Origin of the sequence: Anabaena lutea FACHB-196 (genome assembly GCF_014698305.1) — a bacterium.
GTDB classification, from domain to species: domain Bacteria; phylum Cyanobacteriota; class Cyanobacteriia; order Cyanobacteriales; family Nostocaceae; genus Anabaena; species Anabaena lutea.
The window spans coordinates 1-57,671 of record NZ_JACJST010000020.1; the positions used below are offsets into that span (position 1 = coordinate 1).

Annotated in this window: 51 protein-coding genes (1 of these 51 running past the window's edge); 22 read left to right on the top strand and 29 right to left on the bottom strand. The window is 39.0% G+C overall.

Annotated features, from left to right (window positions below):
- The first annotated feature begins 93 nt into the window (after window positions 1-93).
- Window positions 94-585 carry a pentapeptide repeat-containing protein gene (locus H6G59_RS19280; RefSeq protein WP_242038923.1) on the top strand — a complete coding sequence of 164 codons (492 nt, stop codon included), beginning with the start codon at window positions 94-96 and terminating at the stop codon, window positions 583-585.
- A 209-nt stretch (window positions 586-794) separates the two neighbouring features.
- Here the strand turns inward: H6G59_RS19280 and H6G59_RS19285 are convergent, their stop codons facing one another.
- The 11 genes from H6G59_RS19285 to H6G59_RS19340 all read right to left on the bottom strand — a co-directional run bounded on the left by H6G59_RS19285 (window position 795) and on the right by H6G59_RS19340 (window position 17,746).
- The gene (locus H6G59_RS19285) at window positions 795-2,135 is read right to left on the bottom strand and encodes a TldD/PmbA family protein (RefSeq protein WP_190717276.1); all 1,341 of its coding nucleotides are present in this window, start codon (window positions 2,133-2,135) and stop codon (window positions 795-797) included.
- 215 nt (window positions 2,136-2,350) lie between these two features.
- The gene (locus H6G59_RS19290) at window positions 2,351-3,823 is read right to left on the bottom strand and encodes a TldD/PmbA family protein (protein ID WP_190717279.1); all 1,473 of its coding nucleotides are present in this window, start codon (window positions 3,821-3,823) and stop codon (window positions 2,351-2,353) included.
- A gap of 262 nt (window positions 3,824-4,085) precedes the next feature.
- On the bottom strand, window positions 4,086-8,207 hold the full coding sequence (locus H6G59_RS19295) for an amino acid adenylation domain-containing protein (protein WP_190717281.1): 4,122 nt from the start codon (window positions 8,205-8,207) through the stop codon (window positions 4,086-4,088).
- Window positions 8,208-8,986: 779 nt separating this feature from the next.
- On the bottom strand, window positions 8,987-11,707 hold the full coding sequence (mutS, locus tag H6G59_RS19305) for a DNA mismatch repair protein MutS (protein ID WP_242038925.1): 2,721 nt from the start codon (window positions 11,705-11,707) through the stop codon (window positions 8,987-8,989).
- A 153-nt stretch (window positions 11,708-11,860) separates the two neighbouring features.
- Window positions 11,861-12,379 carry a hypothetical protein gene (locus H6G59_RS19310; protein WP_190717283.1) on the bottom strand — a complete coding sequence of 173 codons (519 nt, stop codon included), beginning with the start codon at window positions 12,377-12,379 and terminating at the stop codon, window positions 11,861-11,863.
- An 8-nt stretch (window positions 12,380-12,387) separates the two neighbouring features.
- On the bottom strand, window positions 12,388-13,575 hold the full coding sequence (locus tag H6G59_RS19315; protein ID WP_190717285.1) for an AAA family ATPase: 1,188 nt from the start codon (window positions 13,573-13,575) through the stop codon (window positions 12,388-12,390).
- Window positions 13,576-13,791: 216 nt separating this feature from the next.
- Window positions 13,792-14,436: a DUF4276 family protein gene (locus H6G59_RS19320; RefSeq protein WP_190717287.1), complete on the bottom strand. Its 645-nt coding sequence runs from the start codon at window positions 14,434-14,436 to the stop codon at window positions 13,792-13,794.
- Window positions 14,430-15,623 carry an AAA family ATPase gene (locus H6G59_RS19325; protein ID WP_190717289.1) on the bottom strand — a complete coding sequence of 398 codons (1,194 nt, stop codon included), beginning with the start codon at window positions 15,621-15,623 and terminating at the stop codon, window positions 14,430-14,432. The genes H6G59_RS19320 and H6G59_RS19325 overlap by 7 nt, the downstream gene beginning before the upstream one ends.
- A 57-nt stretch (window positions 15,624-15,680) precedes the next feature.
- Window positions 15,681-16,775 carry an AI-2E family transporter gene (locus tag H6G59_RS19330; protein ID WP_190717291.1) on the bottom strand — a complete coding sequence of 365 codons (1,095 nt, stop codon included), beginning with the start codon at window positions 16,773-16,775 and terminating at the stop codon, window positions 15,681-15,683.
- Window positions 16,776-16,883: 108 nt separating this feature from the next.
- Window positions 16,884-17,327: an NUDIX hydrolase gene (locus H6G59_RS19335; protein ID WP_190717293.1), complete on the bottom strand. Its 444-nt coding sequence runs from the start codon at window positions 17,325-17,327 to the stop codon at window positions 16,884-16,886.
- A 2-nt stretch (window positions 17,328-17,329) separates the two neighbouring features.
- On the bottom strand, window positions 17,330-17,746 hold the full coding sequence (locus tag H6G59_RS19340) for a hypothetical protein (RefSeq protein WP_190717295.1): 417 nt from the start codon (window positions 17,744-17,746) through the stop codon (window positions 17,330-17,332).
- A gap of 139 nt (window positions 17,747-17,885) precedes the next feature.
- On the opposite strand from H6G59_RS19340, the gene folD reads away from it, so the two are divergent.
- The 3 genes from folD to H6G59_RS19355 all read left to right on the top strand — a co-directional run bounded on the left by folD (window position 17,886) and on the right by H6G59_RS19355 (window position 20,503).
- On the top strand, window positions 17,886-18,764 hold the full coding sequence (folD, locus tag H6G59_RS19345) for a bifunctional methylenetetrahydrofolate dehydrogenase/methenyltetrahydrofolate cyclohydrolase FolD (RefSeq protein ID WP_190717297.1): 879 nt from the start codon (window positions 17,886-17,888) through the stop codon (window positions 18,762-18,764).
- 180 nt (window positions 18,765-18,944) lie between these two features.
- The gene (crtE, locus tag H6G59_RS19350; protein ID WP_190717298.1) at window positions 18,945-19,874 is read left to right on the top strand and encodes a geranylgeranyl diphosphate synthase CrtE; all 930 of its coding nucleotides are present in this window, start codon (window positions 18,945-18,947) and stop codon (window positions 19,872-19,874) included.
- Between the two features lie 173 nt (window positions 19,875-20,047).
- On the top strand, window positions 20,048-20,503 hold the full coding sequence (locus H6G59_RS19355; protein ID WP_190717300.1) for a divergent PAP2 family protein: 456 nt from the start codon (window positions 20,048-20,050) through the stop codon (window positions 20,501-20,503).
- A gap of 92 nt (window positions 20,504-20,595) precedes the next feature.
- On the opposite strand, the gene H6G59_RS19360 is transcribed toward H6G59_RS19355, so the two are convergent.
- The 4 genes from H6G59_RS19360 to H6G59_RS19375 all read right to left on the bottom strand — a co-directional run bounded on the left by H6G59_RS19360 (window position 20,596) and on the right by H6G59_RS19375 (window position 23,878).
- Complete coding sequence (locus H6G59_RS19360) at window positions 20,596-21,297, bottom strand: hypothetical protein (protein ID WP_190717302.1); 702 nt, start codon at window positions 21,295-21,297, stop codon at window positions 20,596-20,598.
- 626 nt (window positions 21,298-21,923) lie between these two features.
- Window positions 21,924-22,253 (bottom strand): MgPME-cyclase complex family protein, encoded by a 330-nt coding sequence (locus H6G59_RS19365; protein ID WP_190717305.1) that lies wholly within the window; start codon window positions 22,251-22,253, stop codon window positions 21,924-21,926.
- Window positions 22,254-22,317: 64 nt separating this feature from the next.
- Window positions 22,318-23,037, bottom strand: coding sequence for a SnoaL-like polyketide cyclase (locus H6G59_RS19370; protein ID WP_190717307.1), 720 nt, complete (start codon window positions 23,035-23,037; stop codon window positions 22,318-22,320).
- Window positions 23,038-23,158: 121 nt separating this feature from the next.
- On the bottom strand, window positions 23,159-23,878 hold the full coding sequence (locus H6G59_RS19375) for a pyridoxine 5'-phosphate synthase (protein WP_190717476.1): 720 nt from the start codon (window positions 23,876-23,878) through the stop codon (window positions 23,159-23,161).
- Between the two features lie 173 nt (window positions 23,879-24,051).
- Between H6G59_RS19375 and H6G59_RS19380 the strand changes: the two genes are divergently transcribed.
- A complete protein-coding gene (locus tag H6G59_RS19380) occupies window positions 24,052-24,693 on the top strand; it encodes a Uma2 family endonuclease (protein WP_190717309.1) in 642 nt (213 codons plus the stop codon).
- A gap of 30 nt (window positions 24,694-24,723) precedes the next feature.
- On the opposite strand, the gene H6G59_RS19385 is transcribed toward H6G59_RS19380, so the two are convergent.
- The 3 genes from H6G59_RS19385 to H6G59_RS19395 form a co-directional block, all read right to left on the bottom strand.
- Window positions 24,724-26,811, bottom strand: coding sequence for a caspase, EACC1-associated type (locus H6G59_RS19385; protein WP_190717311.1), 2,088 nt, complete (start codon window positions 26,809-26,811; stop codon window positions 24,724-24,726).
- 30 nt (window positions 26,812-26,841) lie between these two features.
- Window positions 26,842-27,219 carry a hypothetical protein gene (locus H6G59_RS19390; protein ID WP_190717313.1) on the bottom strand — a complete coding sequence of 126 codons (378 nt, stop codon included), beginning with the start codon at window positions 27,217-27,219 and terminating at the stop codon, window positions 26,842-26,844.
- A 420-nt stretch (window positions 27,220-27,639) separates the two neighbouring features.
- Window positions 27,640-28,422, bottom strand: coding sequence for an ABC transporter permease (locus tag H6G59_RS19395; protein WP_190717315.1), 783 nt, complete (start codon window positions 28,420-28,422; stop codon window positions 27,640-27,642).
- 127 nt (window positions 28,423-28,549) lie between these two features.
- Between H6G59_RS19395 and H6G59_RS19400 the strand changes: the two genes are divergently transcribed.
- From H6G59_RS19400 to H6G59_RS19415, 4 genes are all read left to right on the top strand, one after another.
- Window positions 28,550-29,152, top strand: a complete 603-nt coding sequence (locus H6G59_RS19400; protein WP_190717318.1) for a DedA family protein — start codon at window positions 28,550-28,552, stop codon at window positions 29,150-29,152.
- Between the two features lie 90 nt (window positions 29,153-29,242).
- On the top strand, window positions 29,243-29,866 hold the full coding sequence (locus H6G59_RS19405) for an exopolysaccharide biosynthesis protein (RefSeq protein ID WP_190717320.1): 624 nt from the start codon (window positions 29,243-29,245) through the stop codon (window positions 29,864-29,866).
- Window positions 29,867-29,976: 110 nt separating this feature from the next.
- On the top strand, window positions 29,977-31,701 hold the full coding sequence (locus tag H6G59_RS19410; RefSeq protein ID WP_190717323.1) for an ABC transporter ATP-binding protein: 1,725 nt from the start codon (window positions 29,977-29,979) through the stop codon (window positions 31,699-31,701).
- 118 nt (window positions 31,702-31,819) lie between these two features.
- A complete protein-coding gene (locus tag H6G59_RS19415) occupies window positions 31,820-34,744 on the top strand; it encodes a PAS domain-containing protein (RefSeq protein WP_190717324.1) in 2,925 nt (974 codons plus the stop codon).
- 195 nt (window positions 34,745-34,939) lie between these two features.
- On the opposite strand, the gene H6G59_RS19420 is transcribed toward H6G59_RS19415, so the two are convergent.
- Window positions 34,940-35,887: a diguanylate cyclase gene (locus H6G59_RS19420; RefSeq protein ID WP_190717325.1), complete on the bottom strand. Its 948-nt coding sequence runs from the start codon at window positions 35,885-35,887 to the stop codon at window positions 34,940-34,942.
- Window positions 35,888-36,240: 353 nt separating this feature from the next.
- Here H6G59_RS19420 and H6G59_RS19425 point away from each other — a divergent pair, with 353 nt between their 5' ends.
- Window positions 36,241-36,726 (top strand): hypothetical protein, encoded by a 486-nt coding sequence (locus tag H6G59_RS19425; RefSeq protein ID WP_190717327.1) that lies wholly within the window; start codon window positions 36,241-36,243, stop codon window positions 36,724-36,726.
- Between the two features lie 405 nt (window positions 36,727-37,131).
- Window positions 37,132-38,355: a bifunctional sterol desaturase/short chain dehydrogenase gene (locus tag H6G59_RS19430; RefSeq protein WP_190717329.1), complete on the top strand. Its 1,224-nt coding sequence runs from the start codon at window positions 37,132-37,134 to the stop codon at window positions 38,353-38,355.
- A 159-nt stretch (window positions 38,356-38,514) separates the two neighbouring features.
- On the opposite strand, the gene H6G59_RS19435 is transcribed toward H6G59_RS19430, so the two are convergent.
- The gene (locus H6G59_RS19435) at window positions 38,515-39,396 is read right to left on the bottom strand and encodes a 2OG-Fe(II) oxygenase (RefSeq protein WP_190717331.1); all 882 of its coding nucleotides are present in this window, start codon (window positions 39,394-39,396) and stop codon (window positions 38,515-38,517) included.
- Window positions 39,397-39,926: 530 nt separating this feature from the next.
- Between H6G59_RS19435 and H6G59_RS19440 the strand changes: the two genes are divergently transcribed.
- Together H6G59_RS19440 and H6G59_RS19445 are read left to right on the top strand one after the other, a co-directional pair.
- Window positions 39,927-40,331 carry a hypothetical protein gene (locus H6G59_RS19440; RefSeq protein ID WP_190717334.1) on the top strand — a complete coding sequence of 135 codons (405 nt, stop codon included), beginning with the start codon at window positions 39,927-39,929 and terminating at the stop codon, window positions 40,329-40,331.
- Between the two features lie 173 nt (window positions 40,332-40,504).
- Complete coding sequence (locus H6G59_RS19445; RefSeq protein ID WP_190717336.1) at window positions 40,505-41,278, top strand: hypothetical protein; 774 nt, start codon at window positions 40,505-40,507, stop codon at window positions 41,276-41,278.
- A 207-nt stretch (window positions 41,279-41,485) separates the two neighbouring features.
- Here the strand turns inward: H6G59_RS19445 and H6G59_RS19450 are convergent, their stop codons facing one another.
- Window positions 41,486-41,977 carry a DUF6174 domain-containing protein gene (locus H6G59_RS19450; RefSeq protein ID WP_190717338.1) on the bottom strand — a complete coding sequence of 164 codons (492 nt, stop codon included), beginning with the start codon at window positions 41,975-41,977 and terminating at the stop codon, window positions 41,486-41,488.
- A 112-nt stretch (window positions 41,978-42,089) separates the two neighbouring features.
- A complete protein-coding gene (gene tftA, locus H6G59_RS19455) occupies window positions 42,090-43,442 on the bottom strand; it encodes a hormogonium tapered terminus morphoprotein TftA (protein ID WP_190717340.1) in 1,353 nt (450 codons plus the stop codon).
- Between the two features lie 301 nt (window positions 43,443-43,743).
- Between tftA and dnaG the strand changes: the two genes are divergently transcribed.
- Window positions 43,744-45,651, top strand: a complete 1,908-nt coding sequence (dnaG, locus tag H6G59_RS19460) for a DNA primase (RefSeq protein ID WP_190717342.1) — start codon at window positions 43,744-43,746, stop codon at window positions 45,649-45,651.
- A gap of 360 nt (window positions 45,652-46,011) precedes the next feature.
- On the opposite strand, the gene H6G59_RS19465 is transcribed toward dnaG, so the two are convergent.
- The 6 genes from H6G59_RS19465 to H6G59_RS19490 are packed head-to-tail and all read right to left on the bottom strand — an operon-like array spanning window position 46,012 to window position 52,481.
- Complete coding sequence (locus H6G59_RS19465; protein ID WP_190717344.1) at window positions 46,012-46,272, bottom strand: hypothetical protein; 261 nt, start codon at window positions 46,270-46,272, stop codon at window positions 46,012-46,014.
- Window positions 46,265-48,394, bottom strand: coding sequence for a hypothetical protein (locus H6G59_RS19470; protein WP_190717346.1), 2,130 nt, complete (start codon window positions 48,392-48,394; stop codon window positions 46,265-46,267). Before H6G59_RS19470 ends, H6G59_RS19465 begins: the two co-directional genes overlap by 8 nt.
- Window positions 48,378-48,839, bottom strand: a complete 462-nt coding sequence (locus H6G59_RS19475; RefSeq protein WP_190717348.1) for a hypothetical protein — start codon at window positions 48,837-48,839, stop codon at window positions 48,378-48,380. The genes H6G59_RS19470 and H6G59_RS19475 overlap by 17 nt, the downstream gene beginning before the upstream one ends.
- The gene (locus H6G59_RS19480) at window positions 48,839-51,670 is read right to left on the bottom strand and encodes a hypothetical protein (protein WP_190717350.1); all 2,832 of its coding nucleotides are present in this window, start codon (window positions 51,668-51,670) and stop codon (window positions 48,839-48,841) included. Before H6G59_RS19480 ends, H6G59_RS19475 begins: the two co-directional genes overlap by 1 nt.
- Window positions 51,671-52,132: a hypothetical protein gene (locus tag H6G59_RS19485; protein ID WP_190717352.1), complete on the bottom strand. Its 462-nt coding sequence runs from the start codon at window positions 52,130-52,132 to the stop codon at window positions 51,671-51,673.
- A 49-nt stretch (window positions 52,133-52,181) separates the two neighbouring features.
- Window positions 52,182-52,481 (bottom strand): hypothetical protein, encoded by a 300-nt coding sequence (locus tag H6G59_RS19490; RefSeq protein ID WP_190717354.1) that lies wholly within the window; start codon window positions 52,479-52,481, stop codon window positions 52,182-52,184.
- Window positions 52,482-52,621: 140 nt separating this feature from the next.
- Here H6G59_RS19490 and H6G59_RS19495 point away from each other — a divergent pair, with 140 nt between their 5' ends.
- The 7 genes from H6G59_RS19495 to H6G59_RS19525 all read left to right on the top strand — a co-directional run bounded on the left by H6G59_RS19495 (window position 52,622) and on the right by H6G59_RS19525 (window position 55,812).
- Window positions 52,622-52,912 (top strand): hypothetical protein, encoded by a 291-nt coding sequence (locus tag H6G59_RS19495; RefSeq protein ID WP_190717356.1) that lies wholly within the window; start codon window positions 52,622-52,624, stop codon window positions 52,910-52,912.
- Window positions 52,913-53,066: 154 nt separating this feature from the next.
- Window positions 53,067-53,504, top strand: coding sequence for a hypothetical protein (locus H6G59_RS19500; RefSeq protein ID WP_422602762.1), 438 nt, complete (start codon window positions 53,067-53,069; stop codon window positions 53,502-53,504).
- A 17-nt stretch (window positions 53,505-53,521) separates the two neighbouring features.
- Complete coding sequence (locus tag H6G59_RS19505; protein WP_190717358.1) at window positions 53,522-53,671, top strand: hypothetical protein; 150 nt, start codon at window positions 53,522-53,524, stop codon at window positions 53,669-53,671.
- A 49-nt stretch (window positions 53,672-53,720) separates the two neighbouring features.
- Window positions 53,721-53,936 carry a hypothetical protein gene (locus tag H6G59_RS19510; RefSeq protein ID WP_190717359.1) on the top strand — a complete coding sequence of 72 codons (216 nt, stop codon included), beginning with the start codon at window positions 53,721-53,723 and terminating at the stop codon, window positions 53,934-53,936.
- Entirely contained in the window at window positions 53,929-54,177 is a 249-nt protein-coding gene (locus tag H6G59_RS19515) for a hypothetical protein (protein WP_190717361.1), read from the top strand. The genes H6G59_RS19510 and H6G59_RS19515 overlap by 8 nt, the downstream gene beginning before the upstream one ends.
- A 140-nt stretch (window positions 54,178-54,317) precedes the next feature.
- A complete protein-coding gene (locus H6G59_RS19520) occupies window positions 54,318-54,674 on the top strand; it encodes a hypothetical protein (protein ID WP_190717363.1) in 357 nt (118 codons plus the stop codon).
- Window positions 54,675-55,065: 391 nt separating this feature from the next.
- Window positions 55,066-55,812 (top strand): hypothetical protein, encoded by a 747-nt coding sequence (locus H6G59_RS19525; RefSeq protein ID WP_190717365.1) that lies wholly within the window; start codon window positions 55,066-55,068, stop codon window positions 55,810-55,812.
- Here H6G59_RS19525 and H6G59_RS19530 read toward each other — a convergent pair.
- On the bottom strand, window positions 55,802-56,488 hold the full coding sequence (locus H6G59_RS19530) for a helix-turn-helix domain-containing protein (RefSeq protein ID WP_190717367.1): 687 nt from the start codon (window positions 56,486-56,488) through the stop codon (window positions 55,802-55,804). The genes H6G59_RS19525 and H6G59_RS19530 overlap by 11 nt on opposite strands.
- Before the next feature lie 294 nt (window positions 56,489-56,782).
- On the opposite strand from H6G59_RS19530, the gene H6G59_RS19535 reads away from it, so the two are divergent.
- On the top strand, window positions 56,783-57,671 hold the beginning of the coding sequence (locus H6G59_RS19535) for a Mu transposase C-terminal domain-containing protein (RefSeq protein WP_190717369.1). 1,289 nt of this gene lie beyond the right edge of the window; the window shows 889 of its 2,178 coding nt (coding positions 1-889); it begins with the start codon at window positions 56,783-56,785; its stop codon lies beyond the right edge, outside the window.

The following is a 57,671-nucleotide window of genomic DNA, read 5'->3' on the forward strand; positions in this document are numbered from 1 at the left end:
ATTTATTTAACATTAATTTCAGAAAAATATTTTAGCGATGCCTGTTTTTAACTTGGCGATCGCACTTTTTTTGCCCCACCTCACAAAATCGCGTTGCTCCCAGTTGATCTCAGTGGTGCTAACTTGAGTGAAGCCACGCTGCGTTATGCTGATCTCAGTGGTGCTAACCTGAGTGAAGCCATTTTGAATAGGACATCTGTGAGCGACGCTAATCTAGCAGGTGCTAATTTGAAAGGTGCTAACATGATCAATGCTAGGCTAGAGCGGTCAAATCTGAGTGATGCCGAACTTACAGGTGTGAACTTGTATGGTGCAATTATGGCAGATGTGAAACTGCCTAGAGCCAAATTAAGTCACGCAAACCTGAGTTTTGCCAGGTTGAGTAGAGCAGATTTAAGTCGGGCTATCATGCGTCAGGCTAATCTCACCGAAGTAGATTTGGTTGATGCTTATCTTGCTAGAACAGACTTGACTGGTGCTAATTTAAGTAAAGCAACTCTAATCAGAGCAGAAATGAGTAGTACAAATCTGACGGGTGCAAATTTGCGTGAAGCGATAATGCCTGATGGAAAAATTAACTACTAAAAACATCAGACAGTTTTTCAGTAATTTATTTTTTGGTGTTCCCCAACATACCGTAAACTTATGAAAATGGTGGGTTACGCTGTCGCTCTAGCGTTCGCACAGCCTGTGCTTTGCACTTAGCCATGCCCGCAAGGGCTTTACCCACCCTACTAAACATTATTGATCACTAATAAATGCGGCTTACTTTCTTACTATCTGGTGAAAATATCTTACTCTCCAGTAATCGAAAGTTCATTCACCCAAATTCTGGGAGAAACTCCCCCTGGTGTTAACTCCACCTCTTTCTCTACATAAACAATTGACTGCAAGACTTCCAAGAAATCACCAGCTACAGTTGCCGACTCAATACTGGTTTTTTCACCTTTGTTAATTAGCCAACCATCAAACGGCAAAGAGAAGGAACCTTGTAAAGATTTTACACCTGCATGGAGAGCTTGTAAATCATCAATCAAAATCACATTTTCCGCAGTTTCCAAACTCAATTCCTCCGCAGGTGTTCCGGCTGCAAAAACGTGATAAAAATTGGGACTAACGCTCACCTTTGCGCCAATACTAGCATTACCAGTAGGTGTAGTATTGAACCTTTTAGCAGTTCCTGAACTGTGCAGAAAGCTGGTTAAAACACCATTTTCTATCAACTTTACCTGACGGGTAGGAGTACCTTCACCATCAAAAGTTTCTGCACCAACATTAGCTGGATGTAAAGCATCATCATAAACTGAAAGTAAAGGTGAAGCAATTTGTTTACCGATATCTTCAGCTTTAGATAAACTTTGATTGTCAAGAATACTTTGAGCATTGAATAAATTAGAAAAAGCACCTAATAAACTCAAGAAAGCTTCCGGTGAGAAAACAACTCGATATTTACCAGTTTTGATTTTTTCATAGTTCAAATGGCTGATAGTTTTCTGTGCCGTTTCCTGAATACAACCAGCAATATCTAAATCAGCTAAACTTTCCTTAACTCGATAAGCACCTGCACTGCGTGGTTTCTTATTTTCTTCCTCTGTTTTGGTGTAAAGATAAACCGAAGCTAAAGAATGAGATTCTGTTCTCACAGCACCATCACTATTAACATAAAACCTGTCAATATCCCTTTGAGCCAAACCATTATAAGGCACACTAGTAATAGCAGGATGAGTAGCTAGAAGTTGTTTTTCTGCTACTAAAAGTTTCTCTATCAGTTCAGAAACTGGGGCTTGGGGAGCTTTCTCATGACGTGTATTATGAATAGGAATAGTTGCTTCTGGACTAAAATCAGGGATATTTTCCTTCACGCCAAAAAAACTAGCTTCATAAGCAGTTTTTAAAGCCAATTCTAACCCCTTGGGATCTACATCTGTAGTGCTAGTCACACCCATTGTATTGTCTTCATTCCAGACTCTAACAGTCACTCCAGAACGATTAGAAGCCTTAACTTGTTTGGGTTCACCTTGGTCAACTTGCACACTTGTATCATCTACAGTTGAACCGTAAATATCAAACTTTTTAATGCCCAGTTTAGCGGCATTTTCTTGAGCGTAAGTTGCGATTTCTTGTATTTTTGTCATATTTCAATTCACAATGAAAATCTCAGAACATGGTAGGTTGGAGAGCCACCGTTGTGGACGGGTTTCCCGGCTTGAGACGAGTGGCGTTTGACGCAAGGAAACCCAACACAAATAATTCAACAAAACGAACTCTTTTGTTGGGTTGCGCTGTCGCTTAACCCAACCTACATAAATTTTTGATCATTCACAATCCAAAATCCAAAATCTAAAAGTCCTTACCGTCCACCAACAGTAATAGAATCAACCTTAATATGAGGCTGTCCAACTGTGGTGTAAATGCTGCCACTAACAGAACCACAGAAGCCGGGTGCAAGTGCTAAATCTTGGGAACACATGGAAATTTTATTCATAATTTCCTTAGCTTCACCAATTAGCGTAGCGCCTTTTAATGGTTTGGTAAGTTTACCATTTTCTATTAAATAAGCTTCATCAACACTAAAGTTAAATTGACCTGTAGCACCAACACTACCGCCACCCATTTTTTTACAGTAAATACCTTTATCAACAGAGGCAAATAAATCTTCATTGGTGTATTCGCCTGTATCAATATAAGTATTCCGCATCCGACTAGCGGCGGCAAAAGTGTAATTTTGACGGCGGCCACTGCCGGTTCTGGGATGTCCGGTGCGAACTGAACCTGTTCTATCAGCTAAGAAATTTTTGAGAACACCTTTTTCAATTAATAATGTTCTTTGGGCTGGCATTCCTTCGTCATCCATATCAATTGTCCCGAAGGCATTATCAGCGCGTCCTTCATCCCAAGCTGTCAGACTTTCGTGGGCAATTTTTTCGCCTTTTTTATCAGCAAAGGGTGTGGTGTTACGTTCAATTTGGGTAGTTTCTAACAGGTGTCCGCAGGCTTCATGGAAAATTACGCCGCCAAAGTGATTGGCCATGATAATGGGGTAAGTTCCTGATTCTACGTAATCTGCATAAAGCATTTTACCAGCTGATTCGGCGATTTGTTCAGATGCTTGTTGATAATCCCAAGTTCTCAGGAAGTTAGCATCACTGGTGTTACCTGCACGTTCAGCAATGGAAGCACGGTTAGCACCGTCAGCACAGAGAATATTAAATCCTACGGACTGGGTAAGGCGAATATCACGAGCAAATGTACCATCACTGGCAGCAACTAAAACTTCTTGCCAGTCACGGAAATAGGAAGCGCGGCGTGATTGGACGTGGGTAGCTTTTTTGTGGAGTTGGGCAGTACCATCAAGGAGAACTTCTCCCATTTCGCGGATGGAACTACATAGAGGTAGCCAGCCATCTTTGCCGCGTTTGGTGGCGTAGTCTCTCAGTAATTCGAGGTTAATTTCGGGGATGAAAGCATTAGCTGTAGGTAGTTGTAATCCTAAGATAGAAAGACCTTTTTCTAAGGCTGCTTTTAACCCGGAAAATGTCAGGTTATTGGTGCTGACGTAGCAGTCAGCTTTGCCACGAAATACTCTAACTCCTGCACCTGTGGCTAAACTGGGAGAAATGCTGGTGATGATGTCGTCTTCTGCTAAACAACTGATGTAGTTACGACGTTCTAAATAGAATTCGATAAAATCAGCACCAGCGGCGCGTCCTAGTCCTAAAAGGGTTGCCAGCGGGGCTTCCCAGGTTTCATCAAATCGTTCTGAGGTGGATGAATACTGGAGGGAGGGGAGTTGATTGGAGAGAAGTAGGGTATTTGTAAGCATGAATTGCCTCGTCTGCTGGCGTTATCTACAGATGTGACTGAAAAAATCCTGGTGTGTTCAGTCTAACAAATCCATGGAAGCGGCTGTTGGCAGTTAGGCAGTAGTGGTTTCCCCACATCTTATCTTTCAACACCAGAAATGAAGTGAGGAAATAATGTAACTTTTCACACTAAAAGAGCTTTGTCATCTTTTGTTTGCACCTTGGCTTTGTCTGGGAGAGGCGATTTCCTGTTTGCTCATTTTGGGTTATTTATCAATGATTTTACCGATTTACCACTTCGGCAGCGCTATGGGTTTTAATCATCCGATTTGATAGGATAATCGCGTTTTCTTCCCAGTAATTTTCTTGTGCTTGCTCTAAGCAAACCTGCAATTTTTCTGCTAAAACCTGCACATTGGGTTCATCTAACATCCCTAAATGTGTACCTGGTACATCATAGATATCTAAACCTTTCTGAGCTAGATGTTTCCAGCCTCTATCTGTTTCATAGCGACACCATCTCAACATTTCCTTAGTAGTAAATAGAGTTACTCGACCAGGATAAGCCTGAGGAACATAATCTGCCATTGTTGCCCGTTTTAGAGTTTCTATGAACTCCATATTGTCAGGGTTGCTATCTTCAGAAAAAGTGTAATTATTCCACAGGTCATACTTGCTATGAGGATTCCCAGTTAAGAGTGACCGCAACCAGTCCATCTTAGCTAGAAAATAGTACCATTTAGCTCGTAGCGATAGTTGTAACAAGGTACGCCCGTAAGCATACATGGTATGGCTGAGGGAGGGATTTTCGATATACAGCCTGGGGTTATAGGTATCGAACATTGCTAATAGAGCCACCTGCTCACCTTGGGCTGCCAACTGCTGACCCATCTCAAAAGCAACTATACCACCACTAGAGAAACCAGCTAATAGATAGGGTCCATGAGGTTGGACAGTGCGAATTTCTTGAATGTAATGAGCAGCCATGTCTTCAACCCTGGTGTGAGGAGGCTGTTTACCATCTAGTCCTTGTGCTTGTAGTCCATAAATCGGTTGTTCTGAATCTAAGTAACGAACTAGGGTTTGGTAGCCAATGATATTTCCACCAAGAGCATGAACCAGGAATAAAGGAGGTTTACTACTCCTAACCGACTGAATAGCTACTAGAGAAGACCAAGAAACGGGATCGTTTTCTTGACTGAGAATGTTCGCTAACTCTTCTATTGTTGGTGAATGAAATAAGGTAGCCAGAGGCAGTTTTTTACCAAGTTTCTGTTCGATTTGGGTGAACAATTTCACAGCTAATAGGGAATGTCCCCCCAACTCAAAGAAATTATCTTTAACTCCAATTGAGTTAATACCTAATACTTGTTTCCAAATCTCAGTTAATTGGAATTCTATGGCGTTGCTAGGAGCAATAAAGGCTTTTTCTAAATTGGGTCGTGTTTGGTCAGGTATGGGTAAAGCCGAACGGTTTACCTTACCATTAGCTGTTAGTGGAATGTAGTTAATAGGTATCAAGGTACAAGGAATCATGTACTCTGGTAATTTCTTTTGTAGAAACTGCCGTAATTCGTTGATATTTTTGGGTGCATATTGTTGATTTAGCACTATATAAGCCACCAGTCGCTTATATCCTGGTTCATCTTCCCTGGCGATAACTACTGTTTCTTCTACTCCGGGGTGTTGTGCGAGTACGCTTTCAATTTCTCCCAACTCAATGCGGAAACCACGAATTTTTACTTGATGGTCAATTCTTCCCAAGAATTCAATATTACCATCTGGGAAATAGCGGGCTAAATCTCCTGTTTTATAAAGTCGTGATTCGTGATTTTTACTAAAAGGATTAGGAATAAATTTTTGTGCTGTCAGTTCTGGTTGATTTAAATAACCAGAAGCTAAACAAACTCCACCAATATACAAATCCCCGGCTACACCAATGGGACAAGGATTAAGGTAAGAATCCAGAATATAATATTGTGCATTTTGGATAGGTTTACCATAGGGAATACTCTTCCAATGTGCTTCTACTTTACCAATTGGATAATAATTAGACCAAACTGTGGCTTCGGTTGCTCCTCCTAAACTAATTACTTCCACTTCTGGAAATGTAGTTTTTAGTAAGTCTGGTAATGTGACTGGTATCCAATCACCACTCATAAATACCAACCGCAACAAGGGATGACAATTACTAGATTTAACTGTGGGGAACAAGGAAGCTAACTGTTGTAATGCTGGGGGTGCTGAATCCCAAAAAGTAATCGGTTCATGGCAAAGAATGTTTAATAAAGCTTCTGGATCTCTAACATCTTGATTAGACACAACCCGAATAGAACCACCTGCGGCTAGAAGTCCGAAAATGTCATAAACTGATAGATCAAAACACAAAGATGTGATAAACAAAATTCTGTCAGAGGAATTAACATTAAATGTTTTGTTAACCCAGGAAATCAGATTGATAACAGGTTGATGACGCACAACTACACCTTTTGGTGTTCCTGTAGAACCTGATGTAAAAATTATGTAGGCAATATCATCAGAATTAACAGATGTGTTTAAGTTTTCTTTAGGTAATTGATCTAGATAGGAACGATTCCATATTTGCTGATTTCCCCATTGTTTCGCTGCAACTTTATCTAAACAAATTAAGTGTTGTAGTGCGGGAAGTTGTGTTTCTAATTCCTGAATGTTAGATAATAACTTAGTTTGGGTAACTAAACAATTAATTTGCAGTGAAGACAGGAGTAATTGAATACGTGCTTGGGGAAAACTGGGTTCTAAGGGTACATAAGCACCGCCTGCTTTTAAAATTCCCAAAATGGCGGGAATCATCTCTAAGGAACGTTCTAGATAAACTGCAACCAGTACGCCTGGTTTGACTCCTAATTCTTTAAGTTTATGAGCTAATTGATTCGCTTGAAAATTAAGTTCTTGGTAAGTTAGTTGCTCCTGCTCAAAGACAACAGCAACAGCTTCTGGTGTTTTTTCTACCTGTGATTCAAATAGTTGATGGATACAAATTTGTTGATTAAAATCTGCGGCTGTGTGATTCCACTCTATTAATATTTGATGTTGTTCATCTGCTGTTAATAGGGGTAATTCTCCTAGAGTTTGCCAGGGATTTGTGGCTATGCTGGATAATAAGGTTTGCAGATGTCCCAGCATTCGCAGAATTTTATCGTCGTTAAAACTGCGTTGATCATATTTTATTTTTAGTAAAAGTTCGGTTCCTGCATTACCAACTAATGTCAGAGGATAATTTGTTTGTTCTTCTAGCTGTACTTCCCAGTTTTTCCATTTTTCATCATGGGAATATAAAGCCTGATTTAATTCGTAATTTTCAAATACGACAAGACTATTAAATAATGAACTTCCACCAGCAACATCACTCCAACCCTGAATTTTTACTAGGGGAGTATGTTCATATTCTCGCAAGGTTAACCACTGCGATCGCAATTCTTTTAACCAAGGAAGTACAGGTGTTTCTCCTGATATTTTTACTCGTATTGGTAGGGTGTTGGTTAATTGTCCTACCATTGATTCTGATCCAGGTACAGATGAATAACGACAAGCTCTAGTTGCACCGAAAACAACATCACTTTCACCACTATAACGACTCAATAATATAGCCCAAGCTGCCTGTATTAAAGTATTGAGAGTGAGTTGATGTTGCTTTGCTAAATCTTCTAATATCTGAGTGTTTTTTGCTGATAGTCTAATTTCTTGCTCTCCAAAACCGCTTTTTTGATGGGGATTTTGGTCTAATAATAAAGGAGTTGGTGCAGTAAAACCTTTAAGTAATTGCTGCCAAAAACTTGCACTTTTTGACCAGTCTTGTTGATGTAACCATTGAATATGATTTTTATAAGAATGCGGTTGCATGATTTCTATATCCTTTCCTTGATAAAAAGCTTGATAAAAAGTAAAAACTTCTTTGAGAATGATGAGTAAAGACCGACCATCTAGCAAAGCATGGTGAAAAGTCCAAACAAATTGGTACACAGATTCACTTAACTGAAATAATGCTAAACGCATTAATGGTGCTGTATTTAGCTGAAATCCTAGTGTGCGATCGCTCTGAAGATAAGTCCGCAATTTATGCTTTTGTTCGGTGTCAGATAAGCTACTCCAATCTTGTTCTTCCAGAGAAAGAATTACTTGTTTATGTACTAGTTGTAGTGGTTCATTTTCGTTTGACCAATCAAAGCTACTTCTTAAAATTGCGTGTCTTTCTACAACTTTAAGCCATGCTTGTTGAAATATATTAACATCAAGCTTTTCCTGCACTAAACAAATAACCTGCTCAATATCAACTCCAGACTGTTGAGCAATTAGGCTATTAAACAACATTCCTTCCTGTAGAGGTGAAAGTTGGTATGAATCTTCTAGATTTGTTGATTTCATTTTAGGTTAATTGATAAATCCTGGCAACAAAAAGTTGATTTGATTAGCATTCGCTCGATAATACCAGATGTTTTTATAATGAGATGAATAGTTATTTAACTTACTACCAACCTCAATGTCAACTACATCAAATTTATTTGGCAAACTACTATTTTAGTGATGGTAGATATGTTTTGCCATGATTAACACCAACTCATTAATACAGCACTTAAGAAAGTTCTGCCCGTTACCTGTAACTTTAAGTTATTTTTTTGTATTTTTTGTATTGTTTTTGTATATTTTTGATTAATTATTTTCCTTGTATAAACTTTATACAATTTACAATAAATACTTTGTTTGATTTGTAGCATCTATTTAGTAAATAGGGATACATTTCTGAAAAATAAAGTATAAATCAGGACTTACGCGAAACCAAATTAAAGTAGCGGTAATTCATGAATTACCACTACGCAAGAATTAGGTTTTCAGTTACATCTTCCGTAAGTCCTATAAATAAAGATTTGATGAGGGAAACTGTCTGATAGCGTTCACGTAGTGTGCCGTAGGCATAGCGTGGCGTAAGCCATATCAGGATTTCCAGGATTTAAGGATGAACAGGATGAAGTCTGGGATTTGATCACCAATTACCCATTACCATCCTCAACTAGATAACTAGTACAACACGGCGTAAGTTAAGCAACTATTAAAAATACTGAAAAAGCCTGTTTAATCTACTTTTTAAATTTTTAATTGTTAATTTTTAATTCCGAGAAAGCGGTACTAGCAACTTGGGTAAATAATTAAAGTCCTTCTCGCAAACCCATAGCAATTTTACTATGCTTTTCAATTTGTCCCATTACCTGTTTTGCCCGTTTGATTACCACCGCCGGTAAACCTGCTAATCTTCCTGCTTCTATCCCATAGGATTTATCAGCGCCACCGGGTTGAACTTGATGTAAAAAGATAATTTGATCAGGTAACTCTTTAACGGTTACTTGATAATTTGCAACATTAGAAATAATAGTAGCCAATTCATTTAACTCATGATAATGGGTAGCAAAAATCGTCCGCGATTTAATATCAACGGCTAAATATTCAGCCACAGCCCAAGCAATTGATAAACCGTCAAAAGTTGCTGTCCCGCGTCCAATTTCATCTAATAAAACCAAAGATTGAGCAGTTGCATGATTGAGGATATTTGCAGTTTCATTCATTTCTACCATAAACGTAGATTGACCAGTAGCTAAATCATCTACAGCCCCAACACGAGTAAAAATGCGATCGCAGATTCCCAACTTAGCAGAACGCGCCGGCACAAAACTTCCCACCTGCGCCATTAACTGAATCAAACCCACCTGTCTTAAATAACAACTCTTCCCACTAGCATTTGGCCCCGTGAGAATCACCAAATCAGGATAGGAAGATGGGGAGGTGGGGAGATGGGGAGGTGGGGAGATGGGGAGTAAATTCTTCTTCCCTTCTTCCTTCACTTCTTTCTTCTCTTCGAGACGCTGCGCGAACGCGTCCTTTCCTTCTCCTGTCGGAGACGCTGCGCGAACGGAACGCTGCGCGAACGCACCTTCGCGGTTCGTTTCCTTCCCTCCTAACCAAGTCGAATTCGGGACAAAAAACCCAGCAGGTAAAGACTGTTCCACCACCGGGTGACGACCATCAATAACCGCAATTTCCCGTCCTGTCAGCATTTCCGGGCGACAGTAACCTTGATGTACAGCCAAATCAGCCAAACCACATAATACATCTGCGGCGGCGACAGCGCGAGAAATATTGCGGATTATTTCGGCATGATTACCCACTTCATCCCGTAATGCGTCAAAAATCTCATATTCCAACTGATTTAAATCATCTCGCGCTGTGAGAATTCGCGCTTCTCGTTCTTTCAAATCAGGAGTAATGTAACGTTCCTCATTTGTCAGGGTTTGTTTGCGAATGTAATTATCGGGAACTTGGTCAGATTTACTGCGGGAAATACTGATATAATAACCAAAACTCTTATTAAATCCTACCTTCAAAGTCGGGATTCCCGTTCTCACTCTTTCATCAACTTCTAAATTCGCAATCCATTGTTGATCACTTTCTACAGTAGCTTTTCTTTCATCCAAAAGCGCATTGATTCCTGCCCGAATTAAACCACCTTCTTTTAAATGTATAGGTGGTGATTCAACGATATGAGCGTGTAACTTTTCTGCTAGTTCTTCTAGGATAGGAGGGACTTTTTGTAAAGCTTTCAAGAAAGGTGATCGCGCATCTTCGACTAAGCGAGATAATTCAGGTAAACGGGAGAAAGAATCAGCTAAAGCCACTAAATCCCGTGCATTAGCTCTACCAGAAGCTGCTCTGACCGTTAAACGTTCTAAATCGTAAATTTGCCTTAATAAATTCCGCAAATCCTGACGCAAAGGCGTATTTTCTACTAATTCTTGAATGGTATCTTGGCGAGATTTAATTCCTTTAATATCAAGTAGCGGTTGTAACAACCATCTTCTTAAAGCCCTGCTACCCATTGCGGTGCGAGTTCTATCTAAAGCCCATAATAGAGAACCGTGAAATGTGCCATCGCGGACTGTTTGAGTAATTTCCAGGTTACGGCGGGTTTGATGATCGACAATTAAATAATCAGTCAGGGTATAGGTGCGTAATAATTGCAGGGAGACTGGATTGGCTTTTTGTGTATCTTCGATGTATTCTAAAAGACCACCAGCGGCGCGAACGGCGAGAGGGAGATGTTCACAACCTAAACCTTCAAGCGATCGCACTTTGAATTTCTGCAATAGTTTACTTCTAGCTTCGGCTTGGGAAAAGGGAACTTGCGATCGCAAACTATAACAAAATGTAGGTGGTAAACATTGGGGAAGAGAGGGCGAAGTTTCCCCTGGACGCAGTAAACTACCTAAATCTGGGGCGTTAGTGGGAAACAGCACTTCGGAAGGTTGTAAACGCATTAACTCCTGCGTCAGGTGTTCTAAATCACTACCTTGAGATGTGAGAAATTCCCCAGTTGAGATGTCTGCATAAGCTAAACCCCAATGATTGACAGCAATTACCACAGCCGCCAGGTAATTATTACGACTAGCTTTCAGCATTCCCTCTTCTAATAAAGTCCCAGGTGTGAGAATGCGCGTTACTTCTCGCTTTACTAAACCAATAGCATCAGCCGAGTCTTCCACTTGGTCGCAAATCACCACAGCGTAACCTTTTTCCACCAGCAGGGTTGTGTAGCGTTCCCAAGCGTGATGCGGTACACCAGTCATAGCGACGCGTCCGACTTCACCACCGTGTTTACTGGTTAAAACTAATTCTAGTTCTCTGGAGATAGTGACAGCATCTTGGAAGAAAGTTTCAAAAAAATCACCTACTCGGTACAGTAGCAACGCATGAGGATATTTATCCTTGACTTCTACGTAGTGCTGATACATTTTACTCAGTTTGCTACGGTCTTCTACCAGATTTGTATCGGTAAGTGGTGTGTTTGGGGGATTTGGTTCTGGTGTGGAAGTCGTCATGGTAGATGCTGAGAATTTAGGCACAGATTAGGCACTCTATGCGATCATAGCTTGATGTGGGGTGCGATCGCGAAGCGCTCCGCAGGAATCGCTTAAGGTTTTTTAATTTTTTTCTCACGCAGAGGCGCAAAGGCGCAAAGAGGAAGAGAGAGATTATGATTTTCTGCGATCACTACGACGTGTAAGTGGAGGTGTAGCTGGTTCATAAGCTTTCAATCCTTTATCACCTGTAAAAATTTCTACTTCAAAACCAGTGTTAGCGTAGAATTGAGCTACATTTTTAATTGTGGCATCCCCTAGAGAAATGTTACAAGACGCTAGTGTAGGCCATTCTAAGGCTAACTCTTTCAGCTTTTCTTTGCTCCAAAGTTCATCTAACTCAGTAGTAAAAACAGCCCAAGGTATGATTCCATCAGCTACTTTTACTAAAATATCAGCAAAAGCTTGAGCAATTTCATATCGCATTGAATTAGCTTGGGCAATATGATTGCCAGTTTCTATAATAGTTGCTAAAGGTAATATAAAATCTGTTCCTTGTTTTTCTTCTTCTTGAAACCGTATTTCAACTCTTTTTTTATCCCATTTGTCATTATCATTACCACAGGTTTCTTTACCTGGAACACCTAGATAAACACAAAGTATTGATGTATCAATAATCAGAATCTTTCTCATAATATGCTTTACTTTTGATTAGAAAGACTCTTTTCAATTGCGCCTTTAGTGGCTAATCTTCCCAAAGTACCTGATGCTAGTAACAGGGGCAGATTTTCAATATCTTCTAAAAGTGTAAGTTTACTTTCTCCGGTTTCCGAATCTCGATGTGCAACAACTACAAAGGGAACTATTTCTGAACCGAAAGCATCAAGTAAAGCTGGGTTATGGGTAGTGAGTAAAATATCAATATTGCGTTTACTGCCAATTTCTTTTAATATTTTTACCAGTAATGCTGCGCGGGAAGGATGTAAACCATTATCTATTTCTTCAATTACAATTTGACTACCTTCTGGGCGTGTGAGTAATGCTGTGAGAATGGCTAGAAAGCGCAATGTTCCATCTGACATACTTCTAGCATCAATTTCTGTGATTTCTCCTGGTTTCCATTCTTCTTGGCAATATAGCATAGCATCATTTCTGAATCTACCAACTTTTTCAGCCCATACTTTTTTAATATCACCTTCCGGTAAATATTTTATGTATTCAGATAAAGTTGATTCTACTTGTGCTTTTTGTTCATCAGTTAATGCTGCTATTACACCGGCGATATTTGAAGAATCACTTTCTAGAGTTTCAGATAAGTGTGAATAATCACGCATCTTAGAAGGAATAGGATTGAGAATAAAAATATTTTGAATTGCTTCTAATATTTGAGTAATATTGTTATCTGATTCGCCAGATTCTTCATCTAAAAATTCCAACTTCATGGGAATAGTTTTATTTTGTGATAAACTATATCCATAAGTCAATTTATACAAGTAATAACTATCTACATAGTTCTGATTATTATTTTTATACTCTTGAGTTAATATAGAATTTTCTAAAATACGAGCCAAAGGTTGTGTCGCTACTTCTATATTATAAATATAATCAATGTCACTATCTTTTAACTGAACTGAAGCTTTTAGTGAGAATTTATTTTCAGGTTTGTGTGCTGCCCATTCTACTCCACCACGAATAGCAGGAAGCATTTTATCGCCTGCTAAAGCAGTTTTAACATCTTCACCTCTAGCTATTCTTTGTAAAAATTCCAAAGCTTCAACCACATTAGATTTACCACTTGCATTAGTTCCAATCAGAACCGTCAAAGGATCAAGTGGAAGTTCAGCATAACGGAAACTTTTCCAATTTTCGAGAATGAGTTTTTTCAGCATAATCAACACCAAATATATTTTAGTTTAATCAAGCAGGGAATTAATTCCCTGTCTCATAGCTGAAGTCGGTTCAAACCGACTATTTCTATCTCCATAAATTATAATATATATAGTAGGTTTTAACCTACTTGAACTATTAGCAAGGAAATTCATTTCCGGGCGGGTGTAGCAGCTAACAGAAGAATTGATATATTTATAATATGAATCAAATTGTCTCTATTTTGCGTCAGTGTTACTAGTTGATTCAGTCATTTTTGATATGATAGTTTTAAAAAGGCGATCGCAATAAGGGGAAGCTTGACAAACCTTAGATACATCTAGCAATTCTAACAGTTTATAGGCGTGTTTTATTTTGTGATATTCTCCCTTAGTGGTATTAGCCGTAGCAGTTTTAAGAGTAGGTTCTAAATTATCTTTTGCAATAGTTTCCACATTAGCATTTTTGGGAATAGCATTTTCTTTAAATCCCTGTCCATAAAATTTTTTCAGAGTTTCAATATCAGCAATAAACCAAGCTTCCATTGTTTGTACCATTAAATGGCAATTATCATCATCAACTCCTGCTGGTTTATCCCAATTATCCCTAAATTTCAAATGTTCCCAAGGAGAGTTTATTTTCACAGGTGCTTCTGCATCAACTAGTAATACATTAAAAGCATCGGGATGAGATTTTAAAGCATTTTTAAAGTCACGGAAGGCATTATTACGAGTACCGCAGATAGTGATATTCCATTTAATCTTCTTGCTTTTTGCCAATTCTACTAATGGTTTGAAAAACTGACTAAATCCCTGTCTAATTAAAGATTTTGTTTTTTGGCTATCACCACCACCTTCTATATAAATACGAACTTCTTTTACCATCTATTTCCCCCTATTTCACCCATCCGCCATAAATCTCCTAAAGTATAATTTTCTAACCAATTTTTTAGTTTATCAGGTTCAAGCCGACGGAGGTGAGTTCCTGTATCATCTCTTTCACAAACTATCACTGATTCAGGATATTCACTCAAAGCAGAAACTAAAGTATCAGAGTGAGTAGTTATAATTAATTGTGTTCTCTGAGATGCTTCTATTAACATTTCTGCAATAGTTGGTAAAATATCTGGATGTAAACCAATTTCTGGTTCTTCAATACAAATTAAAGGTGGTGGAGTTGGATCTAAAAGTAAAGCCATTAAAAATAAATAACGCAGTGTTCCATCAGATAAACGATTTGCAGAAATTGGTTGAATCAAACCTTCTTCCCGAATGAATATTTGTACCGTACCACCATATATTCTTACATCTAAGTCTTCGGCTTCTTCATAGAATTTTTGCAAACATTCAATAATTTTTCTATTACCTAATTTATATTTTAAATCATTTAAAACTAGACCTAAATTACTCGCATCTTCTAATAAAGGATGTTGTGGTAAATCAGCTTTTTGAGCATTTCTTGGTTCTGAATATCGCCCCATTTGCCAATGACGATATAAACCTATTTTAGAAAATTCTGTACTCAGATAAGAAAGTTCAGGATATAAATCAGGATCTTTCCTCTGAGATAAAACTGACTGATCTGGAATTAAATCTTCTCTGCGGAGATGTCTTTCAAATCTCTCACTATCATCCTTGATTTTGTTGATATTTAAAACAGGACGACCATTTTGATAACGATAATAAAAATATACATCTTTTTGACCTTCATAAGCTTGTTCATTTTGTAGGAATTCATCCACTAATTCTAGTCTTTGTCCTACTTCTGTGAGACTTAATTGGTAATGTAGATTTTTCTCGTGTCTTTCTGGATAATTTAAGATCACATCTATATTAGCTATAGAACTACCTTTCCATAAAAATTCATTGATACCTCCACCTTGACGAAATGGTGCTGGTAAATCTGTCGGTGTTGCTTTTAGAATACTAATAGCTTCTATCAAATTAGACTTACCAACAGTATTACGACCAATTAACAAATTTAGCGGTTCTAATTTTATTTCTTCCCCCTCACTTCCATAGGAAAGAAAGTTTGTTAATTTAATTTTGTGAATAAATCTTTTACCGTCCATTTACTTCTCCTATTTACTCATCTAAACTTTATCAAAATTCTCACCCTCAAACAAACCTCAGCGAACCTCTGCGTTAACCTCAGCGCTCCTCTGCGTTTCAATTACCTCCTCAACCTTCCTCAACTCACCCACGCGCCAACTATCAGCAAGATCCTTAATAAAACTAGCGATAGGAATAGCCACCAACAAACCCAAAACACCGCCCAACTTCGCACCCAACAACAAAGAAATCACCACCCAAACAGGATTTAAACCAGTCAAACTTCCTAAAAGACGTGGTGCGACAATATTAGAATTTACTTGATCAATAGCCACAGCAATAGCCGCAACTTCTACCCCTTCCCAAAAATTTTCTAAAGCCACCAACAAACTAACAATACCAATACCTATCCCTGTACCAAAAGGGAAAAGAGAGAAAAAGCCAATAGCAATTCCAAAAAGTAAAGCTAAAGGAACACGCAGCGCCACAAATGCTAATGTCACTGTCACCGCTAAAACAGCGCCTAATGTTGCTTGTCCGATGAAATAATTTTGGAAATCTTCTCGGAGTAATTCTCTCACTTTTGTACCGATTTGGGGCGGAAACCATTGATAAATTCCATCCCACAAACGTTCACCATTTAATATCAGGTAAATAGTTAATACTACCGCCAGCACAATATTAACTAAAACGCCAATAGTATCAAAAGCAAAACCCAGAATTTTACCAGTAAAAGACTGAAATTGATTAGAAATTCTTTCTAAGATTTGAGTAGCTAAACCACTGACATTTACAGGTAACTGTTGTGTAGCTGCCCAATTGAGGAAAGCTTCTAATTGTTGATTCCCTGAATCAATCCAAGCAGGGAGAATATTAACGAATTCATTCAGTTGTGCGAAAATTAGCGGCAGCAAGATAACTCCTACAGCCCCTAAAATAACTACAGCTAATAGTAATACTCCGACAATTGCTAAGTTACGCGGTACTCCCCGTTTATGAAAAAATTTAATCGGATAATCCAAGACAAAAGCTAGTAAAATAGCACTAGCAACTAAACTTACCAAAGGTTGAAAATACTGTACAACCTGAATTAATAACCAACCGTTAAGAATGGCAACGGGAAAGGCTAATCCCACACTTAACCAGCGGGGTAGTTTGTTGACTGTTTGCATTAGATTCACTCCACCACAGTTATAAGTTTATTGGGGTATCAGATGACTGCTTCTCTGTGTAATATCATTGTTTTATTAACTTAACCTCTCCCTCTTGCAGCAGATTCTTTAATTGCTTTCGGGAAAACTTTTGTTAATAAAGTCCAGCATAATGCGTTGGTGCATATCTCCAAATGGCCGCACTTCACCGGCTATGGAAGAATAACAACTACCCTGACGAATATCATCTGGTGTCAATAAACCCATATCCCAGCCTTCGTTTAGCACTAATTGATCTAATCCCACTAATAAAGGTGCTTGAAAAACATGGCGAACGGCTTTTTCATTGGGATAAACGCCGAATTTGGTAAAAGAAGGTAACTCATAACCGATTTCTTCGATAATTTCTCGGACAAGTGCTATCTCTGGGGTTTCACCAGGTTCGAGATGTCCACCAAACAGCCCCCAAGATCCAGGATAGTTAATACCGGGAATGTCGTCTCGCAATTGCATGAGAAATTTGCCGTTTTGGTAGAGAATAGCGATCGCAACATGAGGTACTTGATTACTCATAATTATTCTTCTTCTAGGTAAACTTCCCCGTACTCTTTGCCGGCTAAAGGGATACTTTGGTATCTTACCTTACCCTTAAATATTACCTGTTGTCCCACTTGGAGATTGTTTTGATGAGTGAGAACCCAGATTTTGCCTGTTGAGTCGTTAATTTGATAAGCTTTCTGCTTAATTAGGGGAGCTTCCTTTTCTACCTTACCTTGGATGTAAACTGTGGTCTGATTCTTTGATGCTGGTTTAATTTCTCGAATCGGCGTGGCATTAGCACTAAGTATCAGGTTACTGGTAGCAGAATTTCTCGAATTACTACAACCATAAAGTTCAAATACCAGCAAACAAGCCAATACTAGATGAAAGAACCTTAGAGAAGAAATTTTTGCTTGTTGCCTCAAACCAAGCCATTTAAATAATTTTTCCATTTATGCTTACCTTATCGCCAGGTTCCATTCATCCTAGCCATAGATTAAGCTGTTGGGCTGACAAATTGAACTTTTCAGCAAGCTTCACTTGGGGGCTGCTAGGGATTTAAAATAAAGGCCGATCCTCTCTGCAATTGTCATGGAAACAAAAACTGCCAAACTGCTCGATGGTAAAGCATTAGCGGAAAAAATTTACAAAGAACTAGCTGCGACTATTGCAGAATTAAAACCCAAAATCGGTCGTCCCCCTGGTTTAGCAGTGCTAATGGTTGGTGATAATCCAGCCTCAGCAGCTTATGTCCGCAACAAGGAAAAAACCTGCGCGAAAGTGGGTATTACCTCCTTTGGTCAGTATTTTCCTACCAACACTACCTTCACAGAACTAGAAGCGGTGATAGCACAACTTAACCAAGATGAACAGGTGGATGGAATTCTGGTACAGTTACCTTTACCTGGACATTTAGATAGCATCGCTCTTTTACATCAAATAGAACCCGACAAAGACGTAGACGGACTACACGCGGTTAACTTAGGACGACTGGTGCGGGGAGAAGCAGGTTTACGCAGTTGTACCCCAGCTGGTGTCATGCGACTACTGGAAGAATATAAAATTCCCCTGGAGGGAAAACAGGCAGTAGTGGTAGGACGAAGTATTTTGGTAGGTAAGCCCATGGCCTTGATGCTATTAGAGGCTAATGCTACAGTTACTATCGCTCATTCGCGATCGCAAGACTTAAAAACTATCACCCAAAATGCTGATATTCTCATTGCAGCAGCAGGTCTTCCCGGATTAATCACTGCTGATATGGTGAAACCGGGCGCTGTTGTGGTAGATGTGGGGATAAATCGTCTCACTGATAGCAGTGGCAAAAGTCATTTAGTCGGTGATATCGACTTTGCAGCAACTGCTAGGGTGGCAGAATATCTCACCCCAGTCCCTGGTGGCATTGGACCGATGACGGTTGCTATGTTATTGCAAAATACAGTATCTAGCTATTTACAAGCCACAAACCATTAATGAGTGATAATTATTCCTAACTAACTGTGCCGATTTGAGATTTTTTTGTCAATTCCCCTAGTTTCAACTATGGAATAAATCTAAAATCCCAAATTGAATCATGAGTGAGTGTTTCTGCCCCAGCACACCGTAAAATTGTCACACATATCTCAAGCAACCGAAAATTTTAGGATCTGAAGAATGGTAGCAACGGATAACTTTCAAAAAACAGCAGAAGCCGCCAGGTTTAACCTCGCTGCCTATCTCAAAGAACGGCAAAAGCTGTGTGAAACTGCCCTAGATTTGGCAATTCCGGTCGTTTACCCCGAAAAAATTTACGACGCAATGCGCTACTCCCTTTTAGCAGGTGGTAAGCGTGTGCGTCCCATTCTTTGTCTGGCTACCTGTGAAATGATTGGTGGAACAATCGAAATGGCCATGCCTACAGCTTGTGCTGTGGAAATGATCCACACTATGTCGCTGATTCATGACGATTTGCCAGCAATGGATAATGACGACTATCGTCGCGGTAAATTGACAAATCACAAGGTCTACGGCGAAGATATTGCGATTTTGGCAGGGGATGGCTTATTAGCCTTAGCTTTTGAATTTGTCGCCACCCAAACACCCCAAAATGTCCCTAGAGACCAAGTTTTGCAGGTGATTGCTCGTCTCGGCAGGGCGCTGGGAGCCGCTGGTTTGGTTGGCGGTCAAGTGGTAGATTTAGATTCAGAAGGTAAGTCAGATATTTCCCTAGAAACTCTGAATTTTATTCATAACCATAAAACCGCCGCCCTGTTAGAAGCTTGTGTCGTTTGTGGCGGAATTTTAGCCGGGGCATCAGCTGAAAATATCCAAAAATTAACTCGTTATTCTCAAAATATTGGGCTGGCTTTCCAAATTATCGATGATATTCTGGATATCACTGCTACCCAAGAGCAATTAGGCAAAACCGCAGGTAAAGACTTAACAGCCGAAAAAGTCACCTATCCCAGCCTGTGGGGAATTGAGGAATCACGTTCTAAAGCACAACAACTAGTTGAGTCGGCTTGTACAGAATTGGCATCCTTTGGAGAAAAAGCCCTACCTCTCCAAGCGATCGCTCATTATATAGTTAGTCGCAATCACTAGTAGTCTGTCAAAAGGCAAAAGGCAGAAGGCCGCTATGCTGAAGGATTTCCAAAATATCTATCTGTAAGCGTGATTTCTGCTTTGCTAGGTAAATTGGGAATTTTGAGTTCTACTAAACATCGTTCCTCAACACACAACCGCTGCTCATAATTTAATCACCTAACCAAAATACCATGCAGGACATAGGCGACATTTTCAACAACCGGGTGCTGCTGGTTGCCCTTGTAGCTTGTTTTGTTGCTCAAGCATTAAAACTCATTGTTGAGTTGGTCAAAAATCGCAAACTGAATGTGCGTGTTTTAGTGACAACCGGCGGAATGCCCAGCGCCCATTCAGCTTTGGTGACAGCCCTCGCAGCTGGTGTTGGACAAACTATCGGTTGGGCATCTGCTGAATTTGCTTTAGCTACTGTTTTTGCCATCATCGTCATGTATGACGCAGCTGGAGTTCGCCAAGCCGCAGGTAAGCAAGCTCGAATACTCAATCAAATGATTGATGAGTTATTTGATGAAAAACCAGATTTTAGCCAAGACAGGCTCAAGGAACTACTTGGACATACTCCCGTTCAAGTCATAGCTGGTTCTGCTTTGGGTATAACTATTTATTGGTTGGCTAGGACTGCTTATTAGTTATTGGTCATTGGTTATTGGTCATTGGTCATTGGTCATTGGTCATTGGTCATTGGTCATTGGTTATTGGTCATTGGTCAATTGATAACTGATTATTTGACACTTACCACTGAGCGCAGCAACATCACTTTTTTTCCATCTGCTAAGAGGGCAAAAAAACCATTTTCGCTCAGTTTTTGTAATGTCTTGTATGCTTCTTGTTGGTTAGTCGTATAAACAGCTAACAAGTAAGGGCGCTGTCCATAGGAAACAAGACCTACATTCCCTCCTACTGTTTTTTGCACACTACTTGCTATTTCCGGGCGGTTGAAATAATCTACCAGTACGGCAAAACCATCTCCTAAGACTTTGGGATTATAGCTGACTGTCTGAGATGGTATTGTTGCTCTTGGTATTGTTGTTGTTGGTATTGTTGTTGTTGTTGTTGGTATTGTTGGTATTGTTGCTGTTGGTCTTGTAGTAATAATGGCAGACAAGCCGACAATATTGTTAACATACTTAGCCCAGCGGTTGGCATCATCAATTTTGTTAAACCCACCAATCCGCGTTACTGTCTCGTTAAGATATTTGCAGGTAACAGTCTTGAGATCAGATGGTAAGGCGCTTCGCAACTGTTTTTGATTATTCGCTGTGGGACTGACTACTAATAAAAGATACTCTCCTGCACTGGGAGGTTGACAAGTAGGAAGGGTTTGTTGAGCAGCAACTGGACTAATCCTACCAATGAAAGGGGCTATGGCTAATAATAAAATACTGGGTAAAGTCGGAAATCTTTGCACAAAAGGTATATACATAAAATTGTAGGTTCTCAAAATATTTCTCAAAATCTCTGTTCTCTAGGGGACTTCCAAATCAAAAATCTTCATATCAAGTCCGGCTAATTGCTTATCAAAAAAACTCGACCCGTCCCCGCGTCCCCGTGTCACCCCTAATGATAAGTCTTTAACCGGACATTATATCTAGTACAACACGGCGTAAGTTAAGCAACCATTAAAAATACTGAAAAAGCCTGTTTAATCCACTTTTTTAATTTTTAATTGTTAATTTTTAATTCCGAGAAAGCGGTACTAGTTCCTTTGGGTTCAATATTCCTAGATTTGCAGTAGCAGTAGGAAATCAATATAAATGAATATTTTTAATTGATCTCCTCTACTTAGGTAAGCGTCCAGAACATAGTATATGGCCGTGGACAGGGTGGTTAGGACATCTATTGATAATGAAACTCCCACTACAAGAGGGTTTTACTCCTGAACGGCAGTTGACGGCAGTTGCTTCAAGTCGGGAAACCCGTCCACCGCACTGCCTCTTTTATGCCGACGGCAGTTCCTCTTTGGGGAAACCACCAAGACCGGACTGCCTTGGAAACCCGTCCACCGGACTGCCTCCTCCTGACTCCTGACTCCTGACTCCTGCTATACTATTATGAAACTGTAGTTAAAGCAGCTAAAGCATCAGGAATCGTTGCTGAAGGCGCGTTGAATTCCCCGGTAATGACATATTCTAGGCGCAATTTCAACCAAGTAATAAATTGCGAGTTGGTAGAAATAATTGCCACAGGAGGCTTAGGACACTTGGCTTTTATCTTTGCAAATTCCGGTGCTTCCAGAAAAGCTGGTTGCTTGACTAACCAAAAATCAATTTGCTTTTCTTGTTCGTGGTAATTACGGGTGCGTTCCTTCAAAACTTCGTGTATTGGTTCTTCTTCGAGTAGAAAGTGTTGACTAGCCAAAACGTAATAGTATGTTTGCATCTTCATCCCTTGGTTACTATTTAATAATTTATAGGGTACAGGAGTCTGACTGTACCCTAATAAGTTAACTTTTCTTGGATCTCTTAAACCAAGAACTGAAGGGACAGCCACCACCCTTATTTTCACTACTTACCTGTTTACCACCTGCTGTCAGCTTTTCTAAGAACAGGTTGTTGTCAAAATAGTGTTCTAAGGAAAGAACCTTTAAATCATCGGTTACATGAGCTACACTCATACCAATAATTTCTACTGTTTCTCCAGTCGGTGCAAAGTCTTTATATGCACCCTGAAAATGTCCCCAGTGTCTCCACTTGAATGTAACATTAGGTGGACCAGAGTAAACTTCCAGCAGTTCCCAGGGAAAGCCTTGCGGAAATGTACTGTGGAACAGTTTAGCTGATGATTCAAAACTTTCTTCTGAAGCTTTGTAATGTTGGGAATCAGCCATGAAGAGATTGTAAGTACCTTGGGCAGATAAATCTGCTGCTGTATACTCCTTACCTCCGTTGGTACTGACACGAAGCTGATCATTCACCACAGATAACCATTGCTGGGGGTTACTTTTAAAAGATACCTCCATCTCAAAGGTTCTCACCAAGTTTTGGACGATCGCTTCTAGTGTACCTTCAAGGTGATTGCGAGTACTTTCTTTAGCCAGATTTTCTTTGGAACGGCTATAATCCGGTGGTGTCTGATAACGCCATTCCGCATGGGTACTGTATGCAATCACTGTATCCCGATCCTGTACCCAAAGAGGCAGGTTGTTAGGCTGTGTGGAAGTCATAGAAGTCTGAATTTACAAATGTGACTCTAGATTTTTCAGGATTACGCAGCTAACTTCCCTCTCGTTCAGTTATCAGTTATCAGTTATCAGTTATCAGTTGCTAATGACTAATGACTAATGACTAATGACCTAGTATGGCTTCTTTCATTTCGCGGACGGCTCTTTCTATTCCTACTAAAGCTGCCCGACTGATGATAGTATGACCAATATTTAGTTCTTCCATGCCTGGAAGCGCCGCCACGGGGTAAACATTCCAGTAGGTGAGTCCGTGTCCAGCATTTACTCGCAACCCAGCTTTAATCGCTTTTTCACAGCCTTGAGCCAATAAAGCTAATTCCCGCTGGCGGGTTGTTTCGTCTTTAGCCTCCGCATACTGTCCAGTGTGCAGTTCAATAAACTTAGCTTGCACCTTGACAGAAGCTTCGATTTGTGCTGATTCGGCATCAATAAACAGACTCACGGGAATGCCAGCATTTTGCAGTTTATCAACTATCTCACCTATTCTAGCAATTTGCCCGACAATATCCAAACCGCCTTCTGTGGTTACTTCTTCGCGTTTTTCGGGTACTAATGTTACATAATCGGGTTTGATGTCGAGGGCAATTGACAACATTTCATCAGTTGCAGCCATTTCTAAGTTTAGGTGCGATCGCACCGTTTGCCTTAAAATTCTCACATCTCTGTCTTGAATATGTCTTCTATCTTCCCGTAAATGTACGGTAATTCCATCAGCACCTGCTAATTCTGCCAACACCGCAGCCGCTACAGGGTCGGGTTCTACAGTCCGTCTGGCTTGACGAATAGTTGCGATATGGTCAATATTTACACCTAGTGTAGGCACGCCTGTTTTCTCCTGTTTCACTGTCTTTTAAATTTTGATTTTAACCAATTCAGGGGGTATGAGTAAGTTGGTGTTAAAAATTGTCGTTATGATCAGGCAACGAGTAGCGAGTAGGGGAGAAAATAAATAATTACGAATTACGAATTACGAATTACGAATTACAAAGAGGCAATATGCTTTTAGAACTGCAACAAATTATTGTCAAACCAGGTCAACAAATGTTACTCAAAGATGTTAGTTGGCAGCAATTAGAAAATATTTTAGAAGAAATGGGAGAAAGGCGTGCTGCACGTATTTCTTATAGTGATGGTTGGTTAGAAATCATGGTTCCTTTACCTGAACATGAAAAAGATAAAGAACTTATTGGTGATTTAGTTAAACTTTTATTAGACAAACTCGAAATTGATTTTGAACCTTTTGGTTCTACGACACTTAAAAATGAGAAAATGCGGCAAGCTGTAGAACCAGATACCAGTTTTTATATTCAAAATCAAGCTGCTGTAATTGGGAAAAATCGCCTAGATTTAAATAATATAGATCCACCACCAGATTTAGCTATTGAAATTGATATTACTTCTCGGACTCGATTTGAGAATTATGAAATTTTAGGAGTTCCTGAACTTTGGAGATATAAACAACAAGGTTTGGAAATTTTCTTGTTACAGGAAGGGAAATATATAAAGTCTCAATTTAGTCCTAATTTTCCTAATATTCCAATTTTGGAATTAATTAATGAGTATGTGCAGCAGTGTTTAACTATTGGGAGAAGTCAAGCGATGCGGAATTTTAGGAGTTGGGTAAAGGATCATTTGTAACTATTTCCAATCTGCATGTATTGACTCGATCTACTGCTGAAGTTTTTTAATTCGATTCAAGCTATCTTGGTAGTCATCTTCATTTTGTTGTTTCTTGTACAGCGTAGCAGCTTTTTTAAAATTCTCAATTGCTGCTTGCTTATTTCCTTTTTTAGAATAAGAATTAGCAAGATTATAGTATGCTAAGGCATATTCTGGCGCAATGGAGATTGCTTGATTATAATCCTCAATGGCTTTGTCATAATTACCCAATCCGTTGTAGGCACTACCCCGTGACGCATATAGCACATTGAGAGGCTCGTATTTAAGTTCGATGGATTTGCTGTAATCAGAGATAGCCAGATCGTACTTACCTTGGGCTTTATAGGCTAATCCTCTTCGGAAATAGGATAAGGCTTGTTTGGAGTTAAGTTCGATAGATTTGTTGTAATCAAGAATAGCTAGATCGTACTTATCTAATTGATAGTAGGCATAGCCTCGCTCATCATAGCCATCGATATCGCTGGGGTTAAATTGGAGATATTTGTCGAAGTCATCAATTGCTTTTGTATAGTCTTTCAGTTTACTATGGGCATAACCCCGTCTGTAGTAATCAACTGTATAATTATTAGGATCAATCTGAAGCACTTGGTTAAAATCTTCAATTGCTCCTTTATAATCATTTTTATCATACTTATCCATTGCCCTCTCATGGAAATCCTTTGCTGACATGGAAGGAGTAGAGGTGGGTATGGGGCTATTTATGGATGTAGATGATGTATTGGACTGTGTTGTAACGACTGGATCATGTGGCTTCGTTATAAAAAAGTAGGTAATAACTATAACAGAGATGATACCTGCTCCCGCTAGGACTGCGCGGTTTCTTAGCACTGAAATAGAACTAGCAAGTTGACTGGGAAATTTAACTTGATCAGGCGTATAATTTTCATTTTTACTTGTTCCTATAACTTCTTTTATCGGTTCAATTGTTGTTTCATCTTTGCTGTGCAATATAGTTTGATTACCCATTAACTCTGAAATCTGATCTGGAGATGGGACTGATTCTTTTTGAGGAGCAATTCGAGCTTTAATAGGTTCTATATCTTTATCTCTCAGTCCCAAAATTTGTTGATAACGTTGCAACTCGTTTTGTGTCTCTTGACTGAGTATATTCTCTCGTCCAAGGGCATACATTAATGCTTGCTCATATTCTTGCAATTTTTGTTGATAGTCTCGATAAGGTTTTAAAACCTCGGCTTCAATTGCAGCAGCTTCGTGAGATAGCAGTCCTAAATTCTGATATTGTGCATCTAAGATTTTGCGACCAATCACGGAAATCTCCCCACGACTGGCATAAGTTTCAACTTCTTTGCGATATCTCAGTTTTGGATCGCCAATTGGTGCTTTAGCCAATAGGATTTTAAATCCTTCTTTGACTGCGTAGATTTCTGGTTGCATGGCGGGAGCCGCTTCTTGAACTTTCTTTTTAGCGTATTCATGCAACTCATCAACTGAAATTACACCATCATTCCCTAAGTCTGCTGCACCTGTTTCAATACCTTCAATCAGGTAACGAGTGTAAGTTGAAAGATTTTCTCCTTGTTGCTGAAAAGAATACTGAGTTGAAGTAGAAGAAGTGAGAACTGCGCGTCCCTCTCCACCGAGTTGAGTTTGGATATCAACATAACCGTCATCTTTTGCTGACCAGCCTTCGGCGAATGCGCCACTAAAGCAACAATCAAGAATTACAACTTGGCGCTTACAGCGGCTATCGCTCATGATGTTATGGACGAAACTGGCGGGAACAGCAGTTGATTTGATCAGTTGTCCTTGAGGATTTTTGCGGGTGAGACGAGTGGCCAGGTAAAGTTTACCGCTTTCATCTTTAATACCATGACCGGAGAAGTATACTATTGCTAGATCATCCTTGTGGCGATCGCTAAATAATCCCTCAATTGCTTCGTGCATTGTTTGAGGATCAGGATTCTCTAGTTTTTGGATATCTGCTTCAGCAAAGCTACCCATTTCAGGATTTTGTAAAACTTTGGCGATCGCTTGTATATCCTTGACTGAGGCGGGTAATGGGTTCAGTCCAGGTTCATACTCGCTAACTCCGATTAGCAGTGCTACCTTCACCATCTTGCTATCCTCTCCTTTAGCGATTTTTTTTCAGCTTGCTGCTACAAATTTTTGTGCTGCTTCCAGTGCGGCTGTTAGTTCTTGCTGACTGCTGGCTTTAACTTTCAGCTTTTTACCGTTAGCTTCAACTTCCAATTCAATAGTTTTGTTACCCAAGCGATCGCCTAAAAAACCCAGTAATTGCTTAACATTGCCAATAGTTACTTCAGCTTGCAACATCCCAAACAGAAAACCTCCTAACGCTTTTGAGCCTTCAGGAATTTCTGTCACTGCAACAAGTCCAGCATTTTCTACATCTAGTTCTTTGATCTCTCGCAGCAAATTACGTGTTTCCCTCTCTTGATCCTCTGCATCTAAATCTGGATTGCAAAGAGCGATTGTAAGTTTAACATTAGATTCAGAACTCATCTTGTACCTTTGAAGTTTGTTAGGCAGTTGACTATCGATTGAATTTTTGTAATTCTACTGTAGAATATCAGAAATATCTAGAAAATTTACGCAATTACCGCTAGTTTTTGCAAAATTTTATTTTTTCTAGCAAAAAATACTTAGCGGTTCTTTCGCTAAATCAAAACATTAGTATAAAATCGCAACTCGAATAATAATAACTCAATAAGGAAGATGCTAAATCACAAGCATAAATCGCAGTTGCACAAGCTGAAACAGTTAAATCACGAGAGCAGGAAGCTAAATTAAAAGCAGCTAAATTGGCTGCTAGATTAAGAGAATTGGGCGCAAAATCCAGATCTGTTGTGAACTTTTTTCTGTAGGCTAAATGTAGGTTGGGGAACCATTACTGTGGATAGGTTCCCTATTCGTAATTGATAACTAACTTGAAGCACTAGTATAAAAACGTAATGCAAACCGCCAAAACCAAGCGGAAACCCAAAACAACAGCACAGCTAACACTACTGCACCTATCAACCAGGTAGATTCACCTTGACCTAACATTGCTTGTGCAGGAACGGTAGTTAAAAATGCTACTGGAACTACAAAGGTGAAAAATACGCGATAAGCGGCGGGATATGCTACGATTGGATATCTGCCAGCTTCCAAAAACCCTCGTAAAACTTCAGTGACGTTGTAAATTTTCACGAACCAGATAGTAGTTGCTCCCAGCATAAACCACAAGCTGTAGAGAATGACTAAACTGCAAAATAACGGCAATATACTACTCAGGTACTGGTCGATTCCTAAACCGAGGCGTTTACCTGCATAGCCAATAATGATACAGCCAAAGATTAAATCTGGTAATCCCCAGGGTGATAGGGTGTGAGTGGAAAGCCAAAACTGACTGCGGATAGGTTTTAATAATACAAAGTCTAATGTGCCTTCCTGGACATGACGGACAATGCGGTTTAAGTTGGGAGCTAGGAAAGTGGCAGAAAAGCCTTGGAGTAATGTAAAAATTCCCAAGACTATCAAAGCTGCTTCCCATGACCAGCCAGTAAAAGTGTAGCCAGTGCGGTAGAACAAGAATAACCCAAAAACACTACCCGCAAGATTGCCTATGCTGCTGAGGGCGGCTAAAATAAAGTTAAGGCGATATTCCATCTCTGCGGCAATAGCAGTACTCCAAAATAACCTTAGTACTTTCAAATATCTTTGCATCTTGCTCCCATAAACCAATATCTACTAAATCTAAAATAACTTTATATAATTTTAATATTATTTTTTATTTTCTGAAAATTTTGAACGTTAAGATGTTGGATGCAACTTCCTGAGCAGGTTAGATTTCATGCATTTTGATTTACCAGAATTAATTAAATCATTGGGTTACTTTGGGGTATGGGGAATTATTTTTGCTGAATCTGGCTTACTGATTGGTTTTTTTCTGCCTGGTGATAGTTTACTATTTACGGCAGGATTTGTCGCTTCTCAGCAATTGCTGAATATTTGGGTTCTGATTTTTGGTGCGTTTGTTTGTGCTGTGTTAGGTGATAATGTCGGCTATTTTACTGGTCATAAATTTGGCAGAAAATTATTTGATAAAGAAGATTCTTGGCTTTTTCATAAAAAACACGTTACTAAAACTCAAGATTTTTATGAAAAACATGGTAAAAAAACGATTGTTTTAGCCAGATTTATGCCGATTGTCCGAACATTTGCCCCAATTGTAGCGGGTATTGGTGCTATGCATTATCGCTCGTTTATGTCTTACAATTTAATTGGTGGTTTTGCTTGGACTTTTGGCATTACTCTCTTAGGTTTCTTTTTAGGAAAAACTCTACCAGCAGAACAATTAGATAAGTATCTGTTACCAATAATTGGCGTAATTATTATTGTTTCTTTATTACCATCAATTATTCATGTAATTAAAGAAAATAGAGGCAGTAGATAATGATAAAATCCGTTACTTAAAGTTTATGCTTTAAGGTGGGATTTTTTTGATGCATAACCTGAACTGAATTGTAATAATTTTTTGTGATATATGGCTAAACTTTCTAACGAATTACAACGCTATTTTTTTGAAGAAGAAAGACCGGAAAAAGTAACTTTAGCAGATATTTTGTTATTAGCGGGAGAAAGAATTTTTGGGTTTTTGCTGGTGATTTTATCTCTACCTTCAGCTTTACCAGTTCCTGCACCTGGTTATTCAACTCCTTTTGGTGTGCTGATTTTTCTGTTAGCAGTACAGTTAATTGCAGGTGCGAAAACCCCTTGGCTACCTCCGAAGATGTTTAATCATCCTCTGCAACTATCTACAGTTCAGGGTTTTCTCAAAGCGGGATTGCCTTGGTTGCGAAGGATTGAAGCGATCGCACGTCCACGTTTATCCTATATCTGTACTACTTTACCAGGAAGAGTGACTATTGGTATTGCGATCGCTCTCATGGCTATTTCCATGATGATTCCCATCCCTGGAACCAATACTCTACCAGCAATGGGCATTTTCGTGACAGCCTTTGGTTTATCAGAAGATGATGGTGCTATTAGTTTAGGTGGTTTAGTCCTCTGTGTGATGGGAGCAATTTTAACTACCTCAATTCTGTTCGCTTTGATGTGGGGTGGTTCTAGTTTGTTAGATGTGATCAAAACTTGGTTAGGAAGGTAGGAATTAGATATTGGGAACTAGTAATTACTCTCTTTCTCCTGACTCCTGACTCCTGACTCCTGATATGGTAGCTTCAAACAAGGGAAAAATATTTTTTTGGAAGTTACAACTTGAAAACACGTTCTAATTATTGGTTATTGTTACCCTATATCCGCACTCAATGGGAAACTGTCGCTAAGGGATTTGTGGGTATTATAGGATATGTACTGGCAACTTTAACGTTAATTAATCTAGCGGGTAAATTGGCAGTTCCCTTTGGACAGGGTAATGTAGTAGCGATCGCTCAATTAGCCGGAGTCTGTGCTTTAGTATTTCTGGTGCGTGGTTTTTTTCAGTCCATGCAAGATTTATACATGGCACGCGCAGCTTTAAGAATTGCTTTTAATCTCCGTCAACAGGTTTATTCACATTTACAAAAGCTCAATCTCAGCTATTTTGAAACTGCAAAAGCTGGTGATTTATCTTATCGTCTCACTGAAGATGTTGACAGGGTTGGGGAAGTTATCAATAAGCTTTTTCATGATTTTATTCCCTGCATTTTGCAATTGGTAGCAATTCCCATTTACATGATTTACTTGAATTGGCAACTCACGCTGGCTACAGTGATTGTTGCGCCAATTATGGGAATTTTAATTGGTTGGTTTGGAGAACGTTTACGTAAATATTCTCTCAAAAGTCAAAATCGGATTTCGGATTTATCAGCTATTCTCACAGAAGTTTTTAGCGGTATTCGTTTAATTCAAGCTTTTGCCGCAGAAGACTATGAAATTGCTAGATTTAGCCATGAAGCCGAACGCAGTTTAAGAGCTAAATATTCAGCAGAAAGGTTAAAAGCAATTCAAATTCCCATTGTGGGATTTTTGGAAGCTTTAAGTGCTTTATCTTTACTGATGGTAGGAACTTGGCAAATTTCTCAAAACAATTTAACAGTAGGAGCTTTTTTCAGTTATTTAGCAGCAGCAGCTTTGTTAATTGATCCCATCGGACATACTACTAATAACTATAATGAATTTAAACAAGGAGAGGCATCAGTTGACCGAGTTTTTGAGTTGTTAGCAATTCAACCGACAGTCTTAGAAAAGCCAAATGCAATTAGTCTTCCGGCTGTAAATGGCAAAGTTGAATATCGTGATGTGACCTTTGCTTATAAAGTCGGTGAACCTGTATTAAATAATATTAATTTATTAGTAATGCCAGGTCAAGCGATCGCACTTGTCGGTGCGTCTGGTGCTGGTAAAACTACTTTTGTCAATCTGTTACCCCGATTTTATGATCCTGAAATGGGGAAAATTTTCATAGACGGTGTAAATATTCAAGATGTCACCTTAAATAGTTTAAGAAAACAAATTGGCATAGTTCCCCAAGAAACAATTATGTTTTCGGGAACAATTGCCCAAAATATCGCTTTTGGACAAAAAGCTTTTGAACTTAGCGCAGTGGAAGAAGCCGCGAAAATTGCTAATGCTCATCAATTTATTCAGCAACTACCAGAGGGTTATAATACTTGGGTAGGTGAGCGGGGTGTGAATTTATCTGGGGGACAAAGACAGAGAATTGCGATCGCACGTGCTGTACTGTTAAACCCGCAAATTTTGATACTCGATGAGGCGACATCTGCCTTAGATTCAGAATCAGAAGCTTTAGTACAGGAAGCTTTAGAAAGATTGATGGCAAACCGCACAGTACTAATTATAGCTCATAGGCTATCGACAGTGCGGAAATGCGATCGCATTTTAGTGTTAGAAAAAGGGCAAATTGTTGAATCGGGAAATCATCAAGAATTGTTAGCTTTAGAAGGAAGATATGCGCGGTATTATGCTCAACAATTTTCTTAGTCATACACCATCTAAGTAGCCATCATGAACTGCGTACACCAGGAAGAATGAAAATAAGCCCTTTCACCTTCCCCGATTTTCAAGTCAGGTTGTAGGAATATCTTCTCAGGGGTTGATCATGGAATCTGCAAAACCTTCACTACATTATCTGACTCAAGATTGTATTCAACGCCACTTTGTTGTTGTCAATCCAGATGCATCACTACTGGAAGCAGTACAAATGATGAGTCAAATAGGGAATACTGACTCTAGCTCAGATTCTCTGTACACCAGTTGCTTTTTTGTCTTAGATCACCAAAAATTAGTTGGCTTACTAACAGAACGAGATTTGGTGAAACTAGCTGCACAAGAGCGCAATTTCAGCACAACCAAAGTTGCGGAAGTCATGACAAGGGAGTTGATTACCTGTCAAGAATGGCAAGCAAAAGAGCCAATCACAGTCATAGAATTACTTCGACAGCATCGAATTCGCCATTTACCAGTTCTCAACGAACAGGGACAACTGGTGGGATTAGTAACACTGAGTAGCATTCACGCTATGTTGCAGCCTGATGAGGCAGAGTTTCTAGAACACCTATCAATACAAGTAGCCAATGCTATTCAACAAGGAACTTTACTAGAGCAAGTCCAAAAAGCGAATATAGAACTGGAAGCGAAAGTAGCAGAAAGGACTACTGAACTACAAACCGCAAATCAACGTTTGCAACAAGAGTTAATCCGCGCTCAACAAGCCGAAGCCGCACGCAAACATACAGAATCAGCCCTCCGCGACAGCGAAGAACGGTGGCAACTGGCTCTGCTTGGCAGTAATGACGGCATTTGGGATTGGAATCTGCAAACCAACGCAGTTTTCTTATCAGACCGTTGGAAAGAAATGCGTGGTTTTCAAACCCATGAGTTAACTGACTTTATGGAGAAGTGGTTCAGGCACATTCATCCAGAGGATATAGAAAACGTCAGCCAGAGGCTTAACGATCACCTCAACCGAAAAACACCATTTTTCAGCGTAGAGTACCGTGTACAGCGCCGAGATGGCAGCTATATGTGGATTCTTGATCGGGGGCAAGCACTCTGGGATCAAGCAGGTAATCTCATGCGAATGGTCGGCTTAGAAACTGATATCAGCCATCGCAAACGAGCCGAAGCCGCACTGAGAGAAAGTGAGCAACGCTATAGAATTTTAGTCACCCATGCACCCGTTGGGATTTTTCAAACTGACAACCAAGGTAACTGCTCGTATATCAATCCCCGTTGCTCAGAATTGACCGGAATGTCCATGCTAGAGGCTCTAGGTAAGGGCTGGATTCAGGCACTTCATCCCGATGACCAAGAAAAGATTATGACTGAATGGAATAGTGCTATTCAACAAGGGCGTACTTTCTCGATGGAATATCGTTACTGTAAGCCTAATGGAGAGATCATTTGGGTATCTGGCCAAGCGGTAGCTTTAGCCAATGAAGCAGGTGAAATTCTTCGCTACTTTGGAACTGTTATGGATATAACGGCTCGCAAACAAGCTGAAGAAGAACTAACCCTGAAAAACTTGGCACTGGAGGAAGCAAAACGGCAAGCCGAAACTGCTAACCAAGCGAAAAGCGAATTTCTTGCGAATATGAGTCACGAAATTCGTACCCCGATGAATGCCATTTTGGGTTTTGCCGACTTATTACAATCTGCTGTCACAGAAGCTCCTATCGCCGCTTATGTTGAAGCAATTACTACCAGTAGTAGAACTCTACTCGCATTGATTAATGATATTCTTGACCTTTCTAAAATTGAAGCCGGCAAACTTGAACTCCACTATGAACCTATAGATTTACGGGCATTAATTCAAGAAATAATCCAAATATTTAACCCAACTGCAACCGCAAAGAATTTAATTCTTCGCTCCAATATTGAGGACACATTACCTCAAGCTATTTATATTGATGAAATTCGTTTGCGCCAAATTCTTTTTAATGTTGTCGGCAATGCGTTGAAATTCACCGAAAAAGGACATATTCAAATATCTATTCGCGCTCATCCCTATTGTACAAATAATGTCGGAAAAATCTGGTTAGAAATTGCTGTTGAAGATACAGGTATTGGTATTGAACGTAGTCAACAAAAGAGCATTTTTGAGGCTTTTGTTCAAAGTGCCGGACAAAGCAACCGCAAATATGGAGGTACAGGTTTAGGACTAGCAATCACTCAACGATTAATTCATATGATGGGGGGAATGGTGACAGTCCAAAGTGAATTGGGAATAGGTAGTATTTTCACTTTCGTTTTTCCAACAGTTTCACCTGCGCTTGAGTTGACACAAATAGTTACAGAATCTTACCAAGATGACCATTTGAACCAATTCAACCCCAGTACAATTTTAGTTGTGGATGATGTAGATTCAAATCGGGAATTAATCAAGGGATATTTTGATAACACTCATCATCTGGTTCTGCTTGCAGAAGATGGGCAAGAAGCCATTCATTTAGCTCAATTACACCAACCTGATTTGATTTTGCTGGATATAAAAATGCCCTACATGGATGGAAAAGAAACCGCCAAATATCTCAAACAGGATGAAGAAACACAAAATATTCCTATAGTGATTATCACTGCTTCATCTCAGCCCCAAGAGCAGTATGAACTTGAGAGAATCTGTCAGGGGTTTTTATGCAAACCTATTAGTCGTATCCAACTTTTAACAGAACTGAGGAAACATTTACAACCGCTGAGTATAGTTGAAAATCAGAATCAATCAAATAGCTTTTACAGCCATATTAATAGTCATAAATTATTAAGAGTTCCTATCAATTTATCAGAATTATTAATCAAATTAGAACAAGAAGAAGAAATGGTCTGGAATACTTTACGTAAAACTCTGAAAATTCGGCAAATAAAGCAGTTTATTCAACGATTAGAGGCATGGGGAGAAGAGTATGACTGTCAATTATTAGTGGATTATGCTAATTCTCTGCACAGTAACTTGGATGCTTTTAATATGGATCAACTACCATTAATAATAGAGCAATTTCCATCTGTACGAAAAGCACTAAGTAGGTAGGTGGCAAAATTTATCGTTATGACAAGGCAGGAGGCAGAGGGCAGAAGGCAGAAGGGAATAGAGTTTGAACTAAATTTACTTTTCGTTATATACTTCTGTTTTTTGTGCCTTCCTACTTAGAAACTTTGATTTAAAGAAGTCAACCCCTAAGGGAAATTAAAAATTAACATCCCCATAAATAATTTTCAGCAAACCCTAATTATCAGCAATTACGCGGTTGCGTCCTTGATTTTTGGCTTGATAAAGTGCCTTATCGGCCCGTTGAATGATAGTATCAATAGTCTGGTCTGCCGAGTTATAGCTGGCTATCCCAATACTGACTGTAATTGATACTTTTTTTTCTCCGACCAAAATATATTGATTGTTAATATTTTCTCGGATACGTTCAGCTACTATTATGGCTGCATTGATATCCGTTTCTGGTAATAATACTACAAATTCTTCACCTCCAAATCTACCAAAAAAATCTACTTGACGCAAATAACTGAGGACAGTTTTGGTCATGAATATAATGACTTCATCTCCTATACTATGTCCAAATGTATCGTTAATTCGTTTAAAATAGTCAATATCTATTAAAAGAACAGCAAAAGACAAATAATATCTTTGACTACGCTTTATTTCTTGTTCTGCTATCATTAAAAGATAACGACGGTTCCAAACCCCAGTTAATGGATCTGTATTGGCTAATGTTTCTAATTTTTTGACCAATTCTCCTTGTTCATGTAATAATTTTTTCAATTTTTGCCGTGAATATTTTAGTTCTAAATGCATTCTCACACGTGCTAGAAGTTCTGCTGCATAAAAGGGTTTTGTAATGTAATCAACTGCTCCTTTTTCAAAAGCTTGCAGTAAATGCTCTTGTTGTTTACTAGCAGAAATAAAAATAATCGGAATTTCCGATAATTCAGGATTATTTTGAATTTGTTCACATACCTCTAAACCATCCATTTCTGGCATCATTAAGTCTAATAATATTAAGTCTGGACGAGCCGATTTGGCACGTTCTAAAGCTTGATTACCATTGGATACTAAGGTATATTCATAGCCAACTTTATCTAGAATATTGGCTATAACTTGCAAATTTAGTTTGACATCATCGACTACTAAAATTAAACAATCTTCTGGATTAAATAATGTCATAATATTCTGATGTTGTGAAAATAAGGTTAAAAAGCAGATAAGCTGTGGAGCATGAAGAAAAAATAATTATGACCACATGATTAGGAAAAAACTTGAATTTTTATCTAAATTAGCTTAATCAGCAAAATATAGATTATACAATTTTGTTGGGTATGCTAACTGTCGAATATCAATTGCAGACTGTCTAGTTGAACCGATTAGTTGGAACGCTTTAGTTTGGCAGCCCCTAATCCGCCATAATTATTCATATTTAATAATATTTATTTTTATGAATAAACTAGTCAAGTTGATGTTTGATTTTGTTAAACTTATCAAAAGGGCAGAATTAAAAATTAAAAGGTTCCTAAAAAACAATGATTCATCACATATCTATTTCTGTTCAAAATCCCCAGCACGTTGCCGAAGTTCTGGCTGAAGTCATCAATGGTAAATCTTTTCCTTTCTTCCCTCATCCCGGTAGTTATATGGTTTTACCTCTGGATGAACACGGGACAGGGATTGAAGTTTACCCTTTTAAAACTGAGTTAGTGCCTGGAAGAGGAAACGAACAAGTTCAGTTTGTAGAGACTGCAAACTCTTCTGGGTTTACAGCTACTCATGCAGCAGTTTCTGTATCTTCAAGTCGGGAAAAAATCGAGGAAATTGGCAACCGTGAAGGTTGGAGAACTATTTTTTGTAACCGGGACTCCTTTTTTGATGTCATTGAGTTTTGGATAGAAAACAAAATCATGATAGAACTGCTCACCCCAGAAATGGCTTCTCAATATTTAACAGTTATGCAACCAGAAAGTCTAGAAAAGATATTTACCCAAGTTGCTGGTACCGCAGGGCAGAATTAAAAATTAAAAATTAACAAAGCAGATTGTATAAGCTTTTCAGGAATTTTCAATAGTTGGTTGACGGCTACCGTTGTGTACTAGTCATCTAGTTTAGGCTGGGAATGGGTAATTGGGAAAAAGGTTTAATTCTTGATTAAACTCTGTTGTCTTTCTGTCAAGATTCACCTGTGCTGATTCAAAAGTGACAACTTCATCCACCTAAGTATCAGCACATTTAAATACATTCCAATATTAGTGAAAGCGATTTATAGATTTAATCCTCGCTTTGTAGTGACATGGATTGGGCAGGAAGCATATTCAAAACCTCAAAAAATTGGGGATTGGAAAAAAAATTTTACCCATTACGTCTTACCTATTATCTATTATGAAGAATAATTAAGAATAAATGGTATCAACAAAAACGTGATGAGACTGGCTGAAAGCTTAACAATTGATTGGGTTTTAGTAAACACCTGCGTGCAGTTTGCAGCTTGGGGGTTATTCTCCCTATTACTCGCAGAAATATTAAGGGACAGCTACCATGCTTTGTGTCACCAGGTAACTTGGCTGGCTAAATGGCACAATAAGCACCACGCGGCTTATCGTCGGGATTTATCGTTAGTTTCCCAGAAAGCTTATCTAGATTCCCAGCTTTACCATGACATATTAGAGTCGAGTTTACTGGTAGTCATATTAACAGCAGTTGCCTTACTCGCCCAGCAATGGGGGTTATGGTTGGGAGTCGTCTATGCTGTAACTTTTTTGTATGGTGCATCTGGGCGCTATTTCCAAGGAACAATTGATACAGACTACAACCACCTACCTGGGGCTTTAGAGACAATTCCTTCTGTTTGGTTTGTGAATAGAACTTATCATTGGCGACATCATTTTGATGATGTTAACGCTTATTACAGTGGTGTCTTTCCCTTAGTAGATAAAATTTTGGGAACAGGACTTTCTGTCAAAGGTAAAACCGTGGCTTTAACGGGTGCGTCTGGTGCTTTAGGACAAGCATTAGTGGCTCAGTTGCTGAAGCATAATGCTACAGTTGTGGCATTAAGCACCAATCCCGACAAAATACAACCGCAAGCTGGCGTGAAAGTGCTGGCTTGGGAATTGGGTAATGAAGCGGAACTACAAGCCAGATTAGAGAAAGTGGATATTCTAATTATCAATCATGGCGTGAATGTTTATAGCGATCGCACTTCGGCAGCAATTCAAAATTCCTATGAAGTGAACACCTTTTCGGCGTTGCGGTTGATAGATATATTTTCTGCAACTGTTACAGGCCCATTCGCCAAAGCAACTAAGGAAATTTGGGTTAACACTTCGGAAGCGGAGGTTTCCCCAGCCTTTAGTCCCCTGTATGAACTCAGTAAAAGAGCCTTAGGGGATATTATTACTCTCAAGCAGCTAGATAGAGTTTGTGTAATTCGCAAGTTAATCTTGGGACCGTTTAAGAGTCAACTAAATCCTTATGGTGTGATGTCAGCAACCCAAGTAGCGCGAGGGATTTTGTTTTTAGCCAAGCGGGATTTTAGAAATATTATTGTCACGGTAAACCCGTTGACATATGTGTTGTTTCCCATCAAGGAATTTACTACTTGGTTGTATTATCGCATTTTTAGTAAAGCCTTAAAAACTGACTGATTTTCCAGCAATTAGCATTTAAATAAGCCATCTTGTAGAGAAATTTACTAATCTCTACATGGTGGTATGGCGTAAGCTATTGATAAAACCTAGATGCCAAAAGACTTTTGATACTGTCACCTGCAATACTTAGAAATTGGTTGTTCATTAATCTATTTTTTATTGCCAAAGAATATGCTTTTTTTGCGATTCTGAAAAATTTTCTGCTAATAAAGTTAAGTCTTCATAGGGCAAGGATATACTACTATAAAATGAATGCTTTTTACTTCGGGGTGTATAATCAAAAAAGAGAGTAAATCTATCTGATGTTATGGGGATTTTCCCACGATGAAATATACTGTCTGTAGCAGCAAATATCACTGTACCCTTAGAACCAAGACATGAATTATAATTTTCCGCAGATATAACCTCTTGCATGGTTTTGTCGAGAATATAACCACATACATATTTTAAAGAATCAGCTATGTGTGAAGTTAAAGACTGAGAAATATATTGAAATGGTCCTTGGTTCTCATCAACATCATTTAAATAAATGACGATTTTCAGGACCCTTCGAGCTTCACTATCTATATGCCATAATCTTGAACCTTTCTCTAATTGATTGGTGATATCTCTGCGAAAATATACACCATGATAGGCTACTGGAAAACCAAAGTAATTCTCAACAATGTTAAGTAAACGTTGTTCTAGTCCCCACAAAAATATTTCTGGATATTGCATTATTTGCCGAGAATTAGCATGAAAAACAAATTGTTCTTCATGATTATGAACATTTTTTTCTAATCTGGGCATAATATTTTTTACGGCATCTAGTAATCGATAGGTAGATGGTATAGCTAATTCTTCTAATGAAGTAATTACAACACCTTCCTTTTTCATTGTATTTACTAAATCAAGATCACTTTTTGAAAGATGAGGCAGATTGATAATATGTTTTTTTACTGCTTCTTGATAAGCTAATTCACCTTGATATCGTATCAATGGAATTGTATTAATCTTTTTCAAGAGTTTATTATGAGCTATCTGGTGAAATTTATACATTATTTTATATCCTCAGATTAATTTAGATGTAAATATAACTATTGCAAGCAATTTAATTATCTTTCTTTAGTCATAAAGGTACTTGATTTTGAATAAGTAATCGGCATTATGGCTGGTAATTATTGCTATTTAATACCTTCTGTGTTGTGATGTAGTTAACTACAAAATTAAATTATATGTATATAGATATGTATATGGCGATAAAAATGACACCAATTGAGAGCATAATTATCACAGAGCAATACACGCAAGGCTGATTTTGTAGATATTTCCATTCCCTTGGCATTGGCGTAGTCTATCAGTACGACTCAACGTCAAAAATGGTATAAAATAGACTAAATTGGTTGATGCTAAATGTTCTATAAAAATAAAATATTGTTTTCCTTGGGCTGAACACGCTTTTGATGCGGTTTTTAATGGTGTTAGTAATCAATTAGCGTTATATTACACCGAAAGGTTTTTGGCTTGGGCTTTGTTTGTCCAGTAATTTAATCATCTTGATCATCAAATTTTAGAATTTTTAGAAGCATATGGTGCGCTTGTTTGTGACAGGGATTTTAGTTTTGTTAACTGCTTGTAGCAGTATTGTATTGCTACCGACTTATGATTTAGTCCAGAAAGCGATCGCACTCCAAGTAGAACAAACCCAACAGCAACTTAGCCAAAAGCTAGATTTAGACTTCCAAGCATTTGACATTCAGGGACTTTCAATTACCCAACAGCAACCCCTGACGATTGAAAATTTACCCGCTTACCGTGTGCGGGGAACCTATAATCTCATAGTCAAATTACCAAAACGCAGCTTTACCCAAGCGCAAAAACCCTTTGAACTTTATTTGCAAATTCAGAAAGAAGGTAAAAGCTGGAGGTTGCTGCTTCCAGACAAAAATAGTCAAAATACTCACCCAAGTTGGCGTAGTTACCTGATTCTTTAGTTGGTGTGTGCTACTGCAAAAACTATCACAGTTAAACAAGCTAAAATCTCAAGTTCAAAATCCCAAATTTCTATAACTACCATGTGCTATTAGAAAAACCAGCACAGGGACAGAAGTATAACAGCTAACCTGTAGCCATGATGGGGATAACTGTTTTACCGAAGATAAAAAATATGTATTTCAACTTTTTTCTCAGTTCTATTGTGGGAATTGTTGTCACAGTATTACTAGCTTTTGGGGTTTTGCAATGGTTACACATACCTGCTGGTAATTTTCTCGATTGGGTAATTGGTGGTGCAAGTTTTTGGTGGTTATTAGTAATTGTCACAGTTCCCTGGAATGTGCATTTTCAAGCTAAAGAAGTTTTAGCAGAAGCAGCAGAATCAATTGAAAAAAATATTCCCGTAGATGAAAAACAAATTAAATATGTGAAAGCTTTAGCCAAGCGTTCGTTCTGGCTGGCAATTGGTTTACACTTAATCTCAGCCGTTGGTCTTTATATCTTAGCTGCTACTGGTATTAGTGCTGTAGGATATATCAGTTCTGGAGCAGCTTTGTTATTAACTTTACTGCGTCCAGCTATCAGCGCCTATGAATATTTATATGCTCGGTTGAGAACGATTCGCCAAGCATTTATTTATCCTCGTGAAGATATTTTAGAACTTCGTAACCGCTTTTATGAAATTGAACAAAAAATCCAATCTGTAGAAGATCAACTTAATCCAGAACAATCTTATTCTTTAGTAGCTAATCAACAACGGTTTTCAGAAGAAACCCGCCGAGAACTAGCGCGAATTATGGCTAATTTAGAGGAATTACGGGCTACAAATCAATCAGAACATGAACGTCTATCGAGAGAAGCCAGAAATGCGATCGCACAACTTTCTAGTGATGGACAATTTCTCGATCATGTCCGGGAAATTATCAGATTCTTTAAATCAGCGTGAACATACACCAGGAAACAGCAGTAAAACCAGCTTTTTATTTACCTTTGTAACTACATCTTGTATTTAATTTGCCTGGAATACGCTGTAAATTAAATGATCACAATTATGAAAATTAATACAGAGACGTTTCAGGAAACGTCTCTATAGTATTTTCAAGTTAAAAAGATTTTAATTGATAAAGCCTATTGTGACAGAGAAATAGATGAGTTATTGCAGCACTTTAAAATTTTCAACTGTCACATATAATTCTTCATCTGCCATCTGTGCGCTATAATCAATGTTAATTTGAGTTGGGTAGCCAAGTTTGGGGTTGTATTTCACCGTCAAACTATCTGCTTTACGAGCGATCGCATCTTTAACTACACTAAACAGTTTAGGGATAGTATCATATTGTTTGAATAATTCTGGATCAACAGGGTTGCCAGTTTCTACAGAAATCACAGAAGTTGCCACGCCATTATTAACTTCAATAATCACAGGTCCTCTAGCTTCTGGTGTGCAGAAACAACTTCGCGTCAATTGATAACTATATTTAGATACATTTTGACGATTCCAGAGTTTTTTATTAATGCTTAATTTTTTGATATTTGAGTTAGATGATTGTACTTTTGCTACTTGAATAGGTGGTTGAGCAATTAATGGTAAATACCACCCAAAAGAAATTAGTAATCCCGCACCGATAGCAATAGGTAAGCGCATAAAAATCCTCGTCTCTTGTAAAGAATATTTGTGATTTAAGTACATTGGTATAGACGAGCTTTAGGTGCAGAAGTTTCAGAAATATCTCAAATTAATATCTCAAATTCATCAATCAAAGCAATCCGGCTGATTCATAAAGTCGTTTAAATAAGGCTTTAATTTTTGTACCATAATCTAAATCTGCTGACCATCTTCCTGATAGTTGATCAACTGATGGAGCAATACCCCTGGTGACAAATCTAAATCGGGGATCTACTTCTTGTTGTACTAAAGGTTCTAAACTGGCGTAGGCTTTCAAATGTTGAATATGCGCTCTGACACCTATTCTGGCGCTAGGAAAAGATGCTGCTTGTGCGCCACCACCTATTGCTCCTAAACCAGCAAAGTTATTTTGCTGAGGTTTGACATCACCACCAAAACGTAAAAATCCAGTTTCTAAACACATTTGGCAAAAGGCAAGATCATGGTTTACTCCTTCGAGAGCGGCTTCTTCTCGATAAAGTTTCGGCACATCAGGAAACTGGATTAGGGCGTTGTCATTGTTGTTCTTCAAAAATATTTGTAGCTGTATTTCTGAGGTATTGCCATTGGAAATAATTTTGTCAATTTGTCCTGGACAAACTGTTAAAATTGAGCGTAATTTGAGAGTACTAGTTGCACCATCCCAGGCAATAGAAATATTAAAATCCCGAAGTTCGATGGCTTTGATGTAAACTATTCGCCGATAGGTAACACGGTTAACATTAGGTGATTTTGATAAATCAATTTGCAAGCGATCTACTAAATCAATGGGTATATAAGAGTTGCCATTAATCAGCACTCCTTGCTCTGGGTAATTTTGTCCATTGATATTGATATTGATTGGTGGATAATTTGGTTCTGCGGGAGTTCCAGGATTGGGATCAATTACTCGACTCCAAGCTATTAATCCATCAACAATTCCTAAAGCAAAATCACGGCGACGAGTTTGTAGTAAAGTTCGATCATCTGGACTGCTGATAAAACCCACTTGTAGTAATAATGCTGCGATCGCAGTCTGACGACAAAACATCAAACTACCTAAGCCACTATCTGTATCAGGCTTAACGCCGCGATTGGGTAATTGAGGCACACGGCGCAACAATCCCATCAGCAACATCTCTGCATTTTGTTTGCGGATATTATTGTTGGCAATATAGAAAACACTAGCTCCCCGGATACTCGGACTACTAGCCGCATCAGAGTGAATTTCTACCGCCACATCAGTGGAACGAGCGCGAGAATTAATCCAGGTAATAGTTTGAGCAGCACTCAAATCATCAGGAACAGCTAACACTTCCACAGTCCGGGATCTCAGTTCTGTAACAATCAAATCCCGTAAAAGAATCATTTCTTTCGCTTCAGTAGTACCAGCTGCGATCGCACCAGGATCAATTCCGCCCGCTTCTTTGCCCCCATGCGCCGCCGAAATAAAAATACGTCCCATTTTTGATGTTTCCCGTTGTTATGCTTCAGCTTATGCAATTTTATCGATTATTCGGGTTCTCACAACAAGAATTATAATAGTCTCTGAAGGCGGGAGTCAGGAGTCAGGAGGAAGAAGAGGATTTAGAATAATCTAGAACCTGAAAAACTATTTACCAATCACCAATCACCAATCACCAATCACCAATCACCAATCACCAATCACCAATCCCCAATCCCCAATCACCAATCACCAATCACCAATCACCAATCACCAATCACCAATCACCAATCACCAATCACCAATCACCATTACCTAAAAAATGCAAATCCCTCGCTTACATCCAGACACAGTTGAAGAAGTCAAACTCCGTGCTGATATTGTTGATGTTGTTTCGGAGTATGTAGTCTTACGGAAGCGCGGAAAAGATTTTGTTGGTTTATGCCCTTTTCATGATGAGAAAAGCCCCAGTTTCACCGTCAGCCCAAACAAGCAAATGTATTATTGCTTCGGTTGTCAAGCTGGAGGTAACGCCATTAAGTTTCTCATGGATTTGAATAAACGCCACTTTACGGAAGTAGTACTAGACTTAGCACGGCGTTACCAAGTCCCTGTACAAACCTTAGAACCAGAACAAAGGCAAGAATTACAGCGCCAGTTATCTCTGCGTGAGCAGTTGTACGAGGTTTTGGCTTCCACAGCCCAATTTTATCAACACGCCCTCAGACACACGCAGCAACAAAAGGTAATGCAATATTTACAGGAGAGTCGCCAACTCAAAGAAGAGACAATTCAACAATTTGGTTTAGGTTATGCGCCTTCTGGTTGGGAAACCCTGCATCGGTATTTGGTGGAAGATAAACGCTACCCAGTGCAATTGGTGGAAAAGGCGGGTTTGATTAAACCGAGGAAAGAAGGAGGTGGATATTATGATGTATTTCGGGATAGGTTGATGATTCCTATTCGTGACGTACAAGGGCGAGTAATTGCTTTTGGTGGGAGAACACTGACAGATGAACAACCCAAATATTTGAACTCACCGGAAACAGAACTTTTTAGTAAAGGTAAAACCTTATTTGCTCTAGATCAAGCTAAAGACGGAATTGCTAAACTAGATCAAGCTGTGGTAGTTGAGGGATACTTTGATGCGATCGCTCTCCATGCTGCGGGAATTAATAACGCCGTCGCTTCTCTGGGAACAGCTTTAAGCATAGAACAAGTCCGTTTACTCTTGCGTTACACCGATTCCAAACAACTAGTACTCAACTTTGATGCTGATAAAGCTGGAACCAACGCCGCCGAAAGAGCGATCGGTGAAATTGCAACTTTAGCATATCAAGGCGAAGTGCAATTAAAAATTCTTAACTTACCCAACGGTAAAGATGCTGATGAATACTTGCATAGTCATACAGCCGCAGATTATCAGCAACTATTAACCAACGCCCCATTATGGTTAAATTGGCAGATTGACCAAATTATTAAAGATAGAAATTTAAGACAAGCTACCGACTTTCAGCAAGTCACGCAACAAATAGTAAAACTCTTGCAAAATATAGTTAATAGTGATACTCTTAATTACTACATTTCCTACTGTGCAGAAATACTCAGCTTAGGGGACGCTAGACTTATTCCTCTAAGAATTGAGAACTTACTAACTCAAATTGCTCCTACTAAGGTACAAAGCCCAAGTGCAAGAGTACGCAAACAGGAGCCTAAAACGCCAAAGCTATCTCTAGTAAATACAGAACGTAGTCTACTAGAACGAGCCGAGGCGTTATTATTACAAATTTATCTCCATTGTCCAGAACAGCGTCAGGTAATAATTGATGAATTAGAAGAGCGAAATTTAGAATTAAGCCTTTCTCATCACCGTTTTTTATGGTTACAGATTTCTGAATTAACAGACGAAGCTGATTTAATTTCCAGTTTGCAAAATCGATATTTAGAATTATCAGAAGAATTAGTATTAGTTGCTCATTTATTCCATTTAAATGAGAAAACCAATAAAGAAATATTGCGTACTCCCCAAGTAGTGCAAGCAACGCTGGCTTGTATGGAAATAGTTTTGAGAGAAAAGCGTTGTCGTCACTTTATGGAACTATGGGAGAACATAGATATCCAAGCAGAACCAGATAAATATAAATATTATGCAGACGCTATGTATGCTGAAAAAACGCGACTACAAGAACTAGACAAACAACGACAATTTTCGATTACAGAATTGTTGTAATTTAGGGTTTGCTGAAAAAGTTATCTGTGTTCGCGCAGCGTGACGTAAGTCATGGGCTAGGAGTCAGAATTCAGGAGACGCTTCGCAGACCTCCGGTTCAGGAGTCAGGAGGAAGAATTAGAAGGAGAGAAGAATAGTCTTGAATCTGGTCAAGTGATAGGCTTTTGCTAGCTTCAACGCTTATTCCTTGCGCCTGTGTAGGATGACAGATGGATTGATAAATATCGGGATGAGCCGGGATGAGCCGGGATGAGCCGGGATGAAGGGTTTGGGGCTTTTAGGCAATTTTCTCTAGTGACAGATGGTTTGATAAATGATGTCTCGTTAACGACAAATGATTTGATCAATAATTTGGGAATACTATGAGGGCATCGCTTTTATCTTGGGTATGCTTCCTAGGATAAGTGCTACCTTCTGCCCATTCGCGATCGCACCTGTGGTAATTGACTCGGCTTGATGGATAGTGCCATCAACAGTTTGCACAGAATAATAACCCAAGTCGGCATCGTAGCCAATTACAACGCCTTGACCTTGCCTGGACTTTTGAGATGCAATTATTTTTTGCCCAAAGAGCGATCGGTTAATCCTGGACTGGTTTAACAGAGAGTTCAAATCATTCATAGTAGCTTTGAGATAGAATTCTTGCAGCTTTGGGAATTTTGCGGAGTTTGACCTTTGATACTTTTTTATACTCAACGTCACCACTAGATTTTATTTCCCATTGTGTGACGTAAGCTGTATTTTTGGTTGTGTCAATAAATGTATGGTAAATTTTATTTTCAATAATAGAGACTCTCTCTAATGCCCTTTCTAGTGATTGAGCATATGGATGACGTAAATAACCAGCATTACCAACAGATAAATTATCTTCATCGCCACGAACAGGATAATCTGTGTAGAATAAATCGCTTATAAACCTGTAATGCCATGTAAAAAGTCGAGTTGAAGGTGGTGGTATTTCACCTCCTAATGCTCTTATTGCCTCTTCATTACTTCTATAATTCAAGAAAGAGTTAGTAGGTATAATTTTATTTCCGAATACATTGATTCCAATTGTATTAATAGGTGAAATTGATTCAATAAATGAATAAAAGCTATTATTGTCACTTATTAGTCCCGTAAAATAGAAATATTCTAACTGTGTAACTTTAGTTACATTTAATGTAAGTGTAATTGGTCTTGTTATATTTTCATCAGCGTTAACAGTCGCCTCTTCAAAAGAAAAACCTATATCAAAAAATGCTATAGTTCCTTCTGCTAATATGTATTTTTTTAAAGTAGAATTGTATACGCAATATTTTACTTTAGTGTTTATAAGTGATGATAATATTGCGTTATTTGTATCTTCAAAAGGTTCAACATTATCAATTATTGAATTAATTACTCCTATTACTTCTAAATTTAAAGGTATTGGACGTAATATACTAACAATAGGGTTTATAGTCAACAAACCTACTTCTATATCTGGGTTACTAGAAACTTCAAAAACTCGCCATATTATAGATGTTTGTTGATTTAAATTTATAACGTTGTTTTTATTTTTAAATGTGTATGTAGACGCTTTACCAGAAGGAGCAGATATTTTATCTTGTTGAGTATTGGTGGCAATAATATCAAAGTCAAGTGAGATATTAGATGTTGATTCAAATTCAACATTTACAGTTTCAATTATTTGAGAATTTAATCCTGATAAAAGAATATTATTTGCTTTATACTTAACTGTACTCGTTAAAATTCTAGTAGTTAAAGTATCAGAATAGTCGCTAGATTCAGTTTGTGTTTGTTCAAGTAAAAAATCTCCATCCGTCAACGGACTATTACCCTGTAAAGAGGATTGCTCTTCATTCGTAATACTTATATTTCCTGTGGTCAAATACTCTTCAATTAATGAAGAGTTACTGGATAGATTAAAATCAAAAATAGATTTTAATTCTCCGCTATTATTAATAGCATATTGACTACTATTGCCATTTCCAGTACCCGCTACAAGCGTAGTTCGTATTCCGTCAATATCTGTTTCCGTGCCAGGGAAAGAATATGTGTAATTTATTCCGTTTTCTGCATCGGGATCTATTGTAAAGCCAACATCAGTTATGGTAACTGCTGTACGATGCATTCCAACCCAGGTATTATTTCCTGTGTAAAAAAGACGTTTGGTTAATACTTTGTTTTCTTGATTTGGTTTGTAATTTAATAAATAATCTGTTGTATTTTTATTTATTTGCCGCAAATAATAATTATCTTTAAATGAAGAATTAAAGGTTTTTAATTTATATTTGAGACAACTTTCAGTCTTGAGTTTACCAAGATTAGTAATGAATCCGTTAATTAGCACATCTCCATTATTCAGATCAATGGGTAATGTTGTTATTAAGATAGGTTTACGACGATCACCTCCTACGTAAATTCTATTGTTAATTGCAAAAAGAATAGCTACCGGATATTTTTCCTCCTCTTCTACCTTTTTAACTACAGGCTTTTTAACTTTAGGCATTGCATCAATTGAAGGTATCGACCCTTCACTTAAATCTATGCTATCACCCGCACCAATTGCCCCATTGGTAATACTTTCAGAGTAAAATACTTGTCTTTCGGTATTTCTTATTTTGTATTTCCCTGTATCAGCATCAAATTCTAATGCTGATACGGAATTATCTTTTGGTGAAGCAGAAATTAGCTTTTGATAAAACTTGACTCGATTAATTTCTGCCTGCCTTTTGACGTTATCAAGTTCCTGAGACATAGCCTGCATTCAAAAATACGAATGGAATTATAAACGGTTGCGTTTGCCCTGCGAATATAGTTACTGGCGTATCTTCGGATGCAAATCCCACTAACTTACCAGTTGTATCGCCAATAGTGGAATTGGCATCGGCTAAAAGCACCATTGTTTGAAACTGAAAGGAACCGCTGCTATTTGCCTCAAAATTGACGTTCAAATTAGGAAATTCATATCTTTTATTGGTTGGATTATAAGCACCTGTGGTAAACGCAACTGCTTGTCTGGCATAGCCGTTTACTGCGGGTAATTCCGCCGCAATTACATCAGCTATCTCCATGTCTCTAGAAATTGGCGTTGTGTCGCACAGAATTGTGTAAAACTTGGCGGGATCGGGTGGGGTTTCTCCCAGCGCCATTACCTCTCCAGCGTATTGTACCCACAAATCAAACAGCATTTTAGTTGCCATTACAATAAATAACTCCCTTCTTGCATGATATACGTACCTGAATCTGGGGTAAACACAAGACTATTCCCAGATGTAAAACTTGATAGAAAATCAGTGTAAATTATTCCATCTCCTGATGTAATGAAATATTTAATCGTGTCCACTGGACAAGCTTCAGGAATAACCATAATTGTACCATCGACAAATAAAACAACTTCCCATGCCAGAGGATCAAAATCAAAATTCTTGGTGTAGCCTTCAAACCGAATTGTAAATTTAGTTGTTTCTGCTTTCACAAAGCAGGCATACCATGCCCTGTCGCCTGGATAGATAAATATACCTCTTCCAGGAAAACTTCTAGTTATTGATGCAAAGTTTGTACTGCTATATCCAAAAGTGACGTAGCTATTGCTTCCAATGTAAATATTGGTTCGGTAATTTATCCCATAAAATGGGAAATCAAATCCGATATCTCCTAAATCGATGCTTGAATCATCTTCGTAATCGAAAATAATTTGATCCATTCCAAAGCTGCCGTGAGGCGTAGCATTTGCATTACTAAAATAGGTTTTAATGTAATCAAAGCCCATTCCCAATCCAAACTCAGCAGTAATTGACTCTTTTATAGGTGGAATAGCTTCTGGATTGAAGCCTATTCCTAAGCCAAACTCAGCAATAATTGGATGAATTAATCGTGGATTGAAGCTTATTCCTAAGCCAAACTCAGCAATAATTGGCTCTTTTTCCAACGGGTAGCTGTATGAAGTTGCATCAAATCCTATCCCCAAACCAAACTCCACAACAATTGGCTCTAGATAAGGCTTAATTAAATCTCCTTCGGGCGCAACACCTTCACTGATTTCGGGGTTATTTGTGTAAGTCCCTACCCAGACTCCATCACACGAGAATAAGGCGCGAGAGGCACTCAAACTCCAACTGCACCCATCCGCTAAATAAGCGTGGACTGTGCCATCTGGTTCTTTGCAATTGACCGGATAAAGTGGGTAATAATTGAATAAACAATCTTGCAAGTTTGTTGCTACTTGCTGTCCTTTATCCCTTCCCCTGAGCAGCCTTCCCTCTCGAAGTGCGATCGCCTTAAGTTGCTCTTTGGCTTCTCCCCCATCAGTTTCTATTGATGATACCTCGGTCGAACTTAGAATAGGTTGCAGTTTTCCCGCTAACATATCAACCGTAAATGTGCGTTCCCTGGGTTTGAGGTTGTTGGCACAACCATCACTAAACATCTGTTCCGCCTTAATTTGTTTCGATTCCGTCGTGCATTCTGGGGGTCTTCTTTCTGTGGCGGGGGGCTGTTCTTGCCCGGAATTGCTAGAGCGCCTGACATTATTCTCTGGATTGGGAATCAAATTTAACTTATTACTAATAACCTCTGAACCCTCTTGGTACTTGACCAAATCCTTGTTCACCTTTACGAGTGCTTTTTGAGAGGAAGAGCTATATTCCCAAGTATTCCTATTAATTTGCTTCCATTTTTGAGTAATTTTTTCGGATGGGACTAAAACCTCAGGTGGCAGTCCTGCGTATGCGTCCCAGTTTTCATCAGAGCCATTGAGAATTACTATATTTATTTCTTGGGTATTAGAAATGATTTTCTCAATAATATTTTTATCGGTATAAATAAAATTTTCAATAATTTTTTTAACTAAAACTGGGCTATATATCCCGAAAAATATTGCGTCTGGACGTGCGTCTTTTACTTCGCTTAAATACGTTGCACGAGGTTGATAAATTTCTGTAATTTTATTGATTAATTTACCTTCTTTACCCCCTTCAAATTTTGAAGTTTCAATAGATATTTCTGCGGTTATCAATCCCGATAAAGGCGATAAGACAAAACCGCTTGGTGTCTTATTCCAGAAGGTCTCTGGCACAACTAGCCCGAACGGCCTTTTGGTTGTTGTTGTGACTGTTTTTGCTTTACTAGCAGCATCCCAGTCTTCGATTTTTTGAACCGATTCTATAACAATAGGAAAATCTTCGTAATCCTTGCTCACGGATGATGCTGTACCGATTATTTCTGAATAATCAGAAAGCGTTGCGGGTGTAGGGGTAACTAAAATTTCATCGCCTGCCGCGATAACTTTTTCTACTGGTGCTTCGGCTCCGTCCAGGCGTTTGTAGTAGAGTTCATTTTCACCAACTACGATAGCGACTCCACCCCCACCACCTACTATATTGGCTTGTCTAACACGGAAAACTTCAAATCGGTCAATCCATCCAAAGCAGTTATTGGCGTACAAAATTTTACCCACTGCTTCCAAGTAGCTGCCAGATAAATTTAGAGGGTAATTGTAGCGAGTTGTGGGAAGTGCGCCGGAATCGACAGAGGTAATTCCGGCTTCAGCTAATAACAAAATTGACACCTGTCCGGCAGTTTTGCCTTCTACTGACTTGTTGTCGGCTTTGTCCGGATCAGTTGGTTCCTTGAAATTTAACAGCCCGATTAAATCGCTTAATTCTAAGGTCAACCGTTTAGTTTCGTCGTCATAGGTTGATTTGAGAATTCGCAGCGCGCCTCTAGGATGTCGTTGTAATTCCAAAGATGTATCTGAATAATTGATGATTACTGGCACGCCGCGACAGAAGCGGGTAGGGTTTTTGCGATCGTCTAAACTTTCGTCATAGGTATAAACATATTCCCATTCTTGGGCTGCCTCGTTCCACACCTGTGCATCTGACATTGCTCTGCCAAGTACCATTGTGCCAGAGAAGCTGATCAGCCCGGATTGATCAAGGTGATTATCACTGCCTAAGCAAGATATCAGGCAGTCTGAGAAGTCTTTGCCACCGATGAATACTTGGGTTTTCCGGGCTGATAGGTTGAGCATCTAAATCTCCTGAAGTGTGAAGGAGACTGCATTATGGATGCCTTGCTCATCTATTTCTGGTGATTGAATAATAAAAGTTTGGAATTTGGCGAAATATTTAATTTGATTATTGCTAATTGTAGTTTCGGTGGAGCCTGCTGCAAGCGGCCTGGTTCTAGGAGCGTGTTCAACAAATGAGAGGGTGTTGTCTGTTAGGGTTATGAGTGGCCCGGTTAGATTTCTGCGGTTGTAATCCGATTCCGAGTATATAGCTTGAAGGATATCGGTTTCTTCTAGGTCGAGGCTTGCGTTGATCGACCACAAAAATTTTATGGGAAATATCGGCCCATCTAGAATAGATGAGCCATTTGCTGAATATTCGATTGAGGGTAGTGGGCCAATCCTGCCTCTGGGGAATCTTGGCGAAAGGAATTTGGTGATTTTTAATTCCAAATCGTTAACCGTCAGAATTAATCCGCTCATTTTGAAGTCAAAGATAATGTTTGTTTACGGATTAAATGTTTGTTTGAGGCTACTGTTTGCCACCGTGCTGTGCGATGCCTTTGCCTTCTATTTGCTCGACTTTAGTTTGCAGCCGGGCTATTTGATTTTCTTGGAGTTGCAGCCTTGCGTAGGAAGCATCTAATTTGAGTTCGATTGCTTCACCTTGCTTTGTTAAACTTTTTATATTTTCCTCGGATCTTGTGACCGCAATGCTTGTAGCAGTCACAAGCTGGGCTATGTAAATAATACAGGCAATGGCGAGACTATTTATACCTATGCTTATACTGGAAAGCAGTTTATTTTCTTGGGGCTTGAATTGATCGGTCATTTTTTTTTGCGGGTTTCAGAACTTCTTTATATCTAGCTGAGTTGTGCATTGGCTTTCAGGGTGGTTAGGTGTTCTAAACTAGAATATAGTACAAATGTGCTATAAATGGATTGAGTTAATCTACAAACAGGAATTTAACTATGGTCACTACTTCTGAAGCTTTGGTGCAGCAGGCAGATTTATTGGAAAAGGTTGCTAGTGTGATTCTTGACTTGATCCAGAATGCCAATGCTAATGCACGCGATAGGGCTGAAGCCGAAGCTAAAATTGCTGAGTTCATTGCAGCAGATGAGGCAAATGCTGTGACTGTAGGAACAGGAAATACAAAGCTTCAAGAGTTGCTTAATGTGGCGACTGCTGCTATCTTGCCATCCAGCGAAGACATTGCACCTCCTATTGCGCCTCCTTCTGTTGATGGTGAACTAGGCTAACTATTGGCGATACACTTTTGACCTGTATTCTTTGCCCTCCTAGAGAGGGTATTTTTTTGTCCTAAAGTATACTATTTTAGTACAGACGTATTATTGATATAGTTTGAAATTGTAATTACAGATGCTTGCCCTCTTAATGAGGGCATTTCTATGAATGGATTTATCAAGTAAGAGTATGCTGGAGCAATTTCGGAGTTTGTACCCCACCGGCTGTTTAATTTCTGAGGTTGCTCAGATTTTTAAAACTGAGTTTGTGGTTCGTGTGAGTATAGTTGTTGATGGTGTTACTCGTGCCACAGGGTTGGCAATGGATGTTCAAGTTGCTTTGGCAGAGGATAAAGCTAGGGCTAGGGCATTGGCGGTTGTGGACATACCTAAACCAGTTGCGCCTACTCAGATAGCTAAGGTTGTTGATTTATCTGATTTGATAGCGCTGACTGATGTCCACATGGGGCGGCTTGGGTGGACGGCTGCATATGGTCAAAATCATTTGATGAATATTTATGGAAAGCGTGCGAGAAGACTTTTGTCTCAGGAAGAGCTAGAGCATTTCCTGGAGTTTCTCAAAGCGCAGCCCGATGTTGCTGTGTGAATTAGGATTAACGGGATATGAAGAGAAAGAAGGTTAAATGGGCTGTTTGGTGTCCAGGTGGGAAGAATCACTGGAAAACTTTTTTTGAAAACTGTCATGTAGAGGCTTGGCATAAAGCTAAAAAATTATCTGGCGGGTTGCCTTTTAGACTTTTTCCTGTTGAATAGGTAATTCAGTAGGGCTGAGTAAACAGTTAAGCGTTCATTGTAGGTAGTTATGGAATTAATTTATTTGCTTGGAATTATAGTTGTGTCCGTAAGTCTTTTGATTCGGATGTTGCTATATTGTCTTGGTATTTGGGCTTTATTTCATTTTAAAATTCTGGATGCGATCGCTTTTGTAGCTATTTCAGAATTTATTCGGATTTTGATGAGTTTGATTGTGGATAAAACCAAGGTTAACGAGGATGAAGGATATACGGGAAATGAATGAGTCTAAAGGCTTACTGGAGTCTATTCGCAAGGAACGGGAACGTCTAGCCCAAAATAATCAGGTTCCTGTAGATGATTTACGAATATTGGTATTCACTAGTTTTAGTTGCAATATGATTTCTGAAGGTAGAGCCTGTCAATTGCTTTGTACCAACAGAATTGATTTTAGGCTTGAGTGGCTCCAGTGGCTTGAAAGTCATCCGCATATGGAGAAAATCTCAGATAGCTTGGATATTTACTGATTTCACTTGTAGGAGTGCAGACTTAAGCTTGATCTGATTGTGGTTTATCTGGATTTTAGTAGGTTAAGTGTTTTTGCTGATGATGGTGGTTGTATCGTTGTTTTGGGATTAATTAGTATGTCTGTAATTAATTCCAAGCAATGTTTAGATTTTTGAGTTTTGGACTATGCTCGATTACTGTGTTTGCAGGTTCTGCTGCTGGACAGGTGACCCTTAATCGTGGTTTTGAAAGGGCGCTTCGTGTTGGTGGTTATGATACTGCTATTGGTGATAGTTTGATTTGCTATGCTGAGACTAATACTGCCAGCACTTTTGATTTGAGTCGGTTGTGTGGAATTGTTCCGGCTCGTTCGTCGGGGAATGATGGTTATACGGGTTCTGGTAGTGGTTATTCTGGCGGGGGGTCTGATGGAGTTTGCAACTTCCCTGATGATATTGCTCGTGACGGCAGTCGTTGCGGCGGACGCGCCAGAAGTGAGAAGCCTGGAGGAAGGTAATAGCCGATAATTTTTAGCTAAGTCGGAACTAACTCGGAACTGAAACATGAATCAGTTCCGAGTTCTAGGATACTTGATTAGCAAGGGTTTTAGAACTAAGTCGGAACTAAGTCGGAACTAAGTCGGAACTAAGTCGGAACTAAGTCGGAACTAAGTCGGAACTAGTTCACACTTCCCGAAATCCTTATTCAATAAAGACTTTAGACTTAAGTTTGAACTAAGTTTGAACTAAGTTTGAACTAAGTTTGAACTAAGTTTGAACTAAGTTTGAACTAAGTTTGAACTTGGCTCCTTTGAGCGTAAATACGCTTGGCGTTTAAATTCTAACCGTGTTAATATCTTTACATATTGTGAGTATCCATCCGTAGACATATATAAGTTGATTTTTTCTATGCATCTTGAATCAATTTTTACAGAGCAGGTGGTTAATACCATTACCGCAAAATCTAAATGTGAATATCTAAAACTATGCAATATTTATTTTGAGCAGAGAAAATCGGAATTGTGCTTGGTCATAGATTGCCCCGGCGATGTCATCGATAAAGTTTGGGAATACAAACATAAAATTTTATCTGCGGCTTTCTTGCTTGGATTCAACAAAAAGTTGATACTAAAAAGAGAGGGAAGTATTTATGCTTCTGCTTCTTCTCGATTTAGTATTGAAGAAGTCAAGGAAGGACTTATGCATCTATCAGCAGAAACAATCACTAAAGGATTAGTATTTAATGATTTACTTTTGTTTGTTGCTAATTCCCAGTATCCTACATTCGTTACAGAAGTACCAAGGAATTGGCACTGGGGGCAGCCGCAGCGACTCGTTTTAACAAATTCTCAAGTTACTAATTTTTCGGGTGTAAAGTCAACTAAGCTGCATGGTGAAGATATGACATTACTGTATGATCGCGTCATATTTGAGCGTCAGATGTCCATACTCACGCGTGAATTTGAAAAATCGCCCAAAGAGAATATTGTTAAGGATTACGCATATACTTCATACACCATTGACAAATTCCGACAAAGTTTATGCCGAGATTCAGAGCATGAATATAATGCTGATTTTAAAATGATTTACATAGAGGACTTGGATATGATTGCACGCGTTTGTTGTTGCAAAGATCGACGGCCTGTCAATTCTTAGCTCCATCAAGCTCATCTATCTTAAACCCCTGCCGTTGATTACTGCTGGGGTTTTTTTGTTCTAAGAAAGCCATGATCCATTCACTCTCTGTATGAGCCTCTTCATCTATATCAAGTAGAACCCTGATTTGTCTAAGTTCATCCTCGGTGACATCATTGACTAAGCCTTTTTGAATTTGCATGAATCTGTTGATGGTCATAGACGCAGTTTTGTTTTGCACCATAGACAATAGCTCCGTCTCTATATCTGATTCTGATAAATTATTTTTAGTTATAGTCGATTCTATGATTTCTTGTAAATTCATAATATTTTCCTGAAAAAAATCCTTTGTCGCCACATAGGCAAGTTCAGTCCAGTCGCTGTAAGTAGAATTTTTGTCAATGTAAATTTTGTCTGCAAAGCTCACTGGTTTGTATATCAGTGGTGCAATTGCTTTGAGAATCTTGTCTTCCGGCTTTGTAATTTTGGCATTTATATATTTACTAGCTGTGGATGGAGCTATATCTGCTTGTTTGGCAAATGTTCTTAGTGACCATTTTCTTGCTTTTAAAGTTGCTTGTATTAATATGCTTAACCGCTTTATCCCCTCTGCGGTGTAGTTGAAATGCTTTTCTTCCAAAGGCTCGAACAAGAAGATCTGCGATTTTACTGGATATTCTGTTGCGGTTGTCAGCATTATCACGTGGTGTTTCCTTTGTTCCTGGCTAATTTAACAATAACTCAAAATCGTTTTTCTGTACCTCTTGTACATTTTTTCTTTTGATGCTAGATTACTAAAAACACCGCGAACACCGCGAACACCGCGAACGATGAAGCTAGTAAGACCAGGTATTGACCCAAGTGTCTATGACCAGGTTCGTCTGGGAGCAGCGCTTGAGAAAATTTCGACTCGCAAATTTATTGAGTCGTCAATTTTGGAAAAAGTAGCTAAATCCATTGGTTCCAATCAAGAAAATAAACGAGGGGAACCATGTGGATTGGAACCTCAGAATTAGTCGGACTGCCTGGATTACCAGGATCTAAAAAGGGGCTTATAAAAAAAGCCCAGAAAGAAAACTGGCAATGGCGCGATCGCAATCAGCGAGGTGGAGGGAAGGAATATCATATATCCTCGCTTCCCCCACAAGCCCAGGCGTATCTACTTCAACAGGCAAAACCAGATCAACAGCATTCCCACCCGGAATCTGAGAACGAGGAATTGCTAATTACCCAATCCCCATTACCCATTCAGATGCCAACTGAAACCCTGGTAACGGCGATTATTCCATCTCAGCAAAGAGCAAGCGAAACATCAACCGACGGCAGGATTAATGCCAAAGTTGAAATCTTGCGTGTTCTTGAGCAGTTCTGTGAAGAAAGACAGTTAAAAAAAATCTCCTGTCATCACGTTTTTGCAGACTCCTACAACACCGGAAAGATTCAAGTGTCGGAACAAACCAGAAGGCAGATCCCTTCTGTATCTTTCCCGACCTTGCAGCGGTGGTATAAAGCTCTGCAAGAAGGGAGTGTTCAGTCACTTGGGGGGAAATATGGAAATCGTGCTGGACAGACAAAAATAGACACAAATCCTAAAATCAGGGATTTTGTCTTAGCGATGCTGACACGCTTCCCTCACGCAACCGGAGGGCATATACTTTCGGCTCTCCAAGCACGATTTGAGGATGAAATTTTACCTTCTCAAAGAACTATATCCCGGTGGATAGAAGGTTGGAAAAACGAGAATAAGGAATTATTCACAGCCATATCCAACCCTGATGATTGGAAGAACAAATTCATGACTGCCTTTGGCAGTTATTCCGAGGATGTAGTTCGCCTGAATCAGCGATGGGAAATGGATTCTACCTCGGCTGACATCATGC

What these genes read in the sequence shown, in the direction of transcription:
- H6G59_RS19285 (WP_190717276.1), bottom strand. Translation starts at nt 2,135, where the DNA reads ATGACAAAAATACAAGAAATCGCAACTTACGCTCAAGAAAATGCCGCT.
- H6G59_RS19430 (WP_190717329.1), top strand. Translation starts at nt 37,132, where the DNA reads ATGAGACTGGCTGAAAGCTTAACAATTGATTGGGTTTTAGTAAACACC.
- H6G59_RS19510 (WP_190717359.1), top strand. Translation starts at nt 53,721, where the DNA reads ATGGAATTAATTTATTTGCTTGGAATTATAGTTGTGTCCGTAAGTCTT.
- tftA (WP_190717340.1), bottom strand. Translation starts at nt 43,442, where the DNA reads ATGGGACGTATTTTTATTTCGGCGGCGCATGGGGGCAAAGAAGCGGGC.
- H6G59_RS19405 (WP_190717320.1), top strand. Translation starts at nt 29,243, where the DNA reads ATGGCTAAACTTTCTAACGAATTACAACGCTATTTTTTTGAAGAAGAA.
- H6G59_RS19500 (WP_422602762.1), top strand. Translation starts at nt 53,067, where the DNA reads ATGGATTTATCAAGTAAGAGTATGCTGGAGCAATTTCGGAGTTTGTAC.
- H6G59_RS19395 (WP_190717315.1), bottom strand. Translation starts at nt 28,422, where the DNA reads ATGCAAAGATATTTGAAAGTACTAAGGTTATTTTGGAGTACTGCTATT.
- H6G59_RS19360 (WP_190717302.1), bottom strand. Translation starts at nt 21,297, where the DNA reads ATGTATATACCTTTTGTGCAAAGATTTCCGACTTTACCCAGTATTTTA.
- crtE (WP_190717298.1), top strand. Translation starts at nt 18,945, where the DNA reads ATGGTAGCAACGGATAACTTTCAAAAAACAGCAGAAGCCGCCAGGTTT.
- H6G59_RS19420 (WP_190717325.1), bottom strand. Translation starts at nt 35,887, where the DNA reads ATGACATTATTTAATCCAGAAGATTGTTTAATTTTAGTAGTCGATGAT.
- H6G59_RS19530 (WP_190717367.1), bottom strand. Translation starts at nt 56,488, where the DNA reads ATGCTGACAACCGCAACAGAATATCCAGTAAAATCGCAGATCTTCTTG.
- dnaG (WP_190717342.1), top strand. Translation starts at nt 43,744, where the DNA reads ATGCAAATCCCTCGCTTACATCCAGACACAGTTGAAGAAGTCAAACTC.
- H6G59_RS19465 (WP_190717344.1), bottom strand. Translation starts at nt 46,272, where the DNA reads ATGAATGATTTGAACTCTCTGTTAAACCAGTCCAGGATTAACCGATCG.
- H6G59_RS19470 (WP_190717346.1), bottom strand. Translation starts at nt 48,394, where the DNA reads ATGTCTCAGGAACTTGATAACGTCAAAAGGCAGGCAGAAATTAATCGA.
- H6G59_RS19355 (WP_190717300.1), top strand. Translation starts at nt 20,048, where the DNA reads ATGCAGGACATAGGCGACATTTTCAACAACCGGGTGCTGCTGGTTGCC.
- H6G59_RS19380 (WP_190717309.1), top strand. Translation starts at nt 24,052, where the DNA reads ATGCTTTTAGAACTGCAACAAATTATTGTCAAACCAGGTCAACAAATG.
- folD (WP_190717297.1), top strand. Translation starts at nt 17,886, where the DNA reads ATGGAAACAAAAACTGCCAAACTGCTCGATGGTAAAGCATTAGCGGAA.
- H6G59_RS19435 (WP_190717331.1), bottom strand. Translation starts at nt 39,396, where the DNA reads ATGTATAAATTTCACCAGATAGCTCATAATAAACTCTTGAAAAAGATT.
- H6G59_RS19485 (WP_190717352.1), bottom strand. Translation starts at nt 52,132, where the DNA reads ATGAGCGGATTAATTCTGACGGTTAACGATTTGGAATTAAAAATCACC.
- H6G59_RS19320 (WP_190717287.1), bottom strand. Translation starts at nt 14,436, where the DNA reads ATGGTAAAAGAAGTTCGTATTTATATAGAAGGTGGTGGTGATAGCCAA.
- H6G59_RS19290 (WP_190717279.1), bottom strand. Translation starts at nt 3,823, where the DNA reads ATGCTTACAAATACCCTACTTCTCTCCAATCAACTCCCCTCCCTCCAG.
- H6G59_RS19425 (WP_190717327.1), top strand. Translation starts at nt 36,241, where the DNA reads ATGATTCATCACATATCTATTTCTGTTCAAAATCCCCAGCACGTTGCC.
- H6G59_RS19475 (WP_190717348.1), bottom strand. Translation starts at nt 48,839, where the DNA reads ATGGCAACTAAAATGCTGTTTGATTTGTGGGTACAATACGCTGGAGAG.
- H6G59_RS19515 (WP_190717361.1), top strand. Translation starts at nt 53,929, where the DNA reads ATGAATGAGTCTAAAGGCTTACTGGAGTCTATTCGCAAGGAACGGGAA.
- H6G59_RS19415 (WP_190717324.1), top strand. Translation starts at nt 31,820, where the DNA reads ATGGAATCTGCAAAACCTTCACTACATTATCTGACTCAAGATTGTATT.
- H6G59_RS19490 (WP_190717354.1), bottom strand. Translation starts at nt 52,481, where the DNA reads ATGACCGATCAATTCAAGCCCCAAGAAAATAAACTGCTTTCCAGTATA.
- mutS (WP_242038925.1), bottom strand. Translation starts at nt 11,707, where the DNA reads ATGACGACTTCCACACCAGAACCAAATCCCCCAAACACACCACTTACC.
- H6G59_RS19480 (WP_190717350.1), bottom strand. Translation starts at nt 51,670, where the DNA reads ATGCTCAACCTATCAGCCCGGAAAACCCAAGTATTCATCGGTGGCAAA.
- H6G59_RS19335 (WP_190717293.1), bottom strand. Translation starts at nt 17,327, where the DNA reads ATGAGTAATCAAGTACCTCATGTTGCGATCGCTATTCTCTACCAAAAC.
- H6G59_RS19390 (WP_190717313.1), bottom strand. Translation starts at nt 27,219, where the DNA reads ATGAGTTCTGAATCTAATGTTAAACTTACAATCGCTCTTTGCAATCCA.
- H6G59_RS19365 (WP_190717305.1), bottom strand. Translation starts at nt 22,253, where the DNA reads ATGCAAACATACTATTACGTTTTGGCTAGTCAACACTTTCTACTCGAA.
- H6G59_RS19520 (WP_190717363.1), top strand. Translation starts at nt 54,318, where the DNA reads ATGTTTAGATTTTTGAGTTTTGGACTATGCTCGATTACTGTGTTTGCA.
- H6G59_RS19325 (WP_190717289.1), bottom strand. Translation starts at nt 15,623, where the DNA reads ATGGACGGTAAAAGATTTATTCACAAAATTAAATTAACAAACTTTCTT.
- H6G59_RS19495 (WP_190717356.1), top strand. Translation starts at nt 52,622, where the DNA reads ATGGTCACTACTTCTGAAGCTTTGGTGCAGCAGGCAGATTTATTGGAA.
- H6G59_RS19315 (WP_190717285.1), bottom strand. Translation starts at nt 13,575, where the DNA reads ATGCTGAAAAAACTCATTCTCGAAAATTGGAAAAGTTTCCGTTATGCT.
- H6G59_RS19370 (WP_190717307.1), bottom strand. Translation starts at nt 23,037, where the DNA reads ATGACTTCCACACAGCCTAACAACCTGCCTCTTTGGGTACAGGATCGG.
- H6G59_RS19445 (WP_190717336.1), top strand. Translation starts at nt 40,505, where the DNA reads ATGTATTTCAACTTTTTTCTCAGTTCTATTGTGGGAATTGTTGTCACA.
- H6G59_RS19310 (WP_190717283.1), bottom strand. Translation starts at nt 12,379, where the DNA reads ATGAGAAAGATTCTGATTATTGATACATCAATACTTTGTGTTTATCTA.
- H6G59_RS19400 (WP_190717318.1), top strand. Translation starts at nt 28,550, where the DNA reads ATGCATTTTGATTTACCAGAATTAATTAAATCATTGGGTTACTTTGGG.
- H6G59_RS19340 (WP_190717295.1), bottom strand. Translation starts at nt 17,746, where the DNA reads ATGGAAAAATTATTTAAATGGCTTGGTTTGAGGCAACAAGCAAAAATT.
- H6G59_RS19505 (WP_190717358.1), top strand. Translation starts at nt 53,522, where the DNA reads ATGAAGAGAAAGAAGGTTAAATGGGCTGTTTGGTGTCCAGGTGGGAAG.
- H6G59_RS19295 (WP_190717281.1), bottom strand. Translation starts at nt 8,207, where the DNA reads ATGAAATCAACAAATCTAGAAGATTCATACCAACTTTCACCTCTACAG.
- H6G59_RS19440 (WP_190717334.1), top strand. Translation starts at nt 39,927, where the DNA reads ATGGTGCGCTTGTTTGTGACAGGGATTTTAGTTTTGTTAACTGCTTGT.
- H6G59_RS19525 (WP_190717365.1), top strand. Translation starts at nt 55,066, where the DNA reads ATGCATCTTGAATCAATTTTTACAGAGCAGGTGGTTAATACCATTACC.
- H6G59_RS19385 (WP_190717311.1), bottom strand. Translation starts at nt 26,811, where the DNA reads ATGGTGAAGGTAGCACTGCTAATCGGAGTTAGCGAGTATGAACCTGGA.
- H6G59_RS19450 (WP_190717338.1), bottom strand. Translation starts at nt 41,977, where the DNA reads ATGCGCTTACCTATTGCTATCGGTGCGGGATTACTAATTTCTTTTGGG.
- H6G59_RS19330 (WP_190717291.1), bottom strand. Translation starts at nt 16,775, where the DNA reads ATGCAAACAGTCAACAAACTACCCCGCTGGTTAAGTGTGGGATTAGCC.